This is a genomic window from Robertkochia solimangrovi, from assembly GCF_007279655.1.
Taxonomy (GTDB): domain Bacteria; phylum Bacteroidota; class Bacteroidia; order Flavobacteriales; family Flavobacteriaceae; genus Robertkochia; species Robertkochia solimangrovi.
Genome location: NZ_QKWN01000008.1, coordinates 1 through 57,671, shown reverse-complemented (window position 1 = coordinate 57,671; position 57,671 = coordinate 1). Strand labels below are relative to the sequence as shown.

Here is a 57,671-nt window from a genome sequence, read left to right as displayed (position 1 = left end):
GCCGATAATGACCTGGGCGATCTCCTTTTTCAATAAGGTGTGTTTCTCAACAAGATTTTTTACTGCGGTAACGTCAGACATGCATGAATTATTTTTTCAGCCAGTTACTGTGGAAATCACAGGACTGACTTTCAGGACTAACGCTAATATAAGTATCTTTTATCTTTTCATTCATCCATTTTTCAATTTCCTTGAACTGTTTTTCTTTCAATGCAAGTTCCTTGATCTTTACGTAATCCTGAATATAATCTGCTTTGTGGGCTGAATACCTTTTATTGATCTTGATAATCTTATAGGTAACACCACCGGATCTGGTTTCCTGTAGCAAAGGTCTCGAGATCTCTTCTCCCTGTAATTTACTTACCTGTCCATAAAGAATAGGGTCCATTTTAGTCAGCTCAAAGCGTGTATCAAAGGTGTTTGGATTTCGGAGAACTCCACCGTCAAAACGGGTTTCTTTCTGATCTGAAAAGTTTCGGGCTGCCTCTTCGAATGTAAATTTCCCGTCGTTGATCATAGAACGGATACTGTCTAATTCAACCTTTGCATCTTCTTTAGCCTTCTCGGAAACTTCCGGAATCACCAGAATATGACGAACATCGAGCTCCTGCCCGCGAATCTTCTCTACTTTGATGATGTGGAACCCAAACTGAGTCTCGAAAGGCTCAGAGATCTCACCCTCTCTCAGGGTGAATGCCACATCTTTAAATTCCTGTACGAATTGAGAATTCTTGGTGATCGTGTAGATCCCTCCGTTTTGATTCTTACCCGGGTCATCGGAGTAAAGCGTTTGCTTGATGGCAAAACTCGAACCGTTATCTTCAATATCTCTTTTAAAAGTCAAAAGTTTATCGATCGCTTTTTGTTTGGCTTCTTCCGTCGGTTTTGGTTCCTTTACGATCTGAGCGATCTCCACCTCATCACCGAAATACGGACGTTCATCTTCCGGAAGGGCATCATACCACTGACGTACTTCTTCGGGAGTGATCTCAACTTCCTCAACAACCTTACCTCTCATTCGCTGCGCCAACTGAGCGTTCTTGATAATGTCAAAGAGCTCATCCTTTAGCTCTTTCTCTGAATTCTTATTATAAAAATTCAACACCTTCTCCATGGAACCAACCTGAGCCACCAATTGTGACATCTGGTTCTCCACATAACTATTCACTTCCACATCACCCACTATGATACTATCCTGAATGGCCTGATGCGTATACATTTTTTCTTCCATGAGATTACCCAACACCTCACATCGGGTGATGTTATTGGTATCGAACCCCTGCATTTTCATATCGATAAACTGCTTATCAATATCAGATTCCAGGATCACAAAATCACCAACTACCGCAGAAACACCATCGATCTTAACACGGTTTCCTCTGTTTTCAACTGTATCCCTGACTTTGGTTTCCACGGGTCCTGTAGAAGCATCTGCTATCAGATCCTGAGCCTGAACCGATCCTGAGATCATTCCTGCTGCGGTTAATACTATTGCACTGGTGACATTAAATAATTTCCTCATTGTATTCCTGTTACACTATTATCAGGGACCTATGATCACTGCCCTGCTTTAAGTTCTTATTATTTTTCTAAATAAACTTCAAATTCCTTTTTCCCGGTCGCTTCATTCAGGAGATCCTTTTCCAGATTTCTTATAAACTCCAGTTTACGTCTGTTAAGGATTATTTTCTTCACTGTCGGCTCCACATACACCAGGGGCGCTGTTTCTGTGCGATTTAGCACATCGTTCACGGCAACCAAATATACCCCTAAAGAATCGGAAAGCTCAAAAAATTGTGATTTTTTTAAATATTTGTCCTGATTGTCGGTATTGATGACGGGGATCTTCTGGATCACCTCGGAAGCTCTAACCCAAACTGAGTCGTTCAAAGAATAGAATTTAAACTTCAAAGCCATTTGCTGCAGGTCTGCGACATCATCTTCTGAGAAGTCCCTGAACTTACTTCGAACTTCCCCTAACTCAGTGAATTCTTTACTTACACTCAGATATCGCAGTTTTATAAGATCTTCATTCAGTTTAAAATTAGCCTTATTCTGCTCATAGAAAGTTTCCATTTCTGATTGAGATACCACCGTATCCATCGATTTGGAAACCAATGCCTCCTTATAGGCATTGATGTACAGATCTGCCCGGTACTGCTCTACCAACCTTTCAAACTCTGCCTGCTTGGATGCACTCAGATTGATCCGGGCCCTATCCAGCAACAATTGCTTTTGCGCCCAATCATTTATATAGTTGTTGATATAAATAAGACTATCCTCACTACTGCGATTCCCTGTATTTAAACGGCTGATCTCTTCCTTAAGAAGATAATGGTCTCCTACCCGTGCTACCGGATCGATAACCGTATCCTTTTTAAAGAAATTACATCCCGTAAATAAAATTAAAGCTAAAAATAAAACGCCTCTATAGATCATTTGAACTTACTGCTTAAACAGATGGCCAATTCCGGCAAAATTAAGAATATGGAAATATAATACAACATTTTTATTGGAAGGATGTGATAAACCCGATTTAACGAAGTTTTTGTAAATTAAAAGGATAAAATTAAATAGTACATGAAGTATGAGGAAATCATCGTGATCGATGCCCCAAGAGATGAAGTCATTACCCGATTCAGTAACGCAGAAAACCTGAAACACTGGCAGGAAGGCTTCCTCAATTACCGTCCTATTTCAGGAAAACCCGGACAATTGGGCTCTCAATCTGAACTCACCTATAAAATGGGTAATCGGGAGATCATTATGAAAGAGACGATTTCCCATAATAATTTTCCCGACGCCTTGCATGCCACTTATGAAGCCGATGGCGTTTTCAATCAGCAACAGAATTTTTTCGAGGTCTATGAAGACGACAAAACTTTATGGAGATCGGTAAGTGAATTTAAATTCACCGGAATCCTGATGAAGGCGATGGGTTTTCTAATGCCGGGTGCGTTTAAGAAACAAAGTCGTAAATACATGACCGATTTTAAAGCCTGGGTAGAAAACGGCACCTCAGTTGCCCCGTAAAAAAATGCCACGAATAGTATTGATCAAAGTACCCTTTGGATACGTAAATGATGAATACTATTCGTGGCAAATTAATTTTATTCAACCGACTTAACGGCTATAGTTCGGAGCCTCCTTGGTGATGGTAACATCATGCGGATGACTTTCATTGATACCACTGGCAGTGATCTTAACGAATCTTCCGTTCTCCTTAAGGGCTTCGATATCCTTGGCTCCACAATATCCCATCCCGGCTCTGAGTCCGCCGATGAATTGATGCATACTTTCGTAAAGTTCACCTTTATAAGGAACGCGACCAACGATACCTTCGGGAACCAACTTTTTAAGATCATCCTCCACATCCTGAAAATAACGATCTTTACTTCCCTGTTTCATGGCCTCCACAGAACCCATACCACGGTATGATTTATATTTTCTACCATCGTAGATAATGGTTTCACCCGGAGATTCTTTTGTTCCGGCAAGCAAGGAACCTAGCATTACACAATCGGCACCAGCCGCAACAGCCTTTGGTATATCCCCTGTGTAGCGAATACCTCCGTCAGCGATTACCGGTACTCCGGAACCTTTAATGGCGGCCGCTACTTCCAGAACCGCAGAGAATTGTGGAAAACCTACCCCGGCCACTACACGTGTCGTACAGATCGAACCGGGACCGATACCAACTTTTACCGCGTCTGCACCGTTCTCTACTAAATATTGTGCTGCTTCTGCAGTAGCGATGTTTCCTACTACCACTTCCAAATCCGGAAATTTATTCTTCACTTCCTTCAATATAGTCACCACTCCACGAGTATGGCCATGAGCAGTATCGATCACAACCGCATCAACACCTGCATTCACTAAGGCCGTAGCTCTTTCTACTGCATCTCCGGTAACACCGATTGCTGCAGCCACTCTCAACCTGCCGAATTGATCTTTATTCGCGATCGGTTTTTGAGTTAATTTTGTTATATCTCTGAATGTGATAAGTCCGATCAGTTTCGCCTCGGAATTTACTACAGGTAGTTTTTCGATCTTATTTTCCTGAAGGATATCTTCAGCATCCGCCAGAGAAGTACCTTCTGCTGCAGTCACCAGATTCTCACTGGTCATGACCTCGATGATCGGGCGGGCATCATTTTTTTCAAAACGAAGATCCCGGTTGGTTACGATCCCCTTCAGATAACCATTTTCATCTACGATCGGAATACCTCCGATACTATGTTCTCTCATGTTGTTCTTGGCATCAAGCACCGTAGAGTTCATCGGCAAAGTTACAGGATCGATGATCATACCACTTTCGGCACGTTTCACCTTTCTTACTTTGGTAGCCTGCTCCTCAATGGTCATATTCTTATGAAGTACACCTATACCTCCTTCTCTCGCCATCGCAATCGCCATCTTGCTTTCCGTTACCGTATCCATCGCAGCGGAAACGATAGGTACATTCAGCGTAATATTTCTGGTAAATTTTGATTGGATATTCACTTCTCTGGGGAGTACTTCCGAAAAGTTCGGAACGAGAAGCACATCATCGTAGGTTAAACCTTCACCTACCAATTTGGAATCATGAGCTTTCATATTGCAACTTCTAATTTAGTTGCATGCAAATATACTCCTTTTTTAAGAAATAAATCTAAATGTTTTCTAAAGAAAATCAGAGAAAAAAAACCGGGTTTCAATATTGATTTTCAACCTGATAAATCTATTCTAACCGTAAACAGGGAATATCTTAAGCGCTTCGTTATAGGCACTCTCAAAGCTCATCGCTCTGATATTCGAATCTGCCTTCACAGAATTACAATACGAGATCAGCTTTTCCATAGGCATATTACCTGTGAGTTCATCCTTGGCCATGGGGCAACCACCAAAGCCCTGGATCGCTCCGTCAAACCTCCTGCATCCCGCCCGATAAGCCGCATCCACTTTTTCAAACCAACTATCCGGAGTGGTATGAAGATGTGCTCCGAACTCTATGCCCGGGTATAACGGTATCAACTCCTGAAACAAGTAAGATATCACTTCCGGTGTTGAGCTGCCGATAGTGTCTGACAAGGAAAGAATGCGAATTCCCATCGAAGATAACTTTTGGGTCCACTCTCCCACGATGCTTACATCCCACGGATCTCCATACGGGTTCCCGAAGCCCATCGACAGATACGCAACCACTTCCTTATCACTACGGCCTGCAATAGCAAGGATTCTTTCAAGAACCCCGATACTCTCTGCTATTGTTTTATGCGTATTACGCATTTGAAAATTCTCGGAGATCGAAAATGGGTACCCCAGGTAATCGATCTGAGGAAACACTGATGCATCCTGAGCCCCCCTTTCATTGGCGACGATCGCCAGTAGTTTACTTTGCGTCGAACTCAGATCAAGCCCCTCCAGTACTTCTGCCGTATCCCTCATCTGAGGAATGGCCCTCGGAGAAACAAAACTGCCGAAATCAACCGTATCGAATCCGCATCGCAACAACGACTGAATATAGGCCGTTTTCATCGCCGCCGGAATATAGGTTTTGATCCCCTGCATCGCATCGCGGGGACATTCGATCAGCTTAACTTTTTCCATCGGTAAAAATTTCGTTGATCCTGGCTCCGGTCAGTACATCAAAGTCATCGATGATCAAATCTGCTTTACTCAGATCCTGATTCCCTGAATTCGGATTATAATACCCTATACAATGCATTTCTGCCGCTTTCGCTGCATGAACTCCATTTCTGCTATCCTCGATAACCAAAAACTTATCTGTATCTTCAGCATACAGCGAAGCTACCTTTAAAAAAATATCAGGAAAGGGTTTACTGCGTTCAAGCTCTTCCCCACTTACCAGATGATCGAAATAATCGCCAATACCGAGTTGATCCATCACCAGGCTTATCAGTTTTTTCGGTGAAGAAGAAGCCACGGAGAGCCCATAACCGCTTTCCCTGATCCGTTGCAACAAATCATGAATTCCCGGGGTAGGCTGTAACAGCTCCCCTTCCAGCATACGATAGAACATGTCCTTATGACCAGACTGCATCGCTTCCAGGGAATGAGGAATATCAAAATCACGGATTAATTTTTCCCACATGGGTTTATTAGCAGTACCCACAAGTGTATCGTGATAGCTTTTAGAAAATTCGATGCTCAGGGAATTCATCACCGCTTTCAATACTTTAAAATGGAAGGGCTCACTATCTACCAGTACCCCATCCATATCAAAGATTATATATCGATCCATAAATAATTGCTTAAGGTAGCAACCAAAGATAATTATCCTGTCTGCCTTTCACAATTAATTTTCAGAAAGGAGAATAAATATGCCAAGACCGGTGAACACGACTATCTGCAACCATTTGAGAAAACTCCCCACGCCTTTGTGACCGCCTACATAACCGGCTATCTTCCCGGCGAGTATCGCTATAAGTCCGAATACTATAAAAGAAGTCATAATGAACAAGCCACCAAGAACATAAAACTGAGCCACATGACTCATGCTATCACTGAATAAGAACCCCGGAAAAAAGGCAAGAAAGAATATCGAAACTTTAGGATTCAAAACATTCATAAAAAAACCCTGAATATACAACTTACCCACACTCTTTCTTGGAGTCGCCCCCTGCCTAAGGTCGATACCCGAAGGACTTCGAAAAACTTTATAAGCCAGATAAAAAAGATACAAAGCTCCGGCGAACTTCAATAAGGTGAACAACAATTCACTCTGCTTGATAACCGCTGAAACCCCCAAAGCAACCAATGAGGTATGGACGAGACAACCCGTCATCAGTCCGGCTACTGTAGCCAGTCCGAATCGCACTCCATGAGTCATACTTTGCAACATAACAAAGATGTTATCAGGTCCCGGAGATAAAGCCAGCATTGCCGAAGCGGCAATAAACGTATATATCAGATCGAAATTCAAGATCTGGCGATGATTGCCTTATTGATGCTTTTCACCAGTTGTGGTCCTTCATAGATAAAACCTGTATAGATCTGCACCAAAGCAGCACCAGCTTCCAGTTTCTCGATCGCATCCTCAGCCGAATGAATACCCCCTACACCGATGATCGGAAATGCATTATCACTTTCTCTCGAAAGAAAACGTATCACCTCAGTAGACTTTGCCGTCAAAGGCTTCCCACTCAATCCTCCAACTTCCGAACGATTCACTGACTTTAAGCCTTCTCTTTCGATGGTCGTATTGGTCGCGATCACCCCTGCAATACCCGTAACCTTCACAATTTCGATGATATCCAGTAACTGCGATTCTGTAAGATCGGGAGCGATCTTTAGGAGTATAGGTTTTTGTTTTGGTCTTTTGCTATTGAGATCCTGCAGGGTATTCAGCAGAAAGGTCAACGGCTCCTTATCCTGTAAAGCCCGTAAATTCGGAGTATTAGGTGAACTCACATTCACTACGAAATAATCAACGTAATCATACAAGGCTTCAAAACATAATTTATAATCTTCGACAGCTTCTTCATTCGGCGTCACCTTATTCTTACCGATGTTCCCGCCGATCAGTACGCCTTTATTCTTTTTTAACCGGGTAACCGCTTCTGCTACACCGCCATTGTTAAAGCCCATTCTGTTGATGATCCCTTTATCCTCTTTCAGACGAAATAATCGCTTTTTAGGATTTCCGGGTTGTGGTTTTGGCGTAAGCGTTCCGATCTCAATAAATCCAAAACCAAAATCCGACAGTTCATTGAACAATTTGGCATCTTTATCCAATCCTGCAGCAAGTCCAACCGGGTTTTTAAAATGCAATCCGAAAACTTCTCTTTCCAAAGAAGGATCTTCCACTTTATGCAATGCACGGATCAATGCAGGAACTCCCGGGATCCAATGTAAAAATTTAATGAGGTCGAATGTAAAATAATGAACCTTTTCAGGATCAAAACGGAATAATAACGGGCGAATTATCGATTTATACATGCAGGATTTAGTTTCGGCAAAAATAATCTAAATGCAGTTCAAAAAGAAGTAATTTAAAGCTTTAATAGTTCCTTCAAATGACGCAATAATAGTATTTTTGATCAAAATTTCCATTATGAAACCTATTGTAGAACGATTCATTCGATATATCTCGATCGATACGCAGTCAGACTCCGCATCCGACACCACCCCCAGTACGGAAAAGCAATGGGAGCTGGCACGATTGCTTACAGAAGAATTAAAAGCTCTGGGAATGCAGGATGTAACCATCGATGAGCACGCTTATATTATGGCAACACTCCCTTCGAATGTTGCTCATGATGTTCCGGTGATCGGGTTTATTTCACATTTTGACACCTCGCCTGATTATAGCGGAACCGATGTAAAACCGCAGATCATCGAAGCCTATGACGGAAAAGACATTATTTTGAACCAGGAAAAGAACATTGTGCTGTCACCGGATTACTTCGAAGACCTCAAACTCTATGAAGGTCAGACGCTCATCACCACTGATGGAAATACACTTTTAGGGGCCGACGACAAAGCAGGTATTACCGAAATCATGTCTGCGATGCAATTCCTGATCGAACACCCCGAGATCAAACATGGACCGATTCGGGTGGGATTCACCCCGGATGAAGAGATCGGAAGAGGGGCTCACAAATTCGATGTCAAAAAATTTGGTGCTGAATGGGCCTACACCATGGATGGCTCCCAGATCGGTGAGCTGGAATATGAAAATTTCAATGCTGCCGGAGTAACGCTTACATTTAAGGGCAAGAGTGTACACCCAGGATATGCTAAAGGAAAAATGAAGAACTCCCTGCTATACGCGAACGAATTCCTCTCACTTCTTCCTAAAAAGGAAGTACCTCAATACACCGAACACCGTGAAGGATTCTTCCATTTTTACGGAATGGATGGTGGAATTGAGAAAACGACCATCAAAGGAATCATCCGCGATCATGACCGTGATAAGTTCGATGCACGAAAAGCACTGCTCAGAAAGATCGTGGAAGACCTCAATGAAACCTATAGCGATGTTGCGGAAATCACTATTAAAGATCAATATTATAATATGCGTGAGAAGGTAGAACCGGTGATGCATATCGTGGAAATCGCAGAGAAAGCAATGCAGGAACTGCACATAACTCCGATCATCAAACCGATCAGAGGCGGAACTGATGGTTCTCAATTATCCTATATGGGCTTACCCTGTCCTAATATATTTGCCGGAGGACATAATTTCCACGGACCTTATGAATATGTACCGGTACAGAGTATGGAAAAAGCCACTGAAGTGATCGTAAAGATCGCTGAACTTACCGCTGAGAAATACGCCTGATCGAACGATGAAAGAAAAGAACGTTGACGCTTACATAACAGGACAGACACATTGGACCGAAGCGTTACATGCGCTAAGAGCCATGCTACTGAAGAGCGGATTGGAGGAAACCATTAAATGGGGATCTCCGGTGTACACCTTAGCCAATAAAAATGTGGTCGGTCTCTCTGCTTTTAAATCCTATGTCGGCCTCTGGTTCTTTCAGGGAGCATTACTACAGGATGACGACGCTGTATTGATCAACGCCCAGGAAGGTAAAACGGTCGCGATGCGACAATGGCGATTCGATAACCTTCAGCAAATAGAAGAAAACGAATCAAAGATTTTGCATTACCTCAGGGAAGCCATTAAAAATCAAAAAGAAGGCAGAAAGGTGGACACACCTCCCAAGAAAGCAGCACAGACCAATATGCCTGAACTTCTGGAAGAAGCACTGAAGAGCAACGCAGTTCTTAAGCGGAATTTTCACGAGTTAACTCCTTTTAAACAAAAGGAATATTCAGCCTATATCGCGGAAGCAAAAAGAGAGACTACACAACGCTCTAGATTAGAAAAATGCATCCCGATGATCCTGGAGGGAATAGGATTGAATGACAGGTACAGAAAATAAAAAAGAGAGCTTTGAAGGCTCTCTTTTTTTATAACGAACTTTAGGTGTCGTCTTATTTCTTTTCTACGGGAGAAGTATTCAATTTCTGAGACAATTCCAGTGAGATTGCAGAACGCTCGATCTTTAATTTACCTGACATCGTTTCCACGATACAGGTATCATCATTATTAAGATCGATTACCTTCGCATGAATCCCGCTTTTAGTAACGATTTTGTCTCCTCTTTTTAATTCTTGTGCAAATTTCTTCTCCTGCTTTTGTTTTTTTATCTGCGGACGTATCATAAAGAAATACATCACTGCAAATATTAAAATAAAGGGAGCAAACTGATTGATAGCTTCCATTTAAATGTATTTGATAATATTAGGCTTTACTTTCTCCTTCGGCATCACTCTTCGCTTCCACGAATGCCTTGATCACGATCTGTTCTGATCCTTTTTCTGTATTTGCCATAATGGTCACAGTCTTCGAGATATCGTTAACTCCACTGGCATTATATTTAACAAGAATCTCTCCTGTTTCACCTGGCGCAACCGGCTTATCCTCCATCCATTCAGGGATGGTACATCCACAGCTACTTTTTGCACTGGTGATGACTAGAGGAGCATCTCCGGTGTTCTTAAATTTAAAAACCTTCTCAACAGGCACACCTTTTGGAATAGTTCCAAAATCATACACCTTTTCTTCAAAGGTCATTACGGGGAATTTCGTAGCAGCCTCATCACGTTGTTCGGCCATCTCTACATTTTCCGATTTGATCTTTGCACTGGCATCCTCCTTACAGGAAGTAAGCGGAAGAAGCGCACAAATTCCAAGAATCACAAGTACTTTTTTCATTTTAATATCTTTATTAGATTACGATTGATTTCGGGACCGTAATTTACGTTTGAAACCTCAACAGCGCAAGATTTCCACCTTAAAATTACAGAATCGAATGTAAGATAATTATTTTACAACAAACCTCTGCCAGATTTGTTCAGGGAATTATTAGACTGATATTCCTTAACCAGCTTATCGAGAATACCATTTATAAAGATACTACTCTTAGGCGTGGAATATTCCTTAGCTATTTCCAGATACTCATTGATGGTCACTTTTACCGGAATAGACGGGAACTTAAGGAATTCACAAATAGCGAGTTTCAAGAGAATGGAATCGATCTCAGCAATACGTTCAGTATCCCAATTCGGGGTTTTTCCTTCGATCTCCATCATGATCTTCTCATCATTAAGAATCGTTTTTCTGAAGAGATCCATTGCAAACAACTTATCATCCTCATCTTTGAAAAGCGATGGATGGAAGTAATCATCTCCTGATTTAGGCTTCACCTTGCGAAGAAGTTTAAGGATCATGGTATTCACCAAAGGAAGATCATCGATCCAGGTCAGTCTCTTATCCTCAAGAAACTCATATAATTTATCGTTCGGCGCAATGATGTCCTGATAGATCGAGATTACAAGATCGCGATCCTCTTCAAAGCTTTCCTCCTTATTTTCGAGATAAACCTTGTAGACATCGCTCTCACGGATCTCATTCCAAAGAATCTTCACGTACTCATCATCCAGTTCCCACGAAAGTCTGTAATTAGACAATTTCTCGCGAAGATCACCGTCTTCGACCAGTTTCTTAATTACACTATTATTGATGAATTTGGTATTGGGATTCTTTTCTTCCCGGGTTGCGAGGTATTTTTTACTGGAAAGCGTCATCTGTTCCTCTGCCAGTTTCTGTATTTCCACTATGAGTCCGAGGAGATACAGATATAAGTGGTACATACTATCCATACTCACTTTGAGAAACTTTTCCTCCTTTTCCATATCAGTGTTTTCCGATTGAATGAATGCATAAACCGACTGCATTACTTTAACCCTGATTTGCCTTCTTGTTAACATGCTTAAAAGAACTTACCCTTGATAAAAAAATTAAGGCGAAAGCTCAATGCTTTCGCCCTGCAAAAATAAAACTATTTTATAAACCGTGTTTATTTTTTCGCTTCCATTTTTCTTGCATCTATTCTTTGTTGTGCAAGATTCAAGGCAGCTTCATGGGTTGTAATTCCATATTCTTCGGCATGAGCGAAGATCTGAAGTGTGGTTTGATAGATATTTTCCGTCTTTCTCATGATCTCACGTCTGTCATATCCTTCAAGTTCCGCATATACATTGATAATACCTCCGGCATTGATCAGAAAATCGGGAGCATAAGCGATACCCTTTTCCTGTAACATCTTACCGTGACGCTTTTCATCAGCAAGTTGATTATTAGCTGCACCCGCGATCACAGAAGCCTTGATAGCCTTTAGCGTTTCATCATTTATGGTCGCACCCAAAGCACAAGGGGCATAGATATCGAGTTCTTTATCGAACATACGATCTCCCGCCACGATCTCAGCATTATATTTTGCTGACAACTCCTCAAGACGTTGCTGATTGATATCGGTAATATAGATACGGGCACCTTCATTAGACAGGTAATCCACCAAAGATGCTCCTACGTGTCCAACCCCCTGTACCAATACTTTTTTACCTTCGAGATCATCACTGCCCAGACGATATTTCGCTGCAGCTTTCATCCCCATAAAAACACCATAAGCAGTAACTGGTGAAGGGTTTCCTGCACCACCTTTATCTTCAGAGATTCCGGTAACATAAGGAGTTACTTCACGTACGGTATCCATATCAGAGGTTTCCATTCCCACGTCTTCCGCAGTAATATATTTCCCTCCCAGTGAATTTACAAATTCCCCGAAGCGTCTCATGAGCTCAGGAGTCTTTTGTGTTTTAGCATCCCCGATGATCACCGCTTTACCTCCTCCAAGATTGAGTCCGGTTACGGCTGATTTATAGGTCATTCCTCTTGAAAGACGAAGTACATCATTAAGCGCATCCCATTCATTCGCGTAATTCCACATACGGGTACCACCCAAAGCCGGTCCGAGCACTGTATTATGAATACCGATTATTGCTTTTAATCCTGTATCTTTGTCCTGGCAAAAAACGATCTGTTCATGATCATTGAACGAAAGTTGGCCGAAAACGGGATCAACTTTTTTAAGTTCGGTCGGAATTAAAACTTCTGACAACATCTCAATGGTTTTAGATTAACAAATGTTTAAAAATTCAAGGCAAAAATAAAGGATATTTCAATACGAAAGCGTTGTAGTAGCCTTTCATTGAAGATTTGCTAAAATAAATGATTTTGAAAGTTACTTATGAAAGAACTTCGGTTTATTAACAAATACTTTAAAAAATATAAATGGAAATTGATAATAGGCGTTATTATCACTATTATCGCAAGAGTATTTTCACTGGTTCTTCCCGAATATATTCAGATTTCCGTAGATGCTGTTGAGAAATTTATTCTTAACGGAAGTGTCGGTCTCGACGAGGTAAAAGCGAAGCTGTTCAATTATATTCTGATCATCATCGGGTCTGCAATACTCTCCGCATTCTTTACCTTCCTGATGCGTCAGATGATTATCAACGTCTCCAGACATATCGAATTCGACCTGAAGAACGAGGTCTTTCGTCATTATGAGAAACTCACGCTAAACTTCTTCAAACAGAATCGTACCGGAGACCTGATGAACAGGATCAGTGAAGATGTCAGCCAGGTAAGAATGTATGCCGGACCAGCACTCATGTATAGCATTCAGACCATCACACTTTTTGTTTGTGTGATCCCGTTAATGATCTATACCGCCCCCAAGCTGGCGATGTACACATTGATCCCTTTACCCGTATTATCGATACTTATCTATAAGATCAGTAAAGTGATCCATAAAAGAAGTACCGAGGTTCAGCAGTTTCTTTCCAAACTTTCCACGTTTACACAGGAATCCTTTTCAGGGATATCTGTGATCAAGGCTTACGGCATCGAACCCAGAGTACAGAAGGAAGTACTCACGCTTGCGGAAGAAGGAAAGACCACCAGTATGAGTCTGGCAAAAGTAAATGCGTGGTTCTTCCCGTTGATGCTTCTCTTGATAGGCATCAGTAACCTGTTTGTGATCTATGTAGGAGGAATTCAATATATCAACGGAGAAATAGCCACGACGGGAGTTATTTTGAAATTCATCATATATATCAATATGTTAACCTGGCCCGTCGCAACGGTAGGATGGGTGACTTCTATTGTACAACGTGCCGAAGCATCACAAAAAAGGATCAACGAATTTCTGGATGTCGTTCCTGAGATTCAGAACCCCACTATCGATCCTTCGCACATTCATGGAAAGATCGAATTCAGAAATGTCAGCCTGACCTATGACGATACCAATATCACCGCACTCAAAGACCTGAGTTTTACGATCGAAGCAGGACAGACTTTTGCGATCATCGGCAAGACCGGATCCGGTAAATCTACGATTCTGGATCTAATCGGTCGTATGTACGATGTAACTTCAGGGCAGATCCTTATCGACGATGTGCCAATTCAGAAATTAAATCTTGAAAGCCTGAGAAGCAGTATCGGAGCGGTACCTCAGGATGCGTTCCTTTTCTCAGATACGATCGGTAATAATATTCGCTTTGGCAAATCAGATGCTACGGATAAAGAAGTTGAAGAAGCAGCCAGACAATCAGTGGTGCACGAGAATATTTCAGGCTTCACCAAAAAATACGATACCGTTCTCGGTGAACGTGGAATCACTTTGAGTGGTGGACAGAAGCAACGCGTTTCTATTGCCCGAGCCCTTATCAAAAAACCGAAGATCTACCTCTTTGACGATTGCTTGTCGGCCGTGGACACCGAAACGGAAGAAGAAATTCTTAAGAACCTGAAACGCGCTTCTTATCGTAGTACTACGGTGATCGTAAGCCATCGTATCTCATCTTCAAAGAATGCCGATAAAATTCTCGTACTTGAAAACGGTAGTATCAGCCAACAAGGAACTCATAATCAATTAATAAGCAAAGATGGATATTATAAGGAACTTTACTTAAGTCAATTGTCAGAAAAAGAAAACTCCTAAAATTGTTGTTATATTACATTTTTTTTTACATTTTTGATTTTGTTAACAAATTAAAAACCACTTAGGAGAGATTATGAGTGACAAAGGTTTTAGCGAGAAAGATGAGATTTTCTCGAAAGTATTGAGAGCAGGAAGAAGGACATATTTTTTTGATGTGAGAGGTACAAAGGCAGGAGATTATTACCTGACGATAACCGAAAGTAAAAAGTTCACCCATGATGACGGCTCTTATCACTACAAAAAACACAAGATCTACCTTTACAAAGAAGACTTTACTGCTTTTACGGAGATCCTTGAGGAAATGACCGACTACGTGATCGATCAGAAAGGTGAAGAAGTAATCTCTGAAAGACATCAGAAAGACTTCAAAAAAGAAGGATTTTCAGAAAACGACTCTGAAGAAGGAGAGATCGTAAGTACTGAAAAATTCACAGACATAAGCTTTGATGACATATAAGCTACTTTAAAAATATAATTAAAACCGCTTCCTGATTTGGTAGCGGTTTTTTCATTTTAGACCAATCCAACCAAGCTATGAAACGATTTTTACTATCCCTCATTCTGTTTATCAACCTGACTCTTCATGCGCAGCAAACGCTAGATTTGAGCTACTATCTGCCGGAAGGAACTTCATATGACGCTGCCATTCCAACACCCAAGGCGGTCATCGGTCATGAAGTAGGCGAATGGCATGTCACTCACGACAAACTTATCCAGTACATGAAGAAACTATCAGAGGTTTCGCCGCGTATTGTTTACACGGAGAGAGGTACCACTTATGAAGGAAGACCCCTCCCCCTCCTGATCATCACGAGTGCAAAGAACCACTCGAACCTGGAAAATATTAAAAGGGAGCACCTGGCATTGACCAACGCTGGTTCTTTACCCGATATAAGCAACATGCCCGCCGTGGTATATCAGGGATTTTCCATTCATGGAAATGAACCCAGTGGCTCCAATGCAGCACTGGCACTTGCCTATTATCTGGCTGCTGCCAATGGTTCGGAGATCGACTCCATACTCAACAACGTTATTATACTTTTCGACCCGAGTTTCAATCCTGACGGACTTCAGCGATTCTCATACTGGGCAAACACCAACCGAAGTGAACATCTCAACCCTGACAATAATGACCGTGAATTCCATGAAGTATGGCCTGGCGGAAGGACCAATCATTACTGGTTCGATATGAACCGCGACTGGCTACCCGTTCAGTTACCCGAAAGCAGATCGAGAATTGCCAGCTTTCACGAATGGTTACCGAATATCCTCACCGACCATCATGAAATGGGCACCAATTCCTCATTCTTCTTCCAACCCGGAGAACCATCCAGAGTACATCCACTAACTCCAAAACTAAATCAGGAACTCACTGCTGCCATCGGTCAATATCATGTAAAAGGACTCGATAAGATCGGGTCTCTCTATTATTCGGAAGAGAATTATGACGATTATTATTACGGTAAAGGTTCCACCTTTCCCGATGTTAACGGAAGTATCGGAATTCTGTTTGAACAAGGCAGCTCACGAGGTCATGTTCAAAACAGCGTTAACGGTCCGCTCACCTTCCCTTTCACTATTAGAAACCAGTTCACTACTGGATTATCTACTTTAAAGGCTGCCGTTGCACTTCGGGAGGAACTGCTCAAATATCAGCATGATTTCTATGTGCAAACCAAGAAAGAAGTAAAAGGAAGCAAAGGGTACGTTTTCGGAAATCCGAAGGATGCTGCCAGAGCATATCATTTAGCAGAAATTCTCGAAAGACAACAGATCAAGGTATATCCTATCGCTCAGAATAAAGAGATCGACGGTAATAAATTTACGAAGGGACATGCTTATTATGCACCTGCAGATCAGAAAAACATCCGCTTACTAAAGGCGATGTTCGAAACCCGCACCGAATTTGAAGACAGTTTGTTCTATGATATTTCCGCCTGGACCTTCCCACTGGCTTTCGATCTCGACTACAGTGAAACCTCAGGAATTTCAGCTTCAGAATATACAGAAACTCCATTTTCATTGGCTGAAGGAATGGTCACCTCGAAAAGCGAGTATGCCTACCTGTTCGAATGGCATGAATATTATACACCTAAGGCATTGAACAAAATTCTTGGATCAGAAGTTCGGGCTAAAGTCGGAAAGACTCCTTTCGAAGTGGAAGGCAAGAAATACGATTATGGAACGATCATGATACCCGTTGCGGGGCAAAAGCTCGATTCAGATGAGCTATACTCCCTAATGCAGGAAGTGGCCAAAGAAGCTCATATCACTATTCACGGCACCGGAACCGGATACACTCAGGGTATCGACCTCGGAAGTAATGATTTCACAGCTTTGGAAAAGCCAAAAGTAGGTATCATCACCGGTTCCGGGATCACCTCCTATGATGCAGGCGAGATCTGGCATCTTTTCGATCAGCGCTATGCGATGCAGATTACCAAACTAGACGTTGATTATATAGACCGGGTAAATCTCGAAGAATATACTTGTATCATCATTCCAAATACCAGCGGCAGTGGTTTTAATGACAACTTTACCGACAAACTGAAAACGTATGTTCGAAACGGTGGGAATGTGATCGCTTTCCGCAATACACTTCGATGGTTAAAAAGACAAAAACTTGCAGAATTTGACTTTAAAGCATCTGATAAGGAAGAGATTGCCAAGAATATCACTTATGAACAAATGTCTAACTATCAAGGAGCAAAGCTTACAAGCGGAGCCATTTTCGAGGCAAAGATCGATCGCTCACACCCGATCAATTTCGGCTACACAAATAACCATTTAGCTTTGTTCAGAAACACGAACCTCTATTTGGAAGCTGACAAACAAAGTTATAACAACCCGATTCAGTATACGAATAACCCTTTATTAAGTGGCTATATTACCGAAGACAACCTGGAAGTTCTTAAAAACAGCGTTCCCTTCAAAGTAAAGGGGTCAGGCCGAGGAAATATCATCATGTTTACAGATAACCCCAATTTCAGGGCATTCTGGTATGGAACCAATAAACTGATGATGAATGCGGTCTTTTTCGGAAAGATGATGTAAAATAGAAATGAAAAGATAAAAAAGCCCGGATGATATCATCCGGGCTTTTTTATGCGACAGGTAATCCATTGTCAACTTTCTGATCAGGTGACAAGAGAACTACATCATTATCGGGTCCGACCGCACCTATGACCAGACATTCACTCATCATATTTGCGATCTGCTTTTTTGGGAAATTGACAACCGCAACCACTTGTTTTCCAATCAGGGTCTCCTTTTTATACCTACGGGTGATCTGTGCTGAAGATTTCAGAACACCGAGATCCGGTCCAAAATCTATCTGCAGTTTAAAAGCAGGATTTCGGGCTTCCGGAAAATCCTCAGCGCTGATGATCGTACCGACCTTTATTTTAACTTTAGTAAAATCGCTCCATTGAATTTCTTCCATTTCGATCTGAATTTTTATTTCAGATACGAAGTAATCAAATTTTATTTTAAATGGAGTTTTTTTATCATCTCCTGGGGAACATTTCCCGAATAAGCCCCATAAGCATCGACGAGAACACCCTTCTCACCCGAATCGGTTTCGATCACGTAAAGCACCGAACTATCGTCAGGATTGGTCATCCCTTCAAAACGATAATAATTGACGACATTCAGCTCATCCGCTTCATGGAGGGTCTTTTTATGTTTGTTCTCTATTCCGGCTTCACAAAGATTAAAATCTTCTGTATAACCCTCTCTGCGCAATGCATCGATCGCTACAGAAAGGCTGTCATATGCTCTTTCCATTTTTACATCAAATTGATAAGCAATAATTTACGAAGGAATAAACGCCCCTACAAATCTTTTAATCATTTTTAAGATTTAGTTTTCAAATATAGTATCAGCTTTAACTAATGGTCATCCGGCATTTATTTTGTACATTACGGTAAACTCAAAATGAAAATGATTTATGGCCCGAACTGAAAGTAAAATGCTCCCTTTAGGAACAAAAGCACCAGACTTTTCATTACCGGATACTGTCTCCGGAAGAACTTTAAAGCTCAGTGATGTCTATGGCGAAAAAGCAACCGTCGTGATGTTCATCTGCAACCATTGCCCCTACGTTAAACATCTCAATAAGGAAATCTCTAAACTCGCAAAAGATTATAACAACGAAGCGGTAGGATTTGTTGCAATCTCGAGTAACGATGCCCAAAAATACCCGGAAGATGCGCCAGATAAAATGAAATTGAACGCTGAAGAGAATGATTTCATATTCCCTTATTTATATGACGAATCACAGGAGGTAGCCAAGGCATACGACGCTGCCTGTACGCCGGATTTCTACGTTTTCGACAGAAATCTGGAACTGGTTTACCGCGGTCAATTTGATGATTCACGTCCAGGAAACAGTATGCCGATCTCCGGACGAGATATCCGAACTGCTATCGACGCTGCTTTGATGGGAATTTCGATCTATAAAAAACAAAAACCCAGTATGGGCTGCAATATAAAATGGAAGGAATAAAGCACTACCATCATTATCAACTCTTTTCGATTTTAAATTTACCCTGCTGAACCCCTGAATATTAACAATCTTTTAAGCTCCCGTAATCTGATCATGTTTATTAATCTAGTAACTTTATAGACTAATAATTAAAAATCACATTATGTCAGCATTAAGATTAGGTGATAAAGCGCCGAATTTCCAGGCGCAGACCACGGAAGGAAATATCGATTTTTATGAATATCTCGGCGACAGCTGGGGTATCTTATTTTCTCATCCGGCAGATTATACGCCGGTATGTACTACAGAACTTGGAACCGTCGCTAAATACAAACACGAATTCGACAAACGCAACACTAAAGTGCTCGCTTTAAGTGTTGACGGACTCGATTCTCATAAAGGCTGGATCACCGACATCAATGAAACTCAAAACACCAATGTCAATTTTCCATTGATCGCTGATGAAGACAAGAAAGTGAGTAACCTTTATGATATGATCCATCCCAATGCCAATGATACCCTGACGGTACGCTCCGTATATGTAATCGCACCGGATAAAACGATCAAACTGATCATCACCTACCCTGCTTCCACGGGAAGAAACTTTGATGAATTATTACGAGTGATCGATTCATTACAGTTGACCGCCTATCACAAGGTTGCAACCCCCGCTAACTGGAAACAAGGTGAAGACGTTGTGATCAGTCCTTCTATCAGCAATGAAGAAGCCGGACAATTATTCAGCAAGGGATTCAAGGAGGTAAAACCCTACCTTCGATTAACCCCCCAACCCTGAATTACAACCACCAGCACTTTAAATTAGCCACCCGATTATTCCTGTATTGCTTTAGTGATACAGGAATAATTGTTATAGACTGTAAATAGTGAACTGCATGTGGTATCTTTATTTTGCTCAAATCGAATTTAAGTTACGGTGTTACAATGTTACGAAGTGACAGCATTGCGAAGTTACCGGGTTACAGGTAACTGGATACATGGTTACACTAAAAGGTTGAGACTATTAAAAAACAAAACCCGCACTTTTCAGTACGGGTTTCATCTTATAATTTTATGGTCATTATTTTATACCAACGAGTTCTACATCGAAGATCAGTGTAGCGTTCGGCGGAATGATTCCTCCTGCACCAGCACTTCCGTATGCCAGGTGTGAAGGAATAACCAGCCTTGCCTTATCTCCGGTATTCAACAGGGAAATTCCCTCATCCCAACCAGAAATAACCTGTCCGACACCCAGAACGAAATCGATCGGTTGATTTCTTCTGTAGGAAGAATCGAATACCTGACCATTTTCGAGTTGTCCTTTATAATGAACAGAAACGGTCTTACCCTTTTCTGCTTTAGGTCCATTACCCTTCTGAATGATCTTATATCGTAATCCGCTATCGGTCTTATCAAATCCAGCAGCTAATTTCTCAAGAGCTTCTTCAGCTTGTTTACGTGCCTCTTCAAGCCTTCTTTCACGTTCACCTTCAAAAGTTCTGAACGCTTCGATCGCATTCCATTTTTCAGCAGCATCGCCTACTCTTACGATGGTAACACTATTGATCTTATCACCCTGAACGATGGTATCCACTACATCCTGACCTTCGGCAACCTGTCCGAAAACAGTATGCTTATCATCAAGCCATGGAGTAGCTCCGTGGGTAATGAAGAACTGACTACCATTGGTACCAGGACCTGCATTTGCCATAGAAAGCACACCAGCCTTATCGTGACGCAGTTCCGGATGAAATTCATCATCGAACTGATATCCCGGACCACCTGCACCGGTTCCGTTAGGGCATCCACCCTGAATCATAAAATCGTTGATCACTCTGTGAAAATTGAGTCCGTCATAATACGGCTTGCCCTGTGGCTTTACTTCGTTCTCCATGGTTCCTTCAGCCAGGGCTACAAAGTTCCCTACAGTACCAGGAGTTTGTTGATAAGTAAGCTCCACCAGGATCTCCCCTTTTGAGGTATCGAATTTTGCGTAGATTCCGTCTTGCATTTTATGTGTTTTTAAGGCTGCAAAGTTAGCCAATCTAGATTAGAATACAGGCTAAGTTAGCGATAAGTTACAGATTAATATTCAGTTAAAAGACTACCATTACAGAAGATGCATAAATGCTCTGAAATAACCCTTATTTGAAATGAGGATACTACTTGAAAAACGTTCACGACGGTAGGGTATCCGTACCGGTATTAACAAAAAAAAGCGCCCCTACTGGGGCGCCTGTATCTATGCTTTCAATCGCTTAATTAAGCTAAAGTTGTTACTTTTTTAGTAAGACCTGATTTAAGGTTACCAGCTTTATTAGCGTGAATGATGTTCTTCTTCGCAAGCTTGTCGATCATAGCGATGACAGTAGGCAATAAAGTTTCTGCCTCCTTCTTGTCCTCAGTATTACGCAATTTTTTGATCGCGTTACGTACAGTCTTGTGCTGATACTTGTTTCTTAAACGAACTGCTTCGTTTCTTCTGATTCTTTTTAATGCCGACTTATGATTTGCCATCTTCTCTAACTATTGTTTTTTGAGAGGTAGAGCAACCTTTTTGTTACTCTACATACCTTTGTTTTAAACTTTGTAGTCCGTAGGGGAATCGAACCCCTGTTACCAGGATGAAAACCTGGCGTCCTAACCCCTAGACGAACGGACCAAAACTCTTTTCAGAGCGACCACCAAAATGGTCTTGTTATCAATAATCTTAATCTTAGTAGTCCGTAGGGGAATCGAACCCCTGTTACCAGGATGAAAACCTGGCGTCCTAACCCCTAGACGAACGGACCGTTTTTTTCTTAATTGCGGATGCAAAAATACAACTATTTTTAAATGTCGCAAGCATGCAATTAAAAAAAATTAAAAAATTTAAATCAATAGGCTTTTGCGAACAATACTCTTCCCTTTGAAGGCTTCCCGGAATACACACAAACTCCTTCTTCAACCACTTGATCCAGAGGTATACAACGGATCGTAGCTTTGGTCAGATCTTTGATCTTATCTTCTGTCTCCGGGGTTCCGTCCCAATGCGCAGAAATAAATCCACCTTTATCTTCCAGAACTGATTTAAACTCTTCGAATGAATTTACCTCAGTGATATGGGTATCGCGATATTCAAGGGCTTTATTAAAAATCCTCTCCTGAATATCCTCCAGTAAACCTGTTATTTTTTCCACAACGGCATCTGCAGGAACAGTTTCCTTCTCGAGCGTATCCCTTCTTGCAACTTCATAGGTTCCGTTCTCCAGGTCTCGCATTCCCATTGCGATTCTGACCGGCACACCTTTCAGTTCATATTCATTGAACTTCCATCCCGGCTTTTGTGTATCCCTGTCATCAAATTTAACGGAAATACCCTTAGCCCTCAATGCAGCAACAAGACCCTTCACCTTTTCTGAAATCGCCTGCAACTGTTCTTCCCCTTTATAGATCGGTACGATCACCACCTGTATAGGCGCAAGGTTTGGAGGAAGTACGAGTCCGTTATCATCACTATGCGTCATCACCAGTGCTCCCATCAATCGTGTTGAAACCCCCCATGAAGTAGCCCAAACATATTCCTGCTGCCCTTCCTTGTTTGCATATTTCACATCAAAGGCCTTGGCAAAGTTCTGTCCGAGAAAATGCGAGGTTCCAGCTTGCAGCGCCTTCCCGTCCTGCATCAATGCTTCGATACAATAGGTTTCCACTGCCCCGGCAAAACGTTCACTTTCCGATTTCACTCCTTTGATTACCGGAACACCCATGAACTTCTCTGCAAATTCGGCATAGATATTCATCATCAGTTCGGCTTCCTCCACGGCCTCTTCCCGGGTTGCATGAGCAGTATGCCCCTCCTGCCACAGGAATTCAGCGGTTCTCAGAAAAAGACGCGTTCTCATTTCCCAACGCACCACATTGGCCCACTGGTTTATCTTGATAGGCAAGTCACGGTAAGACTGCACCCATTTCTTATACGTATCCCAAATGATCGTCTCTGATGTTGGTCGTACGATCAATTCCTCTTCAAGTCTTGCTTCAGGATCTACCACGATCCCGCTTCCGTCTTCGGCATTCTTTAAACGGTAATGTGTCACTACAGCACATTCCTTTGCAAAGCCTTCCACGTGATCAGCCTCCCTGCTCAGGTACGACTTCGGTATGAACAATGGAAAATAGGCATTCTCATGTCCTGTTTCCTTAAACATCCTGTCGAGTTCTGCCTGCATCTTTTCCCAGATAGCGTATCCGTATGGCTTGATAACCATACAACCACGTACTCCTGAATTTTCAGCGAGATCGGCCTTCACAACCAGCTCGTTATACCACTTTGAATAATCCTCGGATCTTTTCGTTAAATTCTTACCCATTACTTAAGTTTGGCATAAATCTTGCGACTTATATTAATAGAAGATAGTTCGGCAAAACTAACTATTTTTGTAATGTTCAACAATAAAAAAAACACGTGATGAAACTGCCATACCCTTTCAAAAAAATCTATACGGCACTAAGTGCCTTGATCGTGGCAACGTTAATTTCTTCATGTGGTTCTTTTCAGGAAGCTTCATATTACCGCAATGACGGCATATATACGGATGATATCGTGTACTATCGCGATGAGACACCCGGTCAAAATGTTCAGGAAGAAGCAGAAGAACCCATGTCGGATGTAGCCATTACCGATTACGAAAATTATTTCAACTCTACCGTTAAAACTCTGGAAAGAATGCAGGAGCAGATCGACCAGGATCCGGTTTTTACAGATATTGATGCCTACAGCAGTACCGATGTAAACGATAGTACTGATGTAAACATCAACTATACTCTCGATTATCAGATCGGAAACCCGGGTTGGGGAGATAATCCATCTTCTGTAGAAGTGACTTTCTATGACAACTACTGGAACTGGGGTTATGGATACGGTTACGGAGGCTGGTACGGTTATTATAACCCATGGTACTGGGGTGGCTGGTATGGTCCTTCCTGGGGCTGGGGCTGGGGCTGGAACGGCTGGTATGGTGGCTATTACGGACCCGGATGGGCTGGTGGCTGGTATGGTGGCTGGTACGGCTACGGATATCCAGGCTATTATTACCCTTACTATAACGGCTGGAGAAATTACGATTACTACAATGGTCGTTACCACCAGACCACACAAAGAAGAGGTACGCGATACACCCAAATGAACAATCGGATGGCAAGCCGTGGAAACTATTCCCGTCAGAGCGGAGTTTCCAATCGCAGAGATTATTCGCAAGGGCGAAATACCACAGCAAACAGAAATGCAAATGTGAATGCCAGAAGAGGTTATTCGAATTCAGCGAACATCAGAACCAATAGAAACTCATACAGCAGTAATCGTGGATACACTTCCGGAAGTCAGAACCGTCGTGTGATCTCCAGAAGCGCTCAGGGAAATTCAACCTACAGCACACCTTCGAGAAGCAATAATTCCACATATTCAAGATCGAGCAATAACACCTATAACAGATCCAGTTCCGGAGGATCAGTACGACGATCTTCTTCATCCGGAACGATGAGAAGTTCGGGTGGAAGTTCCGGAAGCAGCCGATCTTCAGGATCATCCTCAAGAGGTGGCGGTAGCCGCAGAGGAGGTTGATAATAAAATCGCGACGCTCCTAAGGAAGTTCGACAGATATCAATGATACAACCCCGAAACAGTCACAAGTATTTAGATGACGTTTTTAAATAGTTGTGGCTGTTTCTTTGTTCTAACCCATCACAAAAAAGCAATGAAAATTCAACGTTTACTCATCACACTACTAATCGTGGGCTTTGCCCTGCAATACAATCAGGCTCAAACCATAAATGACGTTACCGCCTTCGGCCTCAATGATCTAACGGGAACCGCCAGATACAGAGCGCTTTCCGGAGCTTTCGGGGCGCTTGGAGGAGATATGTCGGCTATGAATATAAATCCGGCTGGTGGAGCGGTATTTTCCAATTCTACCATGACCATTTCCGCAGGACGATACGGCATCGATAACGACACGCGTTATTTCGACGGGTTTTCCAATACCAATTTCAATCACTATGAACTCAATCAGGTCGGTGGTATAATGGTCTTCAAAAATGGAGACGCCTCCTCTACCGTAAACAAGGTGACCTTTGGTTTCAATTATGAACTCAATAATAATTTTGAAGATGAATACTTCATCAACGGAGCCGGAAACACTTCTATCGGCGAATATTTCGCTGCCTATGCCAATGGTTATACTCCGGATGATCTCAGTGTACTGAGAGGCGAATCGATCAGCGATGCATACATCAATATCGGCGATATTTTCGGATATGATGCCCAACAAGGCTTCCTGGGATACCAGGCATATGTGATCGATCCCGATGGTTCAGGTACAGGTTATATTCCAAACGGAAGTTACAGCGGAACTATTTCCCAGGAACAATGGGTCAGAACTTCAGGTTACGATCACAAGTTCACTTTCAATTTGGCAACACAACTCATGAATTCACTTTATGCCGGGATCAACCTGAACTTTCATGCTGTAGATCGCAGAAAGATCACCCAGTTCGACGAATACGGCTATAGCGATTCCTCCACATTGCAATACGTTCAGTTCGACAATGAACTTCACACTTTTGGGACCGCTTTTTCCTTTAATGCAGGAATCATTGCAAAGGTCAGCGACATGATTCGTCTCGGAGCCAGCTATCAGTCGCCCACCTGGTATTCCCTATCCGACGAACTCCTACAGGGTATAAACACAGATGTGATCAATAATGACTCAGGTGCTACCGACCTCGTTGAAGTGTACCCCAATGTTATCCTAAGGTATCCCGATTACACTATTCAGATCCCTTCAAAACTGAACGCAAGTGCTGCACTCGTATTTGGAAAAGCTGGTCTTCTAAGCTTTGATTACGGTTATCAGGACATGTCTAATGCCAAGCTCAAACCGACCGGAGATCCAACTTTTGCAGCGGAAAACAATTATATCGGACAATCGTTGAAAGCGGTCAGCACCTACAGGATCGGTGGAGAATATCGAATGGGAATCGTGAGTTTACGGGGTGGATATCGCTTTGAAGAATCTCCATACAAGAACGGCTATACAATCGGAGACCTAACCGGTTACTCTTTTGGAATGGGACTGGACTTTAACGGATGGCGTATTGACGCCACATACAGCCTTGCTGAAAGAGACCTGAATCCACAGCTTTATGATGTAGGACTCACCTCTACCGCAAACATCAGTAATCAGATTTCGAACATCCTATTATCTTTTTCATTTACCCTGTAAGGGATAACCCCTGATCACAGACTAACAATCTGATCAGTGATTCCGGAAACCGCTGAAGTATATGAACTGTATTTAAGTTAAACCCTAATTGACGTTAATAGTCGATAAATCGTTATCTTTGCTGTCAATTTTTTCACGTACCGGAAACATTCATTAGTTTTACATCAGCTATTGAAACTGAAGAAATAACGGCGCTAACACTCAGATTAACAGTAATGAAAATAGATAAAGCACTGGAAGACCATTTTGAAGAACTCGGGAACGAACACGTTGCTTCTTCTGCAGAAACCCCTCTACGCAAAGATGCATTCGACATGCCCGACGATGAAAAGATAGAGCGAATCGAAAATCAGGTATACCATATTCTCGAAACACTGGGAATGGATCTTACCGATGACAGTTTACGAGGCACTCCGAGAAGGGTGGCCAAGATGTTCGTAAAAGAGATCTTTGCCGGATTACATCCTGACAGAAGACCAAAAGCTTCTACCTTCAAGAACAAGTATAAATACGGGGAAATGCTGGTTGAAAAGAACATTACTGTCTATTCTACCTGCGAACACCACCTCCTTCCCATCGTCGGAAGAGCACACGTTGCCTATATTTCCAACGGGACCGTGGTCGGTCTTTCCAAAATGAATCGCATTGTTGATTTCTACGCGAAACGACCTCAGGTTCAGGAACGTATGACGATGCAGATCGTTCAGGAATTACAGGAAGTACTCGGAACCAAAGACGTTGCCTGTGTGATCGATGCAAAACACCTTTGTGTTAATTCCAGAGGTATCCGCGATATTGAAAGCAGCACGGTTACCGCTGAATTCGGCGGAAAGTTCAAAGACCAGGCCGTTCGAAGAGAATTCCTGGATTACCTTCACCTCGATACCGAATTCTAAGAAATAATAATAACGATCCCTTCAATATAAAAACCCGACATACCGGATGCTATACGACAAGCAGGAGTTAAAGATCTATAATTCTCTAAGCGGAGATAAGGAAGTTTTTAAACCCATCAACCCCGGCCACATTGGCATGTACGTTTGCGGACCTACCGTTTACAGCAATGTACACCTGGGAAATTGCCGCACTTTTATCTCATTTGACCTGGTTTTCAGATACCTGAAACACTTGGGTTATAAAGTGCGTTATGTCAGAAACATTACGGATGCCGGTCATCTTGAAAACGATGCAGACAGCGGTGAAGACCGTATTGCAAAAAAGGCAAGACTGGAGGAGATCGAACCAATGGAAGTCGTGCAGCGTTATACTGTGGATTTCCACAATACCCTGAATCGATTCAACAATCTTCCTCCAAGTATTGAGCCCACCGCTACCGGACACATCATTGAACAGATCGAGATCATCAGTGAGATCCTGGAAAGCGGATACGCTTATGAAGTGAACGGATCTGTCTATTTTGACGTGATCAAGTTTAACGAAACGCATCAGTATGGTAAACTGAGTGGTCGTAATATCGAGGATATGATCCACAATACCCGCGAAACCGCAGGGCAATCTGAAAAGAAGAGCCCACAGGATTTCGCTCTTTGGAAAAAAGCCGAACCTCAGCATATCATGCGTTGGCCGTCTCCCTGGAGTGACGGATTTCCCGGATGGCATCTCGAATGTACCGCGATGAGCACCAAATACCTCGGTGAGCATTTTGACATTCACGGTGGTGGAATGGATCTCAAATTCCCGCATCACGAATGTGAAATTGCACAGAATGAAGCTTCCAAAGGAAAATCTCCGGTAAACTACTGGATGCATGCCAATATGCTTACCCTTAATGGCAAGAAAATGGCTAAATCCACAGGAAATAACATTTTACCTAACGAAATCTTCAGTGGTGATAACGACATCTTAAGCAAATCGTTTTCCCCTACGGTGACCCGGTTCTTTATGTTACAGGCACACTACCGAAGCATATTGGATTTTAGTAACGAAGCACTGATAGCTTCTGAAAAAGGTTTTAACAGACTGATGGAAGCCATCAGACTGATCGACAATATCGATCCTTCGAATAAAGGAGTGTTTGATGTGGCTGCATGGCAACAACAATGTTATGATGCGATGAACGATGATTTTAATAGTCCGATCCTGATCGCAAATCTTTTTGATGCCGCACGCCATATCAATCAAATCGCAGAAAACAAAGAAACGATCAGCATGGAAGACCTTGAGCTACTCAAGGAGACCATGAATGTTTTTGTTTTCGAAGTATTAGGATTGAAAGATGAGCAACAGGAAGGTGAACTTTCCACGGATAAACTGAATGGAGCCGTTGAGTTATTGATCAAACTACGCGCTAAAGCAAGGGCTGATAAAGACTTTGCAACCTCCGATCAGATCAGAGATCAACTTGCAGAACTCGGGATACAATTAAAGGATGGCAAAGAAGGTACTACCTTCAGCCTGAATTAAGTAATCATGTTAAAAAAGATACTTACAGCACCATTTATATTTCTGGTAAGGGTTTATCAAACCGTAATTTCCCCCCTTACACCCGCCACCTGCAGGTACACACCAACCTGTTCACAATACACGGTTGAAGCCTTGAAAAAATACGGTGTTTTCAAAGGAGGTTGGCTGGCAATCAAACGAATAGCCAGCTGCAATCCATGGGGAGGATCGGGTTACGATCCCGTTCCCTGATCACACCCGTTAAAATATTACCGGTTTCCCGTTAATGTTTACAGTAAATTAACTTCCAAAACCCTATATTTACGTTCAAAACATAACCGAAAATGCATTTTTTAAGTATTACCTGGGATTCTGACGGAACACTTTTTCACATTGGTTCATACCCTTTACGATATTACAGTCTTATGTTCATCATCGCTTTTTCCATGGGATGGGTGATCATGAAAAAGATCTATAATCGCGAAGGTGTAGACCTGGAAAAACTGGACAGTCTGTTCATCTATACGGTGGTATCTACACTGGTGGGAGCCAGACTGGGACATTTCCTTTTCTACGAACCGGAAGTATTCATCACAGACCCTTTAAGTGTTTTCCTTCCATTTCAGTTCTCACCGGAATTCAAGGTTACCGGATTTCAGGGACTGGCGAGTCATGGTGCCGCTATCGGTATTATCATCGCCATGTATCTTTACAGCAAAAAAGTTATCAAAAAACCGGTTCTATGGATTTTAGACCGAATTATTCTGGCGGTTGCCTTTGGAGGCATCTTCGTAAGATTGGGTAACTTTTTCAACTCGGAAATCGTAGGGAAACCGACCAAAAGTGATTATGGCGTAGTATTCGCGCGTCTGGGAGAAGATTTCCCAAGACATCCCGCACAATTATATGAGGCCTTCGGCTATGTTATCGTGTTCATCATACTTTGGAGTGTATACTGGAAAACAGAAAAACGAAAGCAACTCGGTTATATTTTCGGATTATTCCTGGTACTCCTTTGGACCGTTCGCTTTATAGCAGAATTCTTCAAACGTTCACAAGGCGGATTTGAGACTGCTTTGGGAACTTTTTCAACCGGACAATGGCTAAGTATACCTTTTATCATTGCAGGCTTTTATTTTATGTTCAGAAAGCCCAAATTCATTGAAGTGAAAGAATAAGACGCCATGAAGCATAGATCCGTACTCCTCTCTTCGATCGCGCTTTTCACGTTAGTGATCCTTAGTTCCTGTAAAGACCCATCTGGTTCCAAGGACACGATCAAGACTGTGGCTATAAAATTCAAAGCAGAGGATACGATCACCATTATTCGCAATGACACCCTTACAATCGCTCAGATCATGGTGGAAATCGCCGATGATGATTATGAACGTGAGACGGGACTGATGTACCGAAACAGCATGGAACCCGATCAGGGAATGCTATTTGTTATGGATGATGAATCCCTTCAGTATTTCCATATGAAGAATACGCATATCGGTTTAGATTTGATCTTTGCCGATTCAAATCGAAAAGTGGTACATATCATCCATGATGCCAAACCAATGGACGAAACGACCCTTCCATCCACAAAACCAGCGAAGTACGTTTTAGAAATTAATGCGGGTCAAGCCGACACCCGGAACATTCAAACCGGAGATTTCCTTCAATTTAGTTACAAATAAAACATTTTGTTTCAGTTAGGTTGTATCTACAACAGTTAATAAACATTAACCTGTTAGTTATTAACAAATTAGCTTTGTTAACGTTTGTTAACAAATCATTTTCTTACTTTTAAATCATCACCTAACTAATAAACGCATATGAAACAATTAATTCAGTTTCTGAAAGGACTGGATGATGTTCATCTGGCTTACTATGCCAGATTTTCTTCAGGCAACCTTTCAGAGGACATTCAAAACAAAATTGAGCATTTTTTACTTGCCAAAAATCTCACTTATGAACGAATCGACCAACTGATTCGCGAAAATCCCACTCCCGAAATGTTTAAAGCTACAGACCGCTGTCCGGATTGTTATTCGGACCAGTTAAAGGTGTATAGTCTTGACGATTTCAGAACCAGTGGCAAATTGTATTTCGAGGATATTATCAATACGGACAACAAGCTTAGTAAGCTTCGCGACCCTGGATATTTACTGGAATGCAAAGTTTGCTCCTGCATCTTTAGCCTGAAGGACTACAACATCCCTAAACCTGCGGTTAACGGGGTTAAATTAAACCTAAACAAGCTCAATCGTTAATTTAAACACTACAGCTAAATTTAAAGATAACGATAAGAAATACCGCCACCTATCTATTAGCGACAAAATAAAAAGGCCATCCGTTTGGATGGCCTTTTTCACATGTATGTGATAATGGTATTTGAACACTAATTAAGCATTGACGCTTTCTTTTTCAACTTTCTTATCTTCAGCTTTAAGCTTAGCCACTCCTTTATCGTTCAGGGTATCGAACATCACCGGTGTAGCGATAAATAAGGAAGAGTATGTACCCACAACAATACCAACGATCATTGCAAACATAAATCCTCTAAGTGATTCTCCACCGAAAATGAAGATAGCCAGCATTACCACTAAGGTGGTCATCGAGGTATTCAATGTACGACTCAACGTACTGTTAAGCGCATTATTGATATTATCTCCACCTCTCCATCCACGCTCGGCAGTCACCTCACGTATACGGTCAAACACGATCACCGTATCGTTCAATGAGTAACCGATTACGGTCAGGATAGCTGCGATAAATGCCTGATCGACTTCCATATTAAATGGCATAACACTGGAGAGCAATGAGAAGATACCCAACACGATAACAACATCGTGGAATACCGCTACTACTGCACCCAGAGAGAACTGCCATCTACGGAAACGCAACAGGATGTACAGGAACACTACCAACAGTGATCCTAAGATCGCCCAAACCGCATTTTTCTTGATATCATCCGCGATGGTTGGTCCAACCTTGATCGACTGAAGAATACCGATATTATCAGTCCCACTACCATGAACGAATTCATCATAAGTAATTCCATCAGGTAAATGTTTCTGAAGTGTTTTGAATAAGGTTTCCTGGATTTCGTCATCGATCTGAGAACCTTCCTCATCCACTTTATATTTTGTCGTAACCTTGACCTGGTTAGCACCACCAAAAGTCTTTACTTCAGTTTTTCCGAAAACCGCATCCAGTTCACCACCGATTTCAGCAGGACTAACCGGATTCACAAAACGAATCTGATAACTGCGTCCCCCTACGAAATCAACACCACCTTCAAGTCCTTTAGTAACCAATGCAATGATACTCACCAAAACAAGTGTACCGGAGATCACATAAGCAATCTTACGTTTTGAAAGGAAATTGATATTGATATTCTGGAAAAGGTTCTTAGTGATCGGAGTAAAGAAATCCATACGTTTCTTACCACCTTTAACGTGCCATTCGATCAGTAATCTGGTTACGAAGATCGCTGTGAACAACGAAGTTGCAATACCGATAAGTAAGGTAGTTGCAAATCCCTGAATCGGACCTGTACCGAACAACAATAGGATAATAGCGGTAAGTCCCGTTGTGATATTAGCATCAAGGATTGAAGACAATGCATTTCCGAAACCATCACTGATCGCCTGCATTTGTCCTTTACCTTTCTTAACTTCTTCTTTAATACGCTCGTAGATAAGTACGTTCGCATCTACCGACATACCGATCGTAAGTACGATACCTGCGATACCTGGTAAGGTCAATACGGCACCGAGACCTGCAAGCACACCGAAAATAAGTACGATGTTAAATACAAGAGCGATATCAGCGAAAATACCTGATTTACCATAATAGAAAAGCATCCATATAAGTACGAGCGACATAGCGATCATGAATGACATCATACCGCTGTCGATAGCTTCCTGACCTAGTGACGGTCCTACTACATCAGACTGAATGATCTCAGCAGATGCAGGAAGTTTACCAGCTCTCAATACGTTTGCAAGATCTTCTGCTTCTTCGATAGTAAAGTTACCTGAGATCTCAGAGTTACCACCGGTGATAGCACCTTTAGACACTCCGGGGGCAGAATAAACGATGTTATCAAGAACGATCGCAATATTACCTCCCTCACGGAAAGCTTTTCCGGTCAGTTCTTCCCAGATCTTAGCTCCTCTGGTATCCATTTGCATGGAAACTGCAGGTCTCTGAGCGATATCATAAGACTGACGCGCATCAGTGATCACATCCCCGTTCATTGCAGGAATGTTCTCTCTGTTACCTTTTAAAGCATAAAGTTCAACTACTTCAGATCCTTTAGCAGGAATTCCCCAATCGAATTTCACGAATTGAAGAGTCGCAGGCAGCGAACGTTTTACTTCAGGAGTCTCTAAATAGGCTCTGAACTGAGCGGTATCCTTCGTAGCAACTGTCGCTACTACAGGAGATCCCTGGAATCCTCCACTTACGATCAGATTGAACAACGGGTTGTTCTCATTAGCCAGATCAAGAGAGTCCTGAGCGGCATCTGAAAGAAGTGAATCGATCTCTGAAGTTTGTGTTTCAGCAACTGCTTTATCTTCTGTTTTAACGATATCCTTAAGAATATTGTTAGCCTGAATCAGGTAAGGTGCTACCTGCTCTGACTTATAGGTTTCCCAGAATTCAAGTTGTGCAGTACTTTGAAGAAGGTTTTTCACCCTTTCGATCTCTCTTGCACCCGGAAGTTCTACAAGAATTCTACCTGAAGTACCGAGACGCTGAATGTTTGGCTGAGTTACACCGAATTTATCGATACGCTTTCGCAATACTTCGAAAGCGGAAACGATAGATTCATCGATCTTCTGCCTGATGATAGGTTTAACTTCTGCATCCGACATCTGAAAATTGATCTGCTCGCTGAGTGATTTATTTGCAAAGATATCAGGTGAAGCCAGTTTAACTGAGCCATTGCTCAATTTTTCAAACTCCGCAAAAAACAGGTCTACGTAGTCTTCCTGGCTGTTCTTGGAAGCTTCGTCTGCCTGAGCAAGTGCTTTGTTGAATACGGGATTCTTCGAATCATTTGCCAATCCCTTAAGGATATCCTTAACAGAGATCTGCAGGATGGCGTTAATTCCACCTTTAAGGTCCAGCCCTTTGTTCAATTCTTTATCCTTAACCTCGCTGTAGGTATAACTCGCAACACCGATGTTATAAACCTCCTGGTTGGAAACAGAATCTAAGAATCTGGATTCCTCAACTTCCCTTTTTGCCACATAATCCTCTTCTGCATCAGAAATTTTGTTCACGGCAAAAGTTTCGGCCTCTTTTTCTACCTTATTTGCTACGAAAGTAAATGATAATTGATAGATACTTACAATACCAAATAAAATAGCAAAAAGCCTGATAAGTCCTTTGTTTTGCATTCTAAATTAATTTAATGGTCATTTTTTGAAACGGACAAATATAGGGTTTACAACATGAACTGACAATAATTTTTTTTTAAGTTTTAAAAACGAAAAAATCCTGTCGGTCAGGGCAGACCGGCAGGATTCCAAAACATACTTTTATTCTATAGGATATCTACTATACCTCCAGTAGATCATTGGTTTTTCTTACTCCTTCAGCACTTTCTGCAAGTTTCTGTTTTTCAGCCTCGTCCAATTCGATTTCTACAACTTTCTCGATTCCGTTTCTTCCGATGATTACAGGAGCTCCGATACAGATATCTGAGAGTCCGTATTCCCCTTCAAGCAGGGTTGAACACGGGAACATTTTTTTCTGGTCACAAGCGATCGCCTGTACAAGTGCAGAAACTGCTGCTCCCGGAGCATACCATGCACTGGTACCAAGAAGCTTGGTAAGCGTAGCTCCACCAACCTTGGTAGCCTCTTTAACTTCTTCCAGTCTTTCATCAGAAAGAAACTTGGAAACCGGCACACTATTTCTCGTAGCTAATCGGGTTAATGGCAGCATTCCGGTATCGCTATGTCCTCCGATCACCATCCCGTCAACATCAGAGATAGGAGCTTCCAGTGCCTCCGCTAATCTGTATTTGAAACGGGCGCTATCCAGGGCTCCACCCATACCGATGATTCTGTTCTTAGGAAGATCAGAAGATTTGTGTACGAGATAGGTCATCGTATCCATCGGGTTTGAAACCACGATAAGAATTACATTCGGAGAGTGCTTGATCAAGTTTGAAGAAACATCTTTAACGATACCGGCATTGATACCGATCAGCTCTTCACGGGTCATTCCGGGCTTACGCGGAATTCCACTGGTGATCACTGCGATATCACTTCCTGCGGTTTGAGAATAATCTCCGGTAGTACCGGTGATACGGGTATCGAAACCATTCAGTGACGCGGTTTGCATAAGGTCCATTGCCTTTCCTTCAGCATATCCTTCTTTGATATCCAAAAGCACAACATCCGATGCAAAATTCTTCATTGCGATGTATTCTGCGCAGCTTGCTCCTACTGCACCTGCTCCAACTACTGTAACTTTCATTGTGTATATATTATATTATTTAACATTTCTAAAAAGCTTCACAAAGCTACTAATTTTAACACAATTTGAAGTACTTATAGTGGTAAAATATCCCTAAAAATACCGGCCATAAAACCTCGTTTTTTAAGGAGGTTACCCCTTTGAAAACTCACTCGGTCAAAGGTTGAAAAAAATCAGACAGTCAGGGCTTTCCAATGGTAAACGAAAGGTATTTCAACACCTCCATGAATATCACAATTCCTCGTTAAAATTCCAGAATTAATATCGGCTTTGGGTATGCATCCTAACTGCAGTATGGTATTTACCAGTTCCGGTTACGACATAAAAAAACCCCGCTTCTTTTGAAAGCGGGGTTAATCGTCTCGGAAGACCAATATCCTCCGATATTTGATAAGCCCTATGCGTCGATGTTGGCGTATATGGCGTTCTTTTCGATAAATTCTCTACGAGGTGGTACTTCATCCCCCATAAGCATAGAGAAGATTCTGTCTGCCTCACTACCGTTATCGATAGTGACCTGACGTAAAGTCCTGAACTCAGGATTCATGGTAGTGTCCCACAATTGTTCTGCGTTCATCTCACCAAGACCTTTGTATCGCTGCACGTTTGCATTTCCTCCATACTCTGCGATCAGCGCCTCACGCTCCTTATCATTCCAGGCATAGTTCTTCTTAGCACCTTTTTTAACCAAATATAATGGTGGCGTTGCAATATAAACGTGTCCGTTCTCAATAAGCTCCTTCATATACCTGAAGAAGAAGGTAAGAATCAGTGTTGCGATGTGCGAACCGTCGACATCCGCATCACACATGATCACTATCTTATGGTAACGTAGTTTATCAAGGTTCAGCGCCTTACTATCCTCTTCTGTACCGATGGTAACTCCAAGGGCCGTAAAGATGTTTCGGATCTCTTCATTCTCAAACACCTTGTGCGACATAGCCTTTTCTACGTTCAGGATCTTACCTCTTAAAGGCAGAATCGCCTGGAAGTTCCTGTCACGACCTTGCTTAGCCGTTCCACCTGCGGAGTCACCCTCCACCAGGAACACTTCGCATTTTTCCGGATCCTGTTCTGAACAATCGGACAATTTACCGGGTAGCCCTCCACCGCTCATCACGGTCTTACGCTGTACCATTTCACGAGCCTTTCTAGCTGCATGGCGAGCCTGAGCAGCCAGGATCACTTTTTGTACGATCGATCTGGCATCGTTAGGATGCTCTTCCAGGTAGTTCTCCAGCATTTCGGAAACCGCCTGTGAAACTGCAGCGGTTACCTCTCTGTTTCCAAGTTTCGTTTTAGTCTGTCCTTCGAACTGAGGTTCTGCAACTTTAACGGAAACGATCGCTGTAAGTCCTTCACGGAAATCATCTCCGGAAATCTCAAACTTCAGTTTATCGAGCATACCCGAAGCATCTGCATACTTCTTAAGAGTTGTCGTAAGTCCTCTTCGGAAACCCGAAAGGTGTGTTCCCCCTTCATGGGTATTGATATTATTTACATAGGAATGCAGATTCTCATTGAAGGATGTATTATACACCATTGCTACTTCCACAGGGATATCATTCTTTTCCCCTTCCATAGCGATCACATCATCGATGAGTGGCTCACGATTACCATCCAGGAATTTTATAAATTCCTTAAGTCCTTCCTCACTATGGAATCGCTCTCCTAAATATTCGCCTTTTTCGTCTTTATTTCTTTTATCGGTAAGGGTTATAGAGATCCCTTTATTCAGGTATGCGAGTTCACGCATTCTGCTGGCAAGGGTATCATAACTATACTCCAGAGTTTGCTTAAAGATCTCATAATCGGGTTTAAAGGTAACAACGGTACCTCTCAGGTCGGTCTCCCCTACGGTTTTCACCGGGTATTGCGACTTTCCCCGCTCATATTCCTGCTCATAGATCTTTCCATCACGATATACGGTTGCTTTAAGATGCTCAGAAAGCGCATTCACACAAGACACCCCCACACCGTGAAGTCCACCGGAAACCTTATAGGAATCCTTATCGAATTTACCACCGGCACCGATCTTGGTCATTACCACTTCTAGTGCTGAGATTCCTTCTTTCTTATGAATATCTACCGGTATACCCCTACCGTTATCTTCTACGGTAATAGAATTATCTTCGTTAATAACTACCCTTATGGTATCACAATGTCCGGCCAAAGCCTCATCGATGGAATTATCCACCACTTCATATACCAAATGGTGCAATCCGCGCACCCCTACATCACCAATATACATGGAAGGGCGCATACGTACGTGCTCCATTCCCTCAAGTGCCTGAATACTATCGGCCGAGTATTGCTTTTTAGTAAGATCCTCGCTCATAAATTGTTTGAATTTTTTTCCAATATGGAATCAGACAAATATAACAAATCACCTCATAAACTTAGTCTTAATGCACTCTTAAAGCTTTCAAGTTATCAACATTAAATGTGAAAAAAAAAGCGCTACACACAGGTAACGCTTTTTTTTCATCCTTTTTGCAGAAAATTCAACTGAAAACCAGCCTTTCTGCATCATATTTTAATGCTCCGGAATATCTGACACCCTTATTTCTGATAGGCATCAGCGTGTACTTTAGCCACCGCACGTCCGGAAGGATCGTTCATGTTCCTGAATGCTTCATCCCATTCCAATGCGATCGGTGTACTACAGGCAACAGAAGGCACGGAAGGCACGCACAGAGCTGCTGCATCTGATGGAAAATGTTCTTCAAAGATAGATCGGTAGTAATATTCCTCTTTAGATGTAGGCGTCTGTATCGGGAACTTATATTGGGCATTAGCCAGTTGTTCATCCGTTACTTTCTCGTTTACCACTTCCTTAAGGGTATCGATCCAGCTATATCCAACTCCATCAGAGAACTGCTCTTTCTGTCTCCAGGCAACACTTTCGGGTAAATACGATTCGAAAGCTTTACGCACCACCCATTTCTCCATGCGCTCTCCATTGATCATCTTATCCTTAGGGTTGATTCGCATCGCCACATCCATAAACTCTTTATCAAGGAAAGGAACACGCCCTTCGATACCCCAGGCTGCAAGCGATTTGTTTGCTCTCAAACAGTCATACATGTGCAGCTTATCCAGTTTTCTTACGGTCTCTTCATGGAAGTCCTTTGGCGATGGCGCCTTATGGAAATACAGATACCCTCCGAAAAGCTCATCAGCCCCTTCTCCTGAAAGAACCATTTTAATCCCCATAGACTTGATCACTCTCGCCATCAGATACATAGGCGTTGAGGCACGTACGGTCGTGATATCATAAGTCTCCAGGTTATAGATTACATCCCGTATCGCATCGAGTCCTTCCTGTATTGTGAAAACGATCTCATGATGTACTGTTCCGATATGAGCAGCCACCTTTTTTGCCGCCGCCAGATCGGGAGAGCCTTCCAGCCCTACCGAGAATGAATGCAGCTGTGGCCACCAGGCATCAACCGTATCATCAGATTCAATGCGTTTTTGAGAATATTTCTTGGCAATAGCCGATGTCACAGAAGAATCGAGACCTCCCGACAACAAAACCCCGTAAGGAACATCAGACATAAGCTGACGATGTACCGCAGCTTCCAGTGCATCTCTGATCTCACTGATGCTCGTTTCATTCTCTTTCACGGCATCATATTCCATCCAGTCTCTTTCATACCATCGCTGAGGCTCACTTTCTCCCGAGATCAGATAATGTCCGGGAGGAAAAAGGGAAATCTTCGAACAAACCCCTTCCAAAGCTTTCAATTCTGAAGCAACATAGAAAGTTCCGTTGCGATCATAACCCATATAAAGCGGAATGATTCCCATATGATCTCTGGCCACAAAATAGGTATCGGTCTTTGTATCATAGATGGTGAACCCGAAAATACCGTTCAGCTCATCCAGAAAATCCGGACCTTTTTCCTGATACAATGCCAGGATAACCTCACAATCAGATTCAGTTTTGAATTTGTAGCTACCTTCGAATTGTTTACGCAGCTCACGATGATTATAGATCTCTCCATTTGCAGCCAGCACATAACGTCCGTCTTCACTGAACAAAGGTTGCTTCCCGGAGGCCGGATCTACGATCGCAAGTCTTTCATGAGCGAGGATCGCTTTCTCATTACTAAAGATACCACTCCAGTCTGGTCCGCGGTGACGAACCTTCTTTGACATCTCCAATAGCTGAGGGCGAAGCTCCTCTGCACTTTCCTTTAAATCAAAAGCACATACAATTCCACACATAATTCGATTGTTTAATTATTAATTCGAAGCAAATATTACATTATAAGTTTTAATTAAAAACCTTAATTTGAATTTCTATTACTATTCGAAACTTTAAAACTTATTTTATTGTAAATCTAAAACTAATTATTGTAAAAATCCGAAATATTCACACAGGAATGTAAGTTCCCAATGTTTTTATAAATGAAGTGATGTCCTTTCAGGAAACGCTAAACTTTTTGTAGTTTTATTACAAACAATAAATAGTAATCATGTCAAAGAAACTAATCGCAGGAATAACCCTGATCCTGGCCGTTATCTTCTCATCGGAGATCCAGGCTCAGAATTTTAGCGGGATCGATAAGAGCCCCGCAGATATTGTATATTATCGAATCGAACGTTCCTCACCACCCTTGATTAAGGTGGTTTATGGACGCCCTATGCTCAAAGGTCGCTCAGTCGGAAAAGACCTGGCTCCTTTTGGTGAGGTATGGCGTACCGGTGCAAATGAAGCCACAGAGATCCGTTTCTATCAGAATGTTTCCATCGGTGGCAAGGCAGTTCCTGCCGGAACTTATTCACTTTTCACCATACCCGGTGAAAAAGAGTGGACGATCATCATCAATAAAGATCTCGATGTCTGGGGCGCCTTCTCCTATAATGAAGCTAATGACGTTCTAAGATTTAATGTTCCGAGTGGATCCGGAGATAAATCTCTAGAGGCTTTCTCCATCGCCTTCGAGCCCGCAGAAAATGGCGCGAATATGCTCCTCGGCTGGGATAAACTCAGAGTCGCGGTTCCGATCACAATACTATAACTATATTATAAAAAAAAACTGCCGGTTTACTTCGGCAGTTTTTTTTTATAATATAGTTATAGTAAGTAACACTAGTGTCAATAGTGATATTAGTGCCACTTGTATTTCTCGCATTTTGTTGTCATTAAAAAACCCGCTTACCTCCTACATAGGTCGCTTTAACTTTTGTTTCCGGTATCTCGGTCTCCTCAACAGTCATAATGTCCCGGTCAAGTACTGTGAAATCTGCAAGTTTACCCGACTCAATACTCCCCTTTTCTTCTTCCTCAAAATTAGACCAGGCCGCCCAGATCGTCATACCTCTCAAGGTTTCTTCACGGGTCAAGGCATCCTCCATCTGGAACCCACCTTCCGGATAACCTTTCACATCCTTTCGAACCACAGCAGCATAGAATGTGAGAAACGGATTCACTTGCTCTACGGGAAAATCTGTGCCTAAGGCTACCCTCCCTGATTCTTCTAAAAGTTGTTTATAAGCATAAGCACCTTTCATCCGGTCAGGACCTAAACGATCTTCCGCCCAATACATGTCACTGGTGGCATGGGTTGGCTGTACCGATGGTACTATATTTTCAGAAAAATAATGGAAGTCGGCTGGATCGATTACCTGTGCGTGTTCTATTTTCCATCGACGATCCTGTTGCCCCTGAAGGGCCTTATCATAAGCTCTCAGAATTACAACATTGGCAGAATCTCCAATCGCATGGGTATTCATCTGGTAGTCACTGTCAGCAATTTTAATCGCAAGTGCTTCAATATCTGCCACAGGGGTAACCATTGCCCCAAAATGACCATGTTTATCACTATAAGGTGCCTTTAGTGCTGCACCTCTGGATCCAAGAGCCCCATCACCATATACTTTGACAGATCGAACATCCAAATGATCGGTCTTCACCACGCCCTTATCCAAAAAGTAAGCCACATCTTCTTTATTATTGCTCACCATAGCATAGATCCTGATATCGAGTTCCCCGGCTTTTTGCAAGCTGTCGATCAGCTCGATGATCTCCCTTGAAATTCCGGCATCATTAACCGTGGTGAGTCCGTATCCAAAACTGATCTCCTGAGCATCCTGCAGTGCTCTTATCTTTGTTGCCACATCAAAATCGGGAATGATCTTTTCTACCAACTCCATAGGTCGATCCACCAGTACGCCACTCGGTTTATCATCAACCAGAACCACTTCACCTCCCGGCACTTTAGTAGTTGCATCGATTCCGGCCAAATCGAGAACCTTCTGATTCACGAGATAGGCGTGTCCGTCAATACGTTCAAGAATCACAGGCGTATCCGGGTAAAGCACATCGAGTTGATCCTTCACCGGAAATTCCTTTTCTTCCCAGTCATTCTGATCCCATCCACGGCCAATAATCATGGTCGGTTGTTTTTCTTTTGCGAACTGATCAACACGGGAAAGCACTTCATCAAAACTATTGGTCCCTGTCAGGTCTACCTGTTGCTGATTCAGACCCAATCCGTAAAAATGGCAATGGGCATCGATTAGTCCGGGCACTATAGTCGCTCCTTCCATATCGATAACTGTATCGGCCGTAAAACGCTTCTGTAATTCCTCATCTTCACCTATTGCCGCAAAACGCCCTTCTACAATTGCAAAGGCGGTGGCTTTGGTCATCGAAGTATCTACCGTATACACATTGGCATTTATGATAAGCATATCGGCTTTTTCTTCCTTAGAACAAGCGATCAATGCTCCGAAAAGAAACAAGGTGAGTGCTTTTATTTTCATACTGTATAATTTATGACTTTACTTACACAAAAATATAATTCTGTTTTAAATAAGCTACAGTTCACTCTCGTAATCCTTAACTTATGTATGTATCTTTGCAGGGCGTTCATCCATTTCCGTATGCTCAACAAGCTCAACCATCTCATAAAAAGCTATAATTTCTCCAAAGGCCTGTTAACCACCTCAGCCATTTTCATAGCGATCGGTTTCTGCTATTATTTTTTCGATGTAGGGGTTGCGAGCAGCGTAGGGTTTGGGGTGTTGATCACATCCTTCAGCGATATTCCCGGTAGCCGAAGAGACCATCTTTTCGGTATGATCATCGCTATGTTTCTTGGAGCGACGAACAGTATTCTGATACACTTTTTTAAAGATACCATCTATCTGCTATACCCGGTTATGGCCATCCTTCTTTTTTGCAATGCCATGATCGCAGTCTATGGATTCAGAGCCTCTCTGGTTTCCTTTGGCGGACTCCTGGCGATCTGTGTAAGTTTCGCACATCACCGTTCCGGATCTGATATTTTCATGCATGCACTCTATATGTTATGCGGTGGCGTCTGGTATCTTTTACTTTCGCAGGTTTTCAACAAACTCAGATCCAAAGCTTATATCGAGGAATTGCTCAAGGATTGTATGTCGCTTACAGCCGAATATCTCGAAAAGAAAGCGAATCGAATCACAGGAGACGGTGACCGTGAAGGACTTCATGAAATCTTCGAACTTGAGAACACCATCAATGAAAAGCACGAAAACATAAGAGATCATCTTCTCCATTTCCGACAACATTCAGGAACGATGAACCTTAAAAGACAGCAACTACTTATCTTTATAAAGCTCGTCGACATCCTCGAACTCAGTATCGCCAATCCATTAAAAGTGGCAGACAGTGACCGAGGAAATCCTGCATACCTGGCGATGACGGATTGTTTTATCAGCACTCTTACCAGTATTGCCGAGAACCTTCGTGAAATCGCAACCGCATACCCGGATTCTGCCATGCAGCCTGAACATGATTATGAAGGTGACATGGAAAAGCTGAAAGAAAGTATCAATGAATACCGGAACAGTATCGATGTGGTAAGCACGCCCGACCTTGTCATCAATTTCCGAAACCTCTATGACTTCGTGGAGAAGCTTTACCTCGAGATCATGGCTATCGAGCGGATTATCGGGGAAACCGGTAAGAAAAAAGCAGAGATCTCTGATGTGATCGAGCATCAAAAATTCATTCCGCAACATAATTACGACCTGAAAATTCTAATCGAGAACCTTAATGCGAATTCGCCGGTCTTCAAACATTCGCTGCGGCTTGTGATCACCATGCTTGCCGGATATACTGTTGGACACATCTTTGATATCCCGAATGCCTACTGGATCCTGCTCACCATCTTTGTGATCATGCGCCCGGGTTACGTATTAACCAAAGTTCGTTTTCGTGAACGGATCATCGGAACCCTGATCGGTGCACTGCTAGCATTTCCGATATTACTGCTTACCGGAAATACCCTTGTCTTGATTCTACTCACCTTTATCTCACTGGTACTGGGCCTCACCTTTACACAACATAATTACAAAGCTGCCGCTGCTTTTATTACGATATCGATCATTTTTATCTATTCGCTATTGACCCCGGATTCCATGGCCGTGATTCAATACAGGGTGATGGACACGTTGATCGGTGGTGGACTCGCATGGCTATCGAATATATTACTTTGGCCAAACTGGGAAAAATACAATATGCATTACCTGTTACTGGATAGCATCAGAAAGATCAGTGGATATCTGGAATCCGTGCAAATCAGTTATCAGCTAAAGACAAGACCTGATACCGCCTATAAATTATCAAGAAAAAATGCTTTTATAGCGATCACCAATCTTTTGGCTGCTTTTCAAAGGATGACACAGGAACCCAAATCACAGCAATCGGGAATGCAGTTTCTGTATGAGGTTTGTGTAGTGATCCATACGGTCCTCTCCTCCACTGCAGCCGTGGGCGCGTTCATACAAAACCACCCTACGACCGAATGTTCAGTCTATGTGAATAATTACTTCAATGCGATCCTCCGTAATCTTCAGCTAAGCATTCAATTACTGGAAGGAAAGATTGAAGGTACCGAAATGAATGATGAAAGTGCCGCGGTGACCGGACAGGAATTCCTAAATCAATACCTCAACGATCTGAAAAGTGAACGCCTGCAGCAAATCGCTACCGGGGTCGCCAGATCAAACGAAGACAAAGCAAGACTTAAAGAAGCAAAGCTTATTTCCGATCAGCTCGAATGGTTATATGATCTTTCGAGAAACCTGTATCACGGATTGGAAAATTATCTCCAGAAGGAAGCGGCTATCAGAGATCAAATTTATACGATGCCCCGGCCATGATCTGCAATCCTTGAACCGGATAGTTCACCCATCGGTCATATTCATTCCCTGCGATATTATTGGCTCGGATAAATGCTGACAGCGGTTTACTAACCTGATACGCCAATCTTGCATTGATATCGAAATAACCATCGATGGAAACCACGGTTGGATCCAGCAGCATCGGAGTATCTATGAGATCCTTTCGCTCCCCTACATAGAACAGGTTCGCGCCAGCCAGCCATTTCTCTCCTATCTGATAATCCATGAATACAGATCCCTTGATCGTTGGAAGATTCCAAGCTTCTGCAGCCTCGTCGGTATTATAATCCAAAAATTCAGCGTTCAGTCCTAGATTGAAATTACGGTTGATATCAACATTAACCTCTCCCATTACCGATAGTATTTTCATATCATCATAAACCACCCCGAAACTGTTTCCATAACTATACCCTTCTTCATTACTCAGATAATTTACTGCATTTGATCGGTACAACGGGTTGTTATTGATCGCCGAATAGGACCCTTTCAAATTGTATCCTACCCCCTGCATGAATTTACCTTTCACCCCAACAAATGCGTTGTATTGCTCATCGGAAGGAACCATATTCAATGTAGGAGAAACAAAGGTGTTTCCCTGCACAAAATCATGGTAGTTATTTTGTGTCAATTCACCGGTAACTCCGGCATATGGAATAACAAACTCTTCAACCAGATTATAGGAAGCCTTTACGTTCGGGTAGATAAAAAAGTCATGGTCACTGCCTTCGATATCGAACCGATATACGATATTCGCACCGAGGTCGATCTTCAGATCTTCTTCCAGAATTACCAGTCCGGGTGATATAGTTGTGGTAAGGTTACTGTATTTAAGATCATCGGTTGCCGCATAATTACTTTTAAAATTCCCCTGCAGGAAATCGAGTTTTACACCCAGATCTATATATTCCGTGGAAATAGGCAACTCGAACGATGGTTGTAGTATCAACCTGTTCTCACCGGAACTGAAGCCATCCCAGAATCGTCGGAATTTAGCTTCTGCTCCTTTAAAGAAGGAATCCTTGAAATCGATATTCCCCCCCAGTTCAGCAGTATAATAAGCCTGTCTTTCATCGATACCATCGATTTGAGATTCAGAATATAGCTCCTGTGGAATCCCGTACCAATTATAGATCTGATGGCGAAAACCACCATTCACTCCCCAGCTCATATAGCGATCCTGCATTCTGTAACCACCTTCCAGTGAAGTATCAAAATAGCGATCATCCAGCACTACCTCATCAATACCCCCCTGAGAGGAATTATGATTTAGTGAAAGGTCTAAATTTTCTTCCCGGTTCAAGGCGATACTGGTATAGAAATCTACCAGTGCCGCAGAATAATTCCCGAGCCCCACAGAAGCAAAAGTATTATACAATTCTTCTTTAGGCGCTTTCTTGAGTCCGGTCGCCTTTCCTTTAGCGGGGGTAAACGTGGAAGCTACAGGAACGGAAAAGATCGTGTAGTTCACATTTCGCTTCACGGTAGTGATCGAATCGTCCAGACGTGGTTGAATATTGATCTTATTGGCATCCCCGATGGTTGGATTGTATTGTTTTACCACATCCACCACTTCCGTTCCTATGTTCTTATCCTTATCTTCATTTTTTTCCTGAGCAACAAGTTGTCCGCAGGCAAGTAATCCCAGAACCAGGACACATGAGGTTTTCTTTTGCATATAATTTCGAGCTGAAAAGTTGAAATTCAATTTCGTGTTCATGGATTCCCGTTCTTAGTTTTGATTTGGATTGATTGATGAATTACGCTGTGACTCTTTTGATTTTACGATCATAAGCTCCTTTTTGGCATCTTCTACGATCTCCGGATAATCCTTAAAATTCTCGATTACGCTTTCCAGGATATAACTTGCCTGAAATGCATCATCCAACGCATAAAAGTTCTTTGCCATAATGATCAGTCCCTTTCCTCCAGTTTCTTTATAAGAAGCATATTTTTGAGCCAATTGCTGAGCTGCAGCATTCGAACCTTCATAGTCACCATCCTGGTTTTTAAAGTAGGCATCATAATAAAGGGCCTCTGCTGCCAGGGATCCCGTTGCCACCTGCGCCACTTTCTCATAAGCCTGACGTGCCTTGGTCTCATTTCCGGTCTTGATCGAAGAACGTGCGATCATCACCCAGGCATCGCTTTTGATACGGTCATCGATCGATGCGTTCGACAATACCCTTTCAGCATATTCAAGGGTTTTAGGATAATTTCCGGTTTCGTAGTAAGCTTTCATCAGATTTGACTGTGCAAAAATTCTGTTTTGCTCATAACCTGCGGATTGTTCGAGTCTGATCAGAAGCGGGATAGCTTTATCCGTATTCTTAGCATTCAGATAGATATCTCCTAAACGGGCAAGCGATTCTTCTGTAAAATCGTTTTGACCTCCGGTTACGATCTTTTCGTAATAAGGAGTTGCTGCGGAAGGATTGTTCTGTTTGGTATAGATCTGTGCCAAATAATAATTCGCCTTCAGGGCATGTCTTCCATTTGGAAACTGTGACAAATAAGCGGACAATCCTTTAATGGCACGATCATAATTATTCTCCACATAGTTTCGTTCGGCCGACTCAAAGGAGGCATTATCGAGTTCTGCATCGGTAACCTCTACAAAATCCAGTTGTTTCACCCAGGCCGCATATTCATTCACTCGGCCTTCATCCACATAGATCAACTTTGCGGTCTCAACTGCTTGCACAGCCTCCGGGGTATTGTTATAATCCCGAACGACCTTTTTAAATCGCTCCAATGCTTTCTCATTCTCACCATTATTGTAATAAACGAGACCTTCCCGAAGGATCGCCTTCGGAACAAAGGAACTCATCGGATACGATGCTTCAAGTTTTCTATAGGCTTCAATTCCGGCTGAGGAGTTATTCGCATTCACATAGGTATTCCCTAATTCGTATAGTGCATCATCCTTAAGGGTTGAGTTTGGATACGACCTTACAAAATCCTCCAGATTCTTCACCTTATCTGCCCCGCGGTTTACAAAACCATAGCTAAGCGCTTTTTGAAAATATGCGTAATCAGATCCACCACCACCCATGGCGATCACCTTGTTATACGCTTCCATCGCAGGCCAGTACTGACTGGTCGCGAAGTTACTATCTCCCAAACGCAGCCAGGCATCTTTTTCTCTTGCCTGGTTCTCTTTAGGTACTGCTACATATTTTTTAAAATAATCTCCGGCACTTTCATAGTTCTTTTGCTTGAAATAGCAATACCCCAGATTATAATTAAGATGTTCATATTCTTCGGTCTGAATAGCTGCAGGCATTTGTTCGAATTGCTTATATCCGATCAGTGCTTCATTATAATCTCCGGTCAGGTAATCGCATTCAGCCTTCCAGAAAGTTGCTCGAGCTGTATATTTTTCCTGTTGCGGCTCTTTTAGCGATCGTTGCAGATAATCACCCGCCGCCTGATAATTTCCTTCATTGAAAAGTTCGAGTCCATGATAGAAAGCTACTTTCTGGTAGGCCGCCTTATTGCGGAAACTCTTATTATTCTCAAGCAGATCCAGTGCCTGTTCGTAATTTTTTGAAGTGATATAGGAATCCACCAATAATTCACCGATCTCATCCTTATGCTGACTGTCCGGATATTTCTCGATATAGGCCATTAACACTCCCGGAACGCTTTCATACGGATTCCCGATCTCATAACTCAGTCTTGCATAGTTCAACCAGGCATCTCTGCTGATCTGGTCGTCAAAGGTCATATTTGCAGAATTTCTGAACGCATTCAAAGCCTGTTGTTTCTGATCCAGTTTCAGATAACATTCCGCCAGGTGATAATAAGCATTCTGCGCAACGAAATTGCTTCCATCGATGATCTTGTTAAACTGACCGATAGCTTCAGCGTAGGCTCCCTGTTTATAATAGGCATACCCCAACTGGTAATAATCGGTATTGTTCCATTTACCGCCGCTTCCTTTATATTCTTTCAAATAAGGAATCGCCGCTTCATATTCTCCTTTATTAAAATAACTTTCACCGATAATCTTATTGAGTTCCGAAGCCTCCTTTCGGTCGGCTTTAGCCAGTTGTTCCTTCGCCAGAGCGATCGCTTTGTCAAAGTTCCCCAACTTAAAGTTCATATCGGCCTGGTAATAAGAAAGGTTCTCCGACAACTCCTGATCGGAAGACACCTGATCGAAATAACGGTTCGCCTGGTTATAATCATCGCTCTGATACGCCATATAACCGATATAATATTTCGCTTGAGAACCGTATTTCTTCGATGCGGATACTTTGTCGAGATAACTGCGTGCATCTCTGTAATTTCTAGAGGCGAACAGCGCATACCCTTTCTTGAAATTGAACTCCTCGCGCTCCCCGTTAGACATACCCTGATCTTCCGCCTTGTTATACCACCGAAGTGCATTTGGATATTTGCCCTGACCAAAATAATAATCGGCCACATCCATATACGCTGAATTGCGTTTTGTGGAAGTCGGATATCGTTCGACAAAAGTCTCCATCAGGTCCTCCGCTCCCAGCTGATTAGTACGAATAGCGGCATTGGCGATATAATAGGAGGCGTTCGCCTGCATTTCTTCATCTTCGGTATTTTCAAGCACATTGCGAAATACCGCTTGTGAAGCCTGATATTGCTTGTTATTGTACAATTCAAGGCCTTCCTGAAAATCTTTTCCGTTATACGTATATATTTTAGATTGTTGTGCACTGATGCCGGAAAGCGACAGTGTAAATATGGATAAACACAATTTGTGGGTCAGGTTCATAGAAGCAAATTTTCAACTCAAAAATAATAGAACAAACATAGTTATAACGGTGGAAATATGTTATAATTATCTGAAAGATGGAATAAACTTATAAACAGGAAATCCACATCCCTGTACTGCAGGAGGTTGTATTCCTCAATATTGGATCAATAAAAATATGATTTTGAAAAAATGATTAAGTTCTTACCTTTACCATTCAGTATTGCTAGACCATGAACGACATTATTCTTGAATTGAGAGATGTTGCGATTTACCAGCGTGAAAATCTGGTTTTGAGCGAGATCAACCTGACCATAAGCAAAGGCGAATTCGTATACCTGATCGGTAAGACAGGAAGCGGAAAGAGTAGCTTTATGAAAACGTTATACGGTGACCTGCCCCTGACTCAGGGATCCGGGAGTATCGTAGAGTTCGATCTTCGCTCGTTGAAAGAAAGAGACATCCCATATTTAAGAAGAAAACTGGGAATCGTATTTCAGGATTTCAAATTGTTACCTGACCGGACTATCAACGAAAATTTAAAGTTCGTACTCAAAGCAACCGGCTGGAAAGATAAAGAGCTGATCGACGCCCGTATCGAAGAGGTACTGAAAAAGGTGGGCATGGCCACCAAAGGTTTCAAATTCCCACATCAGCTTTCCGGAGGTGAACAACAAAGGGTTGCGATCGCCAGAGCGCTGCTCAATGACCCGGAACTAATTCTCGCCGATGAGCCCACAGGAAACCTGGATCCTCAGACCAGTGTAGAAGTCATGAAGGTCTTAAAGGAGATCAATGCCAGTGGAAGAACCATTTTGATGGCCACTCATGATTATGCCTTGCTACTCAAATTCCCGTCAAAAACCTTAAAATGTGATGGAAGTAAGGTTTTTGAGGTGGTCCAAAAAAGTGTTTAATGAGTGTCGAGCACCTTTGGTGCTCAGTGTCGATCCTGATCGCTTACGCGATCATTTCTCCAGTGTTACGGTTTGTTTTACTGGCGCAAAATTACCTTGAGTGACCGTACTGCTCGCTTCCCTTCGGGGCGCATTGCTCTTTTTGCTGATACAAAAATTCTTTGGTCGATGCCAATCGACCTTTTATGATTGAGACAGAATTAATTCTTAATTCTTAATTCTTAATTAAATCAACAATTCATCACCTTCTTCAAAGCTTCGAATGATGATTATTCTCAAAAAATATGGATAATCATTCGTAAACTATTAATTTTATAATGTAATCTACCATTAAATCAAATTAAAGCATGGAAGTATTAGGAATAGACGTGGGTGCTTCGGGGATCAAGGGTGCACTGGTTGATATAGAAACAGGTGAAATGCTCACAGAAAGATTCCGGATTCCTACGCCAGATCCAGCCACTCCTAAATCTGTAACCCGGGTAATCCGGGAGATTATCGACCACTACAAATGGAATGGTCCTGTAGGGTGCGGCTTTCCTACCTCTATCAAGAACGGAATCTGTTTAACCGAAAGTAATCTTGACGAAAAATGGATCGGGGTCAATACGGAAGAATATTTCGAAAAACATACCGGACTCCCGTTCAAAGTACTAAATGATGCAGATGCAGCAGCGTTGTGTGAAATGCGTTTCGGAGCGGGTGTCGGCCATAATGGATTCGTACTGGTAATTACGGTGGGTACCGGACTGGGTTCCGGGGCATTCTTTAACGGGGAACTCATCCCTAATTTTGAGTTAGGGCAATTATATTATAAGAAATACAAGAAAATTGAGCACTATGCGGCGAATTCCGTACGCAAGGATAAAGCCATGAGCTTTAAAAAATGGGGCAAACGATTCAATAACTTCCTGAAATATGTAGAACTCATTCTCTCTCCCGATCTTTATATCATCGGGGGCGGCGCGAGTAAATATATGGAAGAATTTGAAGCCTATATCGACGTGAATACCCCCCATATAACGGCAAGTTCCCTCAATGAAGCCGGGATTATCGGTGCAGCCATGGCTGCTGAATCTCTGGTTCGTTCCAATATTAAATAAACTAAAGCAAGTACCTCAAATGCTTATAAATCTAAATGAAACAGAAAGTCGGGAGCTCATTCCCGGATTTCATGGTAAAATGATTCATACCGATAAAATAACCATCGCATACTGGGAGGTGGAAGCCGGAGCTGAAATTCCGGAACACAGTCATCATCACGAACAGACCATGCAGGTCACGGAAGGAACATTCGAACTTACCGTCGATGGCGAAACCCGTACGTATCAAAAGGGAGAACTTGTGTATCTGGCACCTCATGTAAAGCATGGTGGCCGAGCCATCACCTCCTGTAAGATCACCGACATCTTCTGCCCGGTACGCGAAGAATACAGATAAAATTATGAACATATCATTAGTTGGCAAACACGCACTGGTTGGCGGAAGTAGTCGGGGCATCGGGAGAGCGATTGCCGAAGAACTCGCAGCCTGTGGCGCCAGTGTTACGTTAATGGCCCGTAATCGTGAGAAGTTGATGGAGATCGTCTCAAAACTTCCGACGAATCAGGGGCAAAAACATGAATATCTGGTGGCCGATATCACCCACTTCGGCACCTTCAAGAATATCATCCAGGCACATATAAAAGAATTTCCTGTAGATATTCTGGTGAACAATACGCCGGGACCTGCTCCCGGATTTGTACTAGAAAAGAATGAGGATGATTTCGCAGAAGCCTTTGATCTACTCTTTAAAACCATTTGCCATATCACCCTGGAAGCGGTTCCTTACATGCGTAAAAAAGGTTTCGGGCGTATCATAAACGTTACCTCTGTTACGGTAAAGGAGCCTAAACCGGAATTGGTTTTATCCAACAGTATTCGCTCTGCTATTGTAAGCTGGGCCAAATCCCTTTCACAGGAACTGGCATCTGATGGTATCACGGTCAACAATATCCTCACCGGATATTTCGATACCGAGCGTCTTGATGAAGTGAATAATAAAAAATCGGAAAGGTCCGGTAAATCAATCGAGGACCTGAAAAAAGAAATGGCGGAAAGTGTACCTATGGGTCGCATCGGCGATCCGAAAGAATTCGGATATCTCTGTGCTTTCCTGGCTTCTGACAAGGCAGCTTATATCAATGGTGCCAGCATACCGATCGATGGCGGAATCCTGCGATCTGTTTAAAAAATAAAAGGACCGTTGTCACGGTCCTTTTTATGTATCATAGAAACTGGTAATTATCCCAGTTGTTTTTCCATACGCTTACGCTCATTCTCATCAAGATAGATCTTACGAAGACGCAACGCTTTTGGGGTTACTTCAACATATTCATCCTTCTGGATATATTCCAGAGCCTCTTCCAGAGAAAACTTGATCGGTGGAGCAAGTTTCACCTTATCATCAGCTCCTGCAGAACGAACGTTAGAAAGTTTTTTGGTCTTGGTAACGTTAACGGTCATATCATCACCACGTGAATTCTCACCGATCACCTGACCTGTGTAAATGTCTTCACCCGGGTGAATAAAGAATTTACCACGCTCCTGAAGTTTATCCAGCGAATAAGGAATAGCCGTTCCTTTTTCCATAGAAATCAGGGAACCATTGATCCTTCCCGGAATCTCACCTTTGTAAGGCTGGAATTCAAGGAATCTGTGATTCATGATCGCCTCACCAGCAGTAGCTGTTAGCAGTTGATTTCTCAACCCGATGATACCTCTCGAAGGAATATTGAACTTGATGATCATTCGTTCTCCTTTAGGCTCCATACTCAGCATTTCACCTTTACGTTGTGTTACCATCTCAACTGCACGTCCTGAAACATCTTCCGGAAGATCGATAGTAAGCTCTTCGATCGGTTCACATTTCACACCGTCGATTTCTTTGATAATAACCTGCGGCTGTCCGATCTGTAACTCATACCCTTCTCTTCTCATGGTCTCGATAAGTACAGAAAGGTGAAGTACCCCTCTACCGAAAACCATAAACTTATCGGCACTGTCTGTTGGCTCAACACGTAGTGCAAGGTTCTTTTCCAATTCCTTTTCCAGACGTTCCTTGATGTGACGTGAAGTAACAAACTTACCATCTTTACCGAAGAACGGTGAATCATTGATCGTAAAGAGCATACTCATTGTAGGCTCATCGATCGCGATGGTTGGCAACCCTTCAGGGTTCTCAAAATCTGCCACGGTATCTCCGATATCAAATCCTTCGAGTCCGGCGATAGCACAGATATCTCCTGCCTGAACTTCATCAACCTTTTTACGGCCGAGTCCGTCAAATGTATGTAATTCTTTAATCTTAGATTTTACGATGCTGCCATCACGTTTTACAAGAGAAACATTCATTCCTGCACGAAGAACACCTCGCTGTAAACGTCCGATCGCAATCCTTCCGGTAAAAGCCGAATAATCGAGGGAAGTGATCAGCATTTGAGCAGTACCCTCTTCCACTTTAGGGGAAGGAATATGTTCCACTACCATATCGAGTAATGGTTCGATGTTGGAAGTTTGGTTACGCCAGTCATCAGACATCCAGTTGTTCTTGGCAGAACCATAAACAGTTGGGAAATCCAACTGCCATTCCTCAGCACCAAGTTCGAACATCAGGTCGAATACTGATTCATGTACTTCTTCAGGAGTACAGTTCTCTTTATCCACTTTATTGACTACCACGATCGGCTTCAACTTCATTGAGATCGCTTTTTGCAGTACAAAACGAGTCTGCGGCATAGGTCCTTCAAAAGCATCTACCAACAACAATACACCATCAGCCATGTTCAGTACACGTTCAACCTCTCCTCCGAAATCGGCGTGACCGGGAGTATCGATGATATTGATTTTAATACCTTTATAGTTAACGGAAACGTTCTTAGACAGAATGGTGATACCACGCTCTCTTTCCAGGTCATTATTATCGAGGATCAGTTCTCCTGTTTCCTGATTATCTCTGAAAAGTTCACAGTGGTGCAATATTTTATCAACCAGCGTAGTTTTACCGTGGTCAACGTGGGCTATGATAGCAATATTCTTAATGGATGTCATACAACCTTTTGTTTTAAGGCGGCAAAGGTAAGCTTTATTTTGCAGTCGGTACACTAAAAAAAATTAAAATAATAGTAAGCCTGTCATTACCCCCATCTTTCTGATATATTACCAGTTACGTTATTACACTTCACAAATGATCACGGTGAATGATTTTGAAGTTAAAACAGTATCTTTGCGCTTTAATTCAAAAAATATGGACTTAAATAAAATTCCACAGATAAAACACACCAACAGTAACAACTTCTTTTTGCTAGCGGGACCCTGCGCTATCGAGGGTGAAGAAATGGCAATGCGAATCGCTGAAAAAGTGGTTGCCATCACCGACAAACTGGAGATTCCATATGTTTTTAAAGGCAGTTTTAAGAAGGCGAACCGTAGCAGGATCGATTCCTTTACCGGTATCGGCGATGAAAAGGCGTTGAAGATTTTAAAGAAGGTTTCGGAAACCTTCGGTGTCCCAACCGTTACCGATATCCATGAGATCAGTGATGCTGCTCTGGCTGCGGAATATGTCGATATTTTACAAATTCCAGCATTTTTAGTGCGTCAGACCGACCTTGTGGTAGCGGCTGCAGAAACCGGAAAGACTGTTAACCTAAAAAAAGGTCAGTTCATGAGCCCGGAAAGCATGAAGCACGCGGTACAAAAAGTAAAAGATTCCGGAAACGAGCAGGCGATCATCACCGACAGAGGTACCATGTTCGGATACCAGGATATGATCGTGGATTTCAGAGGAATCCCAACGATGAAACAATATGCACCGGTAGTACTGGATGTAACCCATTCATTACAACAACCCAATCAGACCAGTGGTGTAACCGGAGGAAGACCCGATATGATCGAAACCATCGCTCGTGCGGGAGTTGTCACCGGTGTTGACGGACTTTTCATGGAAACACATTTCGATCCGGCGAATGCAAAGAGTGACGGAGCAAACATGTTGCACCTGGACTACCTTGAAAAGCTATTGAGCAATCTGGTTGCGATCCGTAAAACCGTGAACGCTCTTTAATTTTCACAAAGATTTAACGGTGAGTAAATTCTTGGTTTTGTAGGAATTAGATATCTTTTACACTTAATTCAATCAAAATTAAGCTTATGAGAACCATCAAAACCACCATTTTGACCTCCGCTGTATTACTTTCTTTAGCTGCTTGTAACACAAGTGAAGATAAAGGCTTACAGCTGGGGTCACTCTATCTTTCCGATGCCAAACCTAAGGCTGGGGAAGAGTTAGTCTTGAAATACCAAGGCGAAAAACCCGAAGAATCATTCTACTATTATGCGGTCAATGAAAAATTCTATCCTGCAGATGTGGAATTTAAAAAAATGGACAGTCTCTATCAGGCGTCTATCAAGGTTCCGGATAGTGCCGGAATACTTTCCTTCACTTTGAAATCTGAGAACGGACAGATCTCCAATGACAAAAAAGGTTTTATTGTACCTGTATACGGAACCGATGGTAAGATCACTTCAGATGCGGACCTACAGGAAGTATTGTATAAATGGCGTTATAAAGATTCACACGAACTGGAAGTGAACACCGATAGTCTGGCTGGTAAGGTGGCATCTGCTTTTGCAGCTAATCCGGAACTTAAGGACAAATATTTTATCACCTACGCATCATTATTCGCCAGATCATCTCCAGAAACAGCTAAACCAATTCTCACGAACAGGATCGACGAATTACTTTCCAAAGAGGAGATTTCCCAAAAAGACTATGAAGATGCAGCCACGCTCTATGTGATGAACGGAAAGCGCCAACAATATGATTCATTGAATACGGTCATCGCGGAAAAATTTCCGGAAAGCAATGCTGCTAAGATGGCGTTCTTTAAGGATTTCAACGATCCTGAAAATTCTAAAGAAGATATTCTGGAAAAATATAAAGAGCGTTTCGGTTCAGACATGTACAGTAATTACATGAACAGTACACTGGCAAGGGTATGCCTGGATAGTGATCCGGCAAAGTGCAAAGCCTATATCGATGAGATCGATGGTCCGGTAAGCAAAGCCAGCGCGATTAATAATGTGGCATGGACCCTTGCGGAATCGGGAAAGAAACTGGAGTTCGCAGAAGAGATCTCTAAGGAATCATTAGACATTATCGAAAAAGAGATCGCCTCACCCACCACCGTTCCCTCCTATGCCTCTCCTAAACAATACAAGAAAAACCTTGAGAGTTCTTACGGGATGTATGCTGATACTTATGCCCTCATTCTTTTCAAACAGGGCAAAGTAAAAGAAGCGATCAACTATCAAAAGAAGGCTTTAGATGTCTATAGCTCTCCGGATGCAGCAGCTCGATATGTGGAATTCCTGATGGCAGATGAACAATATCAAACCGTCGAAAGTGAGGCTTCGAAAATGATCGAAGAGAATAAGGCAACTGCAGATACCAAAAAATACCTTAAGGAAGCCTTTATAGCTAATGGTAAAGATGCGGCTGCCTTTGACAGTTATTTAGCAGAATTGGAAGCAAAAGGACATGCAAGTCTGGTTGCAGAAGTAAAAAAGGAGATGATGGATGAAGAGGCTCATCCCTTCACATTAAAAAATATCAAAGGTGAAATGATCGATCTCGCTACACTTAAAGGTAAAACCGTAGTATTGGATTTCTGGGCAACCTGGTGTGGGCCTTGTAAAGCTTCCTTCCCGGGAATGCAAAAAGCAGTAGAAAAATTCAAGGATCATGAGAATGTAGTATTTCTGTTTATCGACACCATGGAATCAGGTACCGATGAAGAAAGAGTTAATCTTACTTCTGAGTTTATAACCGCTAATAATTATTCATTCAATGTAGTTTTGGATCAAACTGTGGAAGAAGGGAGTAGAGATTTCCAGGTCGCATCTGACTATGGGGTGACCGGTATTCCTACCAAGATCATTATAGGACCTGATGGCAAAATTAAATTTGAATCTGTTGGTTTTGGAGGCAGTAGTGAAAAACTAGTAGACGAACTCTCCATTATGATAGAACTCGCCGGATCTTAAGATTATAACCACTTCATAAAAAAGCCACCCTTCCGGTGGCTTTTTTTTATGCTTTTATTGCTTCACCATGTTACAGTGTTACAACGTTACATGTGACAGAAGACAGAGAACAGAAAACAGAATACGGAAAACGGATTACAGAAAACAGTTTACTGCATAGAGCATACTGCTTCACTTCTTCACTATCTAACATGTAACAATGTTACCGTGTTACGGGGTGACTTGAAACAGAATACGGAAAACGGATTA

At 42.4% G+C, this 57,671-nt stretch carries 49 protein-coding genes and 2 tRNA genes (1 of these 51 running past the window's edge); 24 read left to right on the top strand and 27 right to left on the bottom strand.

The genetic code is table 11. The features are described from left to right. The 3 genes in view from DMZ48_RS11830 to DMZ48_RS11820 are tightly spaced (at most 59 nt apart) and all read right to left on the bottom strand, a layout consistent with a single transcriptional unit that may run on beyond the window. Positions 1–81, bottom strand: partial view of an AAA family ATPase gene (locus DMZ48_RS11830; RefSeq protein WP_143955364.1) — the 5' portion only. 873 nt of this gene lie to the left of the window's left edge; 81 of the gene's 954 nt are visible here — the first part of the coding sequence; its start codon is at positions 79–81; the stop codon falls past the left edge of the window. Between the two features lie 7 nt (positions 82–88). Beyond that, positions 89–1,522: a peptidylprolyl isomerase gene (locus tag DMZ48_RS11825; RefSeq protein WP_143955363.1), complete on the bottom strand. Its 1,434-nt coding sequence runs from the start codon at positions 1,520–1,522 to the stop codon at positions 89–91. A gap of 59 nt (positions 1,523–1,581) precedes the next feature. Next, on the bottom strand, positions 1,582–2,439 hold the full coding sequence (locus DMZ48_RS11820) for a peptidyl-prolyl cis-trans isomerase (protein WP_143955362.1): 858 nt from the start codon (positions 2,437–2,439) through the stop codon (positions 1,582–1,584). Between the two features lie 141 nt (positions 2,440–2,580). On the opposite strand from DMZ48_RS11820, the gene DMZ48_RS11815 reads away from it, so the two are divergent. Further along, on the top strand, positions 2,581–3,033 hold the full coding sequence (locus DMZ48_RS11815) for an SRPBCC family protein (protein WP_143955361.1): 453 nt from the start codon (positions 2,581–2,583) through the stop codon (positions 3,031–3,033). Between the two features lie 90 nt (positions 3,034–3,123). Here DMZ48_RS11815 and guaB read toward each other — a convergent pair whose 3' ends face one another. The 5 genes from guaB to DMZ48_RS11790 form a co-directional block, all read right to left on the bottom strand. Continuing rightward, on the bottom strand, positions 3,124–4,596 hold the full coding sequence (guaB, locus tag DMZ48_RS11810; protein WP_143955360.1) for an IMP dehydrogenase: 1,473 nt from the start codon (positions 4,594–4,596) through the stop codon (positions 3,124–3,126). Positions 4,597–4,725: 129 nt separating this feature from the next. Beyond that, positions 4,726–5,589: a hydroxymethylglutaryl-CoA lyase gene (locus tag DMZ48_RS11805; protein ID WP_143955359.1), complete on the bottom strand. Its 864-nt coding sequence runs from the start codon at positions 5,587–5,589 to the stop codon at positions 4,726–4,728. After that, the gene (locus DMZ48_RS11800) at positions 5,576–6,244 is read right to left on the bottom strand and encodes an HAD family hydrolase (RefSeq protein WP_143955358.1); all 669 of its coding nucleotides are present in this window, start codon (positions 6,242–6,244) and stop codon (positions 5,576–5,578) included. Before DMZ48_RS11800 ends, DMZ48_RS11805 begins: the two co-directional genes overlap by 14 nt. A gap of 54 nt (positions 6,245–6,298) precedes the next feature. Then, a complete protein-coding gene (locus DMZ48_RS11795) occupies positions 6,299–6,925 on the bottom strand; it encodes a LysE family translocator (protein ID WP_143955357.1) in 627 nt (208 codons plus the stop codon). Next, entirely contained in the window at positions 6,922–7,941 is a 1,020-nt protein-coding gene (locus DMZ48_RS11790; protein ID WP_143955356.1) for a quinone-dependent dihydroorotate dehydrogenase, read from the bottom strand. The genes DMZ48_RS11795 and DMZ48_RS11790 overlap by 4 nt, the downstream gene beginning before the upstream one ends. A gap of 115 nt (positions 7,942–8,056) precedes the next feature. Here DMZ48_RS11790 and pepT point away from each other — a divergent pair, with 115 nt between their 5' ends. Then, entirely contained in the window at positions 8,057–9,286 is a 1,230-nt protein-coding gene (pepT, locus tag DMZ48_RS11785; RefSeq protein ID WP_143955355.1) for a peptidase T, read from the top strand. Between the two features lie 7 nt (positions 9,287–9,293). Then, complete coding sequence (locus tag DMZ48_RS11780; RefSeq protein WP_143955354.1) at positions 9,294–9,896, top strand: YdeI/OmpD-associated family protein; 603 nt, start codon at positions 9,294–9,296, stop codon at positions 9,894–9,896. Between the two features lie 52 nt (positions 9,897–9,948). Here DMZ48_RS11780 and yajC read toward each other — a convergent pair whose 3' ends face one another. The 4 genes from yajC to DMZ48_RS11760 form a co-directional block, all read right to left on the bottom strand. Then, the gene (yajC, locus tag DMZ48_RS11775; protein ID WP_143955353.1) at positions 9,949–10,239 is read right to left on the bottom strand and encodes a preprotein translocase subunit YajC; all 291 of its coding nucleotides are present in this window, start codon (positions 10,237–10,239) and stop codon (positions 9,949–9,951) included. Positions 10,240–10,258: 19 nt separating this feature from the next. Further along, entirely contained in the window at positions 10,259–10,732 is a 474-nt protein-coding gene (locus tag DMZ48_RS11770; RefSeq protein WP_143955352.1) for a DUF1573 domain-containing protein, read from the bottom strand. Between the two features lie 113 nt (positions 10,733–10,845). Continuing rightward, on the bottom strand, positions 10,846–11,787 hold the full coding sequence (gene nusB, locus DMZ48_RS11765; RefSeq protein ID WP_242009190.1) for a transcription antitermination factor NusB: 942 nt from the start codon (positions 11,785–11,787) through the stop codon (positions 10,846–10,848). 89 nt (positions 11,788–11,876) lie between these two features. Next, positions 11,877–12,980, bottom strand: a complete 1,104-nt coding sequence (locus tag DMZ48_RS11760; RefSeq protein WP_143955351.1) for a Glu/Leu/Phe/Val family dehydrogenase — start codon at positions 12,978–12,980, stop codon at positions 11,877–11,879. Between the two features lie 126 nt (positions 12,981–13,106). On the opposite strand from DMZ48_RS11760, the gene DMZ48_RS11755 reads away from it, so the two are divergent. The 3 genes from DMZ48_RS11755 to DMZ48_RS11745 all read left to right on the top strand — a co-directional run bounded on the left by DMZ48_RS11755 (position 13,107) and on the right by DMZ48_RS11745 (position 17,921). After that, positions 13,107–14,867: an ABC transporter ATP-binding protein gene (locus DMZ48_RS11755; protein ID WP_143955350.1), complete on the top strand. Its 1,761-nt coding sequence runs from the start codon at positions 13,107–13,109 to the stop codon at positions 14,865–14,867. Between the two features lie 73 nt (positions 14,868–14,940). Beyond that, entirely contained in the window at positions 14,941–15,324 is a 384-nt protein-coding gene (locus DMZ48_RS11750; protein ID WP_143955349.1) for a PUR family DNA/RNA-binding protein, read from the top strand. A gap of 77 nt (positions 15,325–15,401) precedes the next feature. Beyond that, a complete protein-coding gene (locus DMZ48_RS11745; protein WP_143955348.1) occupies positions 15,402–17,921 on the top strand; it encodes a M14 family metallopeptidase in 2,520 nt (839 codons plus the stop codon). 49 nt (positions 17,922–17,970) lie between these two features. On the opposite strand, the gene DMZ48_RS11740 is transcribed toward DMZ48_RS11745, so the two are convergent. Continuing rightward, positions 17,971–18,309: a tRNA-binding protein gene (locus DMZ48_RS11740; RefSeq protein WP_143955347.1), complete on the bottom strand. Its 339-nt coding sequence runs from the start codon at positions 18,307–18,309 to the stop codon at positions 17,971–17,973. A gap of 41 nt (positions 18,310–18,350) precedes the next feature. Beyond that, positions 18,351–18,653, bottom strand: coding sequence for a phosphoribosylpyrophosphate synthetase (locus tag DMZ48_RS11735; protein WP_143955346.1), 303 nt, complete (start codon positions 18,651–18,653; stop codon positions 18,351–18,353). Positions 18,654–18,816: 163 nt separating this feature from the next. On the opposite strand from DMZ48_RS11735, the gene DMZ48_RS11730 reads away from it, so the two are divergent. Together DMZ48_RS11730 and DMZ48_RS11725 are read left to right on the top strand one after the other, a co-directional pair. Next, on the top strand, positions 18,817–19,374 hold the full coding sequence (locus DMZ48_RS11730; protein WP_143955345.1) for a thioredoxin family protein: 558 nt from the start codon (positions 18,817–18,819) through the stop codon (positions 19,372–19,374). Positions 19,375–19,516: 142 nt separating this feature from the next. Next, entirely contained in the window at positions 19,517–20,149 is a 633-nt protein-coding gene (locus tag DMZ48_RS11725; RefSeq protein WP_143955344.1) for a peroxiredoxin, read from the top strand. A 282-nt stretch (positions 20,150–20,431) separates the two neighbouring features. Here DMZ48_RS11725 and DMZ48_RS11720 read toward each other — a convergent pair whose 3' ends face one another. The 5 genes from DMZ48_RS11720 to proS form a co-directional block, all read right to left on the bottom strand. Next, a complete protein-coding gene (locus tag DMZ48_RS11720) occupies positions 20,432–21,364 on the bottom strand; it encodes a peptidylprolyl isomerase (protein ID WP_143955343.1) in 933 nt (310 codons plus the stop codon). A gap of 251 nt (positions 21,365–21,615) precedes the next feature. Further along, the gene (gene rpsT, locus DMZ48_RS11715; protein WP_143955342.1) at positions 21,616–21,870 is read right to left on the bottom strand and encodes a 30S ribosomal protein S20; all 255 of its coding nucleotides are present in this window, start codon (positions 21,868–21,870) and stop codon (positions 21,616–21,618) included. 73 nt (positions 21,871–21,943) lie between these two features. Beyond that, positions 21,944–22,015, bottom strand: a tRNA-Glu gene (locus tag DMZ48_RS11710). A 58-nt stretch (positions 22,016–22,073) separates the two neighbouring features. Then, positions 22,074–22,145 (bottom strand) — tRNA-Glu (locus DMZ48_RS11705). Positions 22,146–22,229: 84 nt separating this feature from the next. Beyond that, positions 22,230–23,705, bottom strand: coding sequence for a proline--tRNA ligase (gene proS, locus DMZ48_RS11700; RefSeq protein WP_143955341.1), 1,476 nt, complete (start codon positions 23,703–23,705; stop codon positions 22,230–22,232). A gap of 98 nt (positions 23,706–23,803) precedes the next feature. Between proS and DMZ48_RS11695 the strand changes: the two genes are divergently transcribed. The 8 genes from DMZ48_RS11695 (at position 23,804) to DMZ48_RS11660 (ending at position 31,276) form a co-directional block, all read left to right on the top strand. After that, positions 23,804–24,955 carry a hypothetical protein gene (locus tag DMZ48_RS11695; protein ID WP_143955340.1) on the top strand — a complete coding sequence of 384 codons (1,152 nt, stop codon included), beginning with the start codon at positions 23,804–23,806 and terminating at the stop codon, positions 24,953–24,955. Positions 24,956–25,088: 133 nt separating this feature from the next. Next, the gene (locus DMZ48_RS11690; RefSeq protein WP_143955339.1) at positions 25,089–26,615 is read left to right on the top strand and encodes an OmpP1/FadL family transporter; all 1,527 of its coding nucleotides are present in this window, start codon (positions 25,089–25,091) and stop codon (positions 26,613–26,615) included. A gap of 215 nt (positions 26,616–26,830) precedes the next feature. Further along, a complete protein-coding gene (gene folE / locus DMZ48_RS11685) occupies positions 26,831–27,511 on the top strand; it encodes a GTP cyclohydrolase I FolE (protein ID WP_143955338.1) in 681 nt (226 codons plus the stop codon). 46 nt (positions 27,512–27,557) lie between these two features. Further along, positions 27,558–29,039, top strand: coding sequence for a cysteine--tRNA ligase (cysS, locus tag DMZ48_RS11680; protein WP_143955337.1), 1,482 nt, complete (start codon positions 27,558–27,560; stop codon positions 29,037–29,039). Between the two features lie 6 nt (positions 29,040–29,045). Beyond that, positions 29,046–29,270, top strand: coding sequence for a membrane protein insertion efficiency factor YidD (yidD, locus tag DMZ48_RS11675; RefSeq protein WP_143955336.1), 225 nt, complete (start codon positions 29,046–29,048; stop codon positions 29,268–29,270). A 92-nt stretch (positions 29,271–29,362) separates the two neighbouring features. Next, the gene (lgt, locus tag DMZ48_RS11670) at positions 29,363–30,196 is read left to right on the top strand and encodes a prolipoprotein diacylglyceryl transferase (RefSeq protein WP_143955335.1); all 834 of its coding nucleotides are present in this window, start codon (positions 29,363–29,365) and stop codon (positions 30,194–30,196) included. Positions 30,197–30,202: 6 nt separating this feature from the next. Next, positions 30,203–30,700 carry a DUF192 domain-containing protein gene (locus DMZ48_RS11665; protein ID WP_143955334.1) on the top strand — a complete coding sequence of 166 codons (498 nt, stop codon included), beginning with the start codon at positions 30,203–30,205 and terminating at the stop codon, positions 30,698–30,700. 138 nt (positions 30,701–30,838) lie between these two features. Continuing rightward, positions 30,839–31,276, top strand: a complete 438-nt coding sequence (locus tag DMZ48_RS11660) for a hypothetical protein (RefSeq protein WP_143955333.1) — start codon at positions 30,839–30,841, stop codon at positions 31,274–31,276. Positions 31,277–31,408: 132 nt separating this feature from the next. On the opposite strand, the gene secDF is transcribed toward DMZ48_RS11660, so the two are convergent. The 4 genes from secDF to asnB all read right to left on the bottom strand — a co-directional run bounded on the left by secDF (position 31,409) and on the right by asnB (position 39,737). Then, complete coding sequence (secDF, locus tag DMZ48_RS11655; protein WP_143955332.1) at positions 31,409–34,417, bottom strand: protein translocase subunit SecDF; 3,009 nt, start codon at positions 34,415–34,417, stop codon at positions 31,409–31,411. 160 nt (positions 34,418–34,577) lie between these two features. Beyond that, positions 34,578–35,504: a malate dehydrogenase gene (gene mdh, locus DMZ48_RS11650; protein WP_143955331.1), complete on the bottom strand. Its 927-nt coding sequence runs from the start codon at positions 35,502–35,504 to the stop codon at positions 34,578–34,580. Between the two features lie 397 nt (positions 35,505–35,901). After that, complete coding sequence (gene gyrB, locus DMZ48_RS11645) at positions 35,902–37,842, bottom strand: DNA topoisomerase (ATP-hydrolyzing) subunit B (protein WP_143955330.1); 1,941 nt, start codon at positions 37,840–37,842, stop codon at positions 35,902–35,904. A gap of 224 nt (positions 37,843–38,066) precedes the next feature. Next, complete coding sequence (gene asnB, locus DMZ48_RS11640) at positions 38,067–39,737, bottom strand: asparagine synthase B (RefSeq protein ID WP_143955329.1); 1,671 nt, start codon at positions 39,735–39,737, stop codon at positions 38,067–38,069. Between the two features lie 251 nt (positions 39,738–39,988). On the opposite strand from asnB, the gene DMZ48_RS11635 reads away from it, so the two are divergent. Beyond that, positions 39,989–40,534, top strand: a complete 546-nt coding sequence (locus DMZ48_RS11635) for a DUF2911 domain-containing protein (RefSeq protein WP_143955328.1) — start codon at positions 39,989–39,991, stop codon at positions 40,532–40,534. Between the two features lie 124 nt (positions 40,535–40,658). Here the strand turns inward: DMZ48_RS11635 and DMZ48_RS11630 are convergent, their stop codons facing one another. Beyond that, positions 40,659–42,281, bottom strand: coding sequence for an amidohydrolase (locus DMZ48_RS11630; protein WP_143955327.1), 1,623 nt, complete (start codon positions 42,279–42,281; stop codon positions 40,659–40,661). A gap of 120 nt (positions 42,282–42,401) precedes the next feature. Between DMZ48_RS11630 and DMZ48_RS11625 the strand changes: the two genes are divergently transcribed. Further along, positions 42,402–44,666 carry an FUSC family protein gene (locus DMZ48_RS11625; RefSeq protein WP_162558708.1) on the top strand — a complete coding sequence of 755 codons (2,265 nt, stop codon included), beginning with the start codon at positions 42,402–42,404 and terminating at the stop codon, positions 44,664–44,666. On the opposite strand, the gene DMZ48_RS11620 is transcribed toward DMZ48_RS11625, so the two are convergent. Then, positions 44,632–46,362 carry a TonB-dependent receptor gene (locus tag DMZ48_RS11620; protein WP_143955325.1) on the bottom strand — a complete coding sequence of 577 codons (1,731 nt, stop codon included), beginning with the start codon at positions 46,360–46,362 and terminating at the stop codon, positions 44,632–44,634. The two genes, DMZ48_RS11625 and DMZ48_RS11620, sit on opposite strands and share 35 nt — an antisense overlap. A 54-nt stretch (positions 46,363–46,416) precedes the next feature. After that, the gene (locus DMZ48_RS11615) at positions 46,417–49,440 is read right to left on the bottom strand and encodes a tetratricopeptide repeat protein (protein WP_143955324.1); all 3,024 of its coding nucleotides are present in this window, start codon (positions 49,438–49,440) and stop codon (positions 46,417–46,419) included. Positions 49,441–49,652: 212 nt separating this feature from the next. Here DMZ48_RS11615 and DMZ48_RS11610 point away from each other — a divergent pair, with 212 nt between their 5' ends. The 4 genes from DMZ48_RS11610 to DMZ48_RS11595 all read left to right on the top strand — a co-directional run bounded on the left by DMZ48_RS11610 (position 49,653) and on the right by DMZ48_RS11595 (position 52,566). After that, positions 49,653–50,336 carry a cell division ATP-binding protein FtsE gene (locus DMZ48_RS11610; RefSeq protein ID WP_143955323.1) on the top strand — a complete coding sequence of 228 codons (684 nt, stop codon included), beginning with the start codon at positions 49,653–49,655 and terminating at the stop codon, positions 50,334–50,336. Between the two features lie 347 nt (positions 50,337–50,683). Further along, entirely contained in the window at positions 50,684–51,439 is a 756-nt protein-coding gene (gene ppgK, locus DMZ48_RS11605) for a polyphosphate--glucose phosphotransferase (protein ID WP_143955322.1), read from the top strand. Positions 51,440–51,458: 19 nt separating this feature from the next. Then, complete coding sequence (locus DMZ48_RS11600; protein WP_143955321.1) at positions 51,459–51,776, top strand: cupin domain-containing protein; 318 nt, start codon at positions 51,459–51,461, stop codon at positions 51,774–51,776. Positions 51,777–51,780: 4 nt separating this feature from the next. Further along, complete coding sequence (locus DMZ48_RS11595) at positions 51,781–52,566, top strand: SDR family oxidoreductase (protein WP_143955320.1); 786 nt, start codon at positions 51,781–51,783, stop codon at positions 52,564–52,566. 53 nt (positions 52,567–52,619) lie between these two features. On the opposite strand, the gene typA is transcribed toward DMZ48_RS11595, so the two are convergent. Further along, a complete protein-coding gene (gene typA / locus DMZ48_RS11590) occupies positions 52,620–54,425 on the bottom strand; it encodes a translational GTPase TypA (protein ID WP_143955319.1) in 1,806 nt (601 codons plus the stop codon). 196 nt (positions 54,426–54,621) lie between these two features. On the opposite strand from typA, the gene kdsA reads away from it, so the two are divergent. After that, positions 54,622–55,440: a 3-deoxy-8-phosphooctulonate synthase gene (gene kdsA / locus DMZ48_RS11585; protein WP_143955318.1), complete on the top strand. Its 819-nt coding sequence runs from the start codon at positions 54,622–54,624 to the stop codon at positions 55,438–55,440. 86 nt (positions 55,441–55,526) lie between these two features. Continuing rightward, the gene (locus DMZ48_RS11580) at positions 55,527–57,422 is read left to right on the top strand and encodes a TlpA disulfide reductase family protein (RefSeq protein WP_143955317.1); all 1,896 of its coding nucleotides are present in this window, start codon (positions 55,527–55,529) and stop codon (positions 57,420–57,422) included. Positions 57,423–57,671 lie beyond the last annotated feature (249 nt).

Excerpts from the sequence above, each read along its gene's own strand:
- DMZ48_RS11825 (WP_143955363.1), bottom strand. The coding sequence starts at position 1,522 with ATGAGGAAATTATTTAATGTCACCAGTGCAATAGTATTAACCGCAGCA.
- DMZ48_RS11660 (WP_143955333.1), top strand. The coding sequence starts at position 30,839 with ATGAAACAATTAATTCAGTTTCTGAAAGGACTGGATGATGTTCATCTG.
- lgt (WP_143955335.1), top strand. The coding sequence starts at position 29,363 with ATGCATTTTTTAAGTATTACCTGGGATTCTGACGGAACACTTTTTCAC.
- yidD (WP_143955336.1), top strand. The coding sequence starts at position 29,046 with ATGTTAAAAAAGATACTTACAGCACCATTTATATTTCTGGTAAGGGTT.
- DMZ48_RS11625 (WP_162558708.1), top strand. The coding sequence starts at position 42,402 with ATGCTCAACAAGCTCAACCATCTCATAAAAAGCTATAATTTCTCCAAA.
- DMZ48_RS11720 (WP_143955343.1), bottom strand. The coding sequence starts at position 21,364 with ATGCAAGACGGAATCTACGCAAAATTCGATACCTCAAAAGGGGAGATC.
- DMZ48_RS11665 (WP_143955334.1), top strand. The coding sequence starts at position 30,203 with ATGAAGCATAGATCCGTACTCCTCTCTTCGATCGCGCTTTTCACGTTA.
- secDF (WP_143955332.1), bottom strand. The coding sequence starts at position 34,417 with ATGCAAAACAAAGGACTTATCAGGCTTTTTGCTATTTTATTTGGTATT.
- DMZ48_RS11740 (WP_143955347.1), bottom strand. The coding sequence starts at position 18,309 with ATGGAAGAAATTCAATGGAGCGATTTTACTAAAGTTAAAATAAAGGTC.
- DMZ48_RS11820 (WP_143955362.1), bottom strand. The coding sequence starts at position 2,439 with ATGATCTATAGAGGCGTTTTATTTTTAGCTTTAATTTTATTTACGGGA.
- cysS (WP_143955337.1), top strand. The coding sequence starts at position 27,558 with ATGCTATACGACAAGCAGGAGTTAAAGATCTATAATTCTCTAAGCGGA.
- DMZ48_RS11630 (WP_143955327.1), bottom strand. The coding sequence starts at position 42,281 with ATGAAAATAAAAGCACTCACCTTGTTTCTTTTCGGAGCATTGATCGCT.
- DMZ48_RS11635 (WP_143955328.1), top strand. The coding sequence starts at position 39,989 with ATGTCAAAGAAACTAATCGCAGGAATAACCCTGATCCTGGCCGTTATC.
- asnB (WP_143955329.1), bottom strand. The coding sequence starts at position 39,737 with ATGTGTGGAATTGTATGTGCTTTTGATTTAAAGGAAAGTGCAGAGGAG.
- DMZ48_RS11815 (WP_143955361.1), top strand. The coding sequence starts at position 2,581 with ATGAAGTATGAGGAAATCATCGTGATCGATGCCCCAAGAGATGAAGTC.
- gyrB (WP_143955330.1), bottom strand. The coding sequence starts at position 37,842 with ATGAGCGAGGATCTTACTAAAAAGCAATACTCGGCCGATAGTATTCAG.
- rpsT (WP_143955342.1), bottom strand. The coding sequence starts at position 21,870 with ATGGCAAATCATAAGTCGGCATTAAAAAGAATCAGAAGAAACGAAGCA.
- yajC (WP_143955353.1), bottom strand. The coding sequence starts at position 10,239 with ATGGAAGCTATCAATCAGTTTGCTCCCTTTATTTTAATATTTGCAGTG.
- DMZ48_RS11730 (WP_143955345.1), top strand. The coding sequence starts at position 18,817 with ATGGCCCGAACTGAAAGTAAAATGCTCCCTTTAGGAACAAAAGCACCA.
- DMZ48_RS11615 (WP_143955324.1), bottom strand. The coding sequence starts at position 49,440 with ATGAACCTGACCCACAAATTGTGTTTATCCATATTTACACTGTCGCTT.
- nusB (WP_242009190.1), bottom strand. The coding sequence starts at position 11,787 with ATGTTAACAAGAAGGCAAATCAGGGTTAAAGTAATGCAGTCGGTTTAT.
- DMZ48_RS11745 (WP_143955348.1), top strand. The coding sequence starts at position 15,402 with ATGAAACGATTTTTACTATCCCTCATTCTGTTTATCAACCTGACTCTT.
- ppgK (WP_143955322.1), top strand. The coding sequence starts at position 50,684 with ATGGAAGTATTAGGAATAGACGTGGGTGCTTCGGGGATCAAGGGTGCA.
- DMZ48_RS11755 (WP_143955350.1), top strand. The coding sequence starts at position 13,107 with ATGAAAGAACTTCGGTTTATTAACAAATACTTTAAAAAATATAAATGG.
- DMZ48_RS11805 (WP_143955359.1), bottom strand. The coding sequence starts at position 5,589 with ATGGAAAAAGTTAAGCTGATCGAATGTCCCCGCGATGCGATGCAGGGG.
- DMZ48_RS11580 (WP_143955317.1), top strand. The coding sequence starts at position 55,527 with ATGAGAACCATCAAAACCACCATTTTGACCTCCGCTGTATTACTTTCT.
- kdsA (WP_143955318.1), top strand. The coding sequence starts at position 54,622 with ATGGACTTAAATAAAATTCCACAGATAAAACACACCAACAGTAACAAC.
- DMZ48_RS11695 (WP_143955340.1), top strand. The coding sequence starts at position 23,804 with ATGAAACTGCCATACCCTTTCAAAAAAATCTATACGGCACTAAGTGCC.
- DMZ48_RS11800 (WP_143955358.1), bottom strand. The coding sequence starts at position 6,244 with ATGGATCGATATATAATCTTTGATATGGATGGGGTACTGGTAGATAGT.
- DMZ48_RS11690 (WP_143955339.1), top strand. The coding sequence starts at position 25,089 with ATGAAAATTCAACGTTTACTCATCACACTACTAATCGTGGGCTTTGCC.
- DMZ48_RS11735 (WP_143955346.1), bottom strand. The coding sequence starts at position 18,653 with ATGGAAAGAGCATATGACAGCCTTTCTGTAGCGATCGATGCATTGCGC.
- proS (WP_143955341.1), bottom strand. The coding sequence starts at position 23,705 with ATGGGTAAGAATTTAACGAAAAGATCCGAGGATTATTCAAAGTGGTAT.
- typA (WP_143955319.1), bottom strand. The coding sequence starts at position 54,425 with ATGACATCCATTAAGAATATTGCTATCATAGCCCACGTTGACCACGGT.
- DMZ48_RS11610 (WP_143955323.1), top strand. The coding sequence starts at position 49,653 with ATGAACGACATTATTCTTGAATTGAGAGATGTTGCGATTTACCAGCGT.
- DMZ48_RS11595 (WP_143955320.1), top strand. The coding sequence starts at position 51,781 with ATGAACATATCATTAGTTGGCAAACACGCACTGGTTGGCGGAAGTAGT.
- DMZ48_RS11760 (WP_143955351.1), bottom strand. The coding sequence starts at position 12,980 with ATGTTGTCAGAAGTTTTAATTCCGACCGAACTTAAAAAAGTTGATCCC.
- mdh (WP_143955331.1), bottom strand. The coding sequence starts at position 35,504 with ATGAAAGTTACAGTAGTTGGAGCAGGTGCAGTAGGAGCAAGCTGCGCA.
- DMZ48_RS11770 (WP_143955352.1), bottom strand. The coding sequence starts at position 10,732 with ATGAAAAAAGTACTTGTGATTCTTGGAATTTGTGCGCTTCTTCCGCTT.
- DMZ48_RS11750 (WP_143955349.1), top strand. The coding sequence starts at position 14,941 with ATGAGTGACAAAGGTTTTAGCGAGAAAGATGAGATTTTCTCGAAAGTA.
- folE (WP_143955338.1), top strand. The coding sequence starts at position 26,831 with ATGAAAATAGATAAAGCACTGGAAGACCATTTTGAAGAACTCGGGAAC.
- DMZ48_RS11780 (WP_143955354.1), top strand. The coding sequence starts at position 9,294 with ATGAAAGAAAAGAACGTTGACGCTTACATAACAGGACAGACACATTGG.
- pepT (WP_143955355.1), top strand. The coding sequence starts at position 8,057 with ATGAAACCTATTGTAGAACGATTCATTCGATATATCTCGATCGATACG.
- DMZ48_RS11725 (WP_143955344.1), top strand. The coding sequence starts at position 19,517 with ATGTCAGCATTAAGATTAGGTGATAAAGCGCCGAATTTCCAGGCGCAG.
- guaB (WP_143955360.1), bottom strand. The coding sequence starts at position 4,596 with ATGAAAGCTCATGATTCCAAATTGGTAGGTGAAGGTTTAACCTACGAT.
- DMZ48_RS11620 (WP_143955325.1), bottom strand. The coding sequence starts at position 46,362 with ATGCAAAAGAAAACCTCATGTGTCCTGGTTCTGGGATTACTTGCCTGC.
- DMZ48_RS11600 (WP_143955321.1), top strand. The coding sequence starts at position 51,459 with ATGCTTATAAATCTAAATGAAACAGAAAGTCGGGAGCTCATTCCCGGA.
- DMZ48_RS11790 (WP_143955356.1), bottom strand. The coding sequence starts at position 7,941 with ATGTATAAATCGATAATTCGCCCGTTATTATTCCGTTTTGATCCTGAA.